This window comes from Kitasatospora sp. NPDC058170, assembly GCF_042883905.1.
In the GTDB taxonomy this organism is placed as follows: domain Bacteria; phylum Actinomycetota; class Actinomycetes; order Streptomycetales; family Streptomycetaceae; genus Kitasatospora.
The window spans coordinates 1-42107 of sequence record NZ_JBHVUV010000047.1; the positions used below are offsets into that span (position 1 = coordinate 1).

General features: G+C 74.2%; 36 protein-coding genes and 1 pseudogene. 20 read left to right on the forward strand and 17 right to left on the reverse strand.

The features are described from left to right. Positions 1-90: 90 nt before the first annotated feature. The 5 genes from ACFVVX_RS35065 to ACFVVX_RS35085 form a co-directional block, all read right to left on the reverse strand. Entirely contained in the window at positions 91-1377 is a 1287-nt protein-coding gene (locus tag ACFVVX_RS35065) for an MFS transporter (protein ID WP_387951809.1), read from the reverse strand. Continuing rightward, complete coding sequence (locus ACFVVX_RS35070; protein ID WP_387951811.1) at positions 1374-1913, reverse strand: ArsR/SmtB family transcription factor; 540 nt, start codon at positions 1911-1913, stop codon at positions 1374-1376. Before ACFVVX_RS35070 ends, ACFVVX_RS35065 begins: the two co-directional genes overlap by 4 nt. A 307-nt stretch (positions 1914-2220) precedes the next feature. Further along, positions 2221-2862 (reverse strand): TetR/AcrR family transcriptional regulator, encoded by a 642-nt coding sequence (locus tag ACFVVX_RS35075; RefSeq protein ID WP_387951812.1) that lies wholly within the window; start codon positions 2860-2862, stop codon positions 2221-2223. Positions 2863-3126: 264 nt separating this feature from the next. Continuing rightward, positions 3127-4773 (reverse strand): carbohydrate binding domain-containing protein, encoded by a 1647-nt coding sequence (locus ACFVVX_RS35080; protein WP_387951814.1) that lies wholly within the window; start codon positions 4771-4773, stop codon positions 3127-3129. Positions 4774-5275: 502 nt separating this feature from the next. Next, complete coding sequence (locus ACFVVX_RS35085; protein ID WP_387951815.1) at positions 5276-6310, reverse strand: saccharopine dehydrogenase family protein; 1035 nt, start codon at positions 6308-6310, stop codon at positions 5276-5278. A gap of 96 nt (positions 6311-6406) precedes the next feature. On the opposite strand from ACFVVX_RS35085, the gene ACFVVX_RS35090 reads away from it, so the two are divergent. Beyond that, entirely contained in the window at positions 6407-7354 is a 948-nt protein-coding gene (locus ACFVVX_RS35090) for a helix-turn-helix domain-containing protein (RefSeq protein WP_387951816.1), read from the forward strand. A gap of 75 nt (positions 7355-7429) precedes the next feature. Here the strand turns inward: ACFVVX_RS35090 and ACFVVX_RS35095 are convergent, their stop codons facing one another. Beyond that, positions 7430-7894 carry a hypothetical protein gene (locus ACFVVX_RS35095; protein WP_387951818.1) on the reverse strand — a complete coding sequence of 155 codons (465 nt, stop codon included), beginning with the start codon at positions 7892-7894 and terminating at the stop codon, positions 7430-7432. Positions 7895-7953: 59 nt separating this feature from the next. Here ACFVVX_RS35095 and ACFVVX_RS35100 point away from each other — a divergent pair, with 59 nt between their 5' ends. Beyond that, the gene (locus tag ACFVVX_RS35100; protein ID WP_387951820.1) at positions 7954-8406 is read left to right on the forward strand and encodes a MarR family winged helix-turn-helix transcriptional regulator; all 453 of its coding nucleotides are present in this window, start codon (positions 7954-7956) and stop codon (positions 8404-8406) included. A 101-nt stretch (positions 8407-8507) separates the two neighbouring features. Here ACFVVX_RS35100 and ACFVVX_RS35105 read toward each other — a convergent pair whose 3' ends face one another. From ACFVVX_RS35105 to ACFVVX_RS35120, 4 genes are all read right to left on the reverse strand, one after another. Beyond that, positions 8508-9290 carry an alpha/beta fold hydrolase gene (locus ACFVVX_RS35105; RefSeq protein WP_387951822.1) on the reverse strand — a complete coding sequence of 261 codons (783 nt, stop codon included), beginning with the start codon at positions 9288-9290 and terminating at the stop codon, positions 8508-8510. A gap of 87 nt (positions 9291-9377) precedes the next feature. Further along, a complete protein-coding gene (locus ACFVVX_RS35110; RefSeq protein ID WP_387951824.1) occupies positions 9378-10127 on the reverse strand; it encodes an SOS response-associated peptidase in 750 nt (249 codons plus the stop codon). Between the two features lie 71 nt (positions 10128-10198). Further along, positions 10199-10498, reverse strand: coding sequence for an SHOCT domain-containing protein (locus ACFVVX_RS35115; protein ID WP_387951825.1), 300 nt, complete (start codon positions 10496-10498; stop codon positions 10199-10201). Positions 10499-10555: 57 nt separating this feature from the next. Next, on the reverse strand, positions 10556-11017 hold the full coding sequence (locus ACFVVX_RS35120; protein WP_387951826.1) for a DUF6325 family protein: 462 nt from the start codon (positions 11015-11017) through the stop codon (positions 10556-10558). Positions 11018-11388: 371 nt separating this feature from the next. On the opposite strand from ACFVVX_RS35120, the gene ACFVVX_RS35125 reads away from it, so the two are divergent. From ACFVVX_RS35125 to ACFVVX_RS35145, 5 genes are all read left to right on the forward strand, one after another. Next, positions 11389-11829, forward strand: coding sequence for a hypothetical protein (locus tag ACFVVX_RS35125; RefSeq protein WP_387951827.1), 441 nt, complete (start codon positions 11389-11391; stop codon positions 11827-11829). A gap of 287 nt (positions 11830-12116) precedes the next feature. Next, the gene (locus tag ACFVVX_RS35130) at positions 12117-12299 is read left to right on the forward strand and encodes a hypothetical protein (RefSeq protein WP_387951829.1); all 183 of its coding nucleotides are present in this window, start codon (positions 12117-12119) and stop codon (positions 12297-12299) included. A 255-nt stretch (positions 12300-12554) separates the two neighbouring features. Further along, positions 12555-12989: a hypothetical protein gene (locus ACFVVX_RS35135; protein WP_387951831.1), complete on the forward strand. Its 435-nt coding sequence runs from the start codon at positions 12555-12557 to the stop codon at positions 12987-12989. A 370-nt stretch (positions 12990-13359) separates the two neighbouring features. Next, a complete protein-coding gene (locus tag ACFVVX_RS35140) occupies positions 13360-14430 on the forward strand; it encodes a LuxR C-terminal-related transcriptional regulator (RefSeq protein ID WP_387951833.1) in 1071 nt (356 codons plus the stop codon). 248 nt (positions 14431-14678) lie between these two features. Further along, on the forward strand, positions 14679-15758 hold the full coding sequence (locus tag ACFVVX_RS35145) for a hypothetical protein (RefSeq protein ID WP_387951835.1): 1080 nt from the start codon (positions 14679-14681) through the stop codon (positions 15756-15758). A gap of 84 nt (positions 15759-15842) precedes the next feature. On the opposite strand, the gene ACFVVX_RS35150 is transcribed toward ACFVVX_RS35145, so the two are convergent. Then, positions 15843-16664, reverse strand: coding sequence for an alpha/beta fold hydrolase (locus tag ACFVVX_RS35150; RefSeq protein ID WP_387951836.1), 822 nt, complete (start codon positions 16662-16664; stop codon positions 15843-15845). A 125-nt stretch (positions 16665-16789) separates the two neighbouring features. Beyond that, complete coding sequence (locus tag ACFVVX_RS35155) at positions 16790-17119, reverse strand: putative quinol monooxygenase (protein WP_387951837.1); 330 nt, start codon at positions 17117-17119, stop codon at positions 16790-16792. Between the two features lie 618 nt (positions 17120-17737). Between ACFVVX_RS35155 and lepB the strand changes: the two genes are divergently transcribed. From lepB to ACFVVX_RS35180, 5 genes are all read left to right on the forward strand, one after another. After that, positions 17738-18604, forward strand: a complete 867-nt coding sequence (lepB, locus tag ACFVVX_RS35160) for a signal peptidase I (RefSeq protein ID WP_387951839.1) — start codon at positions 17738-17740, stop codon at positions 18602-18604. A gap of 363 nt (positions 18605-18967) precedes the next feature. Continuing rightward, positions 18968-19729 carry a hypothetical protein gene (locus tag ACFVVX_RS35165; protein WP_387951841.1) on the forward strand — a complete coding sequence of 254 codons (762 nt, stop codon included), beginning with the start codon at positions 18968-18970 and terminating at the stop codon, positions 19727-19729. Between the two features lie 206 nt (positions 19730-19935). Further along, positions 19936-20490, forward strand: coding sequence for a hypothetical protein (locus ACFVVX_RS35170; RefSeq protein WP_387951843.1), 555 nt, complete (start codon positions 19936-19938; stop codon positions 20488-20490). A 170-nt stretch (positions 20491-20660) separates the two neighbouring features. After that, positions 20661-21407 carry a hypothetical protein gene (locus ACFVVX_RS35175; protein ID WP_387951845.1) on the forward strand — a complete coding sequence of 249 codons (747 nt, stop codon included), beginning with the start codon at positions 20661-20663 and terminating at the stop codon, positions 21405-21407. Positions 21408-21537: 130 nt separating this feature from the next. After that, on the forward strand, positions 21538-22731 hold the full coding sequence (locus ACFVVX_RS35180; protein ID WP_387951846.1) for a trans-sulfuration enzyme family protein: 1194 nt from the start codon (positions 21538-21540) through the stop codon (positions 22729-22731). 111 nt (positions 22732-22842) lie between these two features. Here ACFVVX_RS35180 and ACFVVX_RS35185 read toward each other — a convergent pair whose 3' ends face one another. Next, complete coding sequence (locus ACFVVX_RS35185) at positions 22843-24519, reverse strand: SpoIIE family protein phosphatase (protein WP_387951848.1); 1677 nt, start codon at positions 24517-24519, stop codon at positions 22843-22845. Between the two features lie 314 nt (positions 24520-24833). After that, positions 24834-25307: a MarR family winged helix-turn-helix transcriptional regulator gene (locus ACFVVX_RS35190; protein ID WP_387951849.1), complete on the reverse strand. Its 474-nt coding sequence runs from the start codon at positions 25305-25307 to the stop codon at positions 24834-24836. 90 nt (positions 25308-25397) lie between these two features. Here ACFVVX_RS35190 and ACFVVX_RS35195 point away from each other — a divergent pair, with 90 nt between their 5' ends. Together ACFVVX_RS35195 and ACFVVX_RS35200 are read left to right on the forward strand one after the other, a co-directional pair. Continuing rightward, entirely contained in the window at positions 25398-26243 is an 846-nt protein-coding gene (locus ACFVVX_RS35195) for an SDR family NAD(P)-dependent oxidoreductase (protein WP_387951851.1), read from the forward strand. A gap of 124 nt (positions 26244-26367) precedes the next feature. Next, complete coding sequence (locus ACFVVX_RS35200) at positions 26368-27591, forward strand: ROK family transcriptional regulator (protein ID WP_387951853.1); 1224 nt, start codon at positions 26368-26370, stop codon at positions 27589-27591. A gap of 103 nt (positions 27592-27694) precedes the next feature. Here ACFVVX_RS35200 and ACFVVX_RS35205 read toward each other — a convergent pair whose 3' ends face one another. After that, on the reverse strand, positions 27695-29110 hold the full coding sequence (locus ACFVVX_RS35205) for a lamin tail domain-containing protein (protein ID WP_387951854.1): 1416 nt from the start codon (positions 29108-29110) through the stop codon (positions 27695-27697). A gap of 318 nt (positions 29111-29428) precedes the next feature. Here ACFVVX_RS35205 and ACFVVX_RS35210 point away from each other — a divergent pair, with 318 nt between their 5' ends. Together ACFVVX_RS35210 and ACFVVX_RS35215 are read left to right on the forward strand one after the other, a co-directional pair. Then, positions 29429-32554 carry an AAA family ATPase gene (locus ACFVVX_RS35210; protein WP_387951856.1) on the forward strand — a complete coding sequence of 1042 codons (3126 nt, stop codon included), beginning with the start codon at positions 29429-29431 and terminating at the stop codon, positions 32552-32554. A 243-nt stretch (positions 32555-32797) separates the two neighbouring features. Continuing rightward, the gene (locus tag ACFVVX_RS35215; protein ID WP_387951858.1) at positions 32798-33247 is read left to right on the forward strand and encodes a TIGR03618 family F420-dependent PPOX class oxidoreductase; all 450 of its coding nucleotides are present in this window, start codon (positions 32798-32800) and stop codon (positions 33245-33247) included. Positions 33248-33293: 46 nt separating this feature from the next. Here the strand turns inward: ACFVVX_RS35215 and ACFVVX_RS35220 are convergent, their stop codons facing one another. Beyond that, on the reverse strand, positions 33294-34679 hold the full coding sequence (locus ACFVVX_RS35220; protein ID WP_387951860.1) for an APC family permease: 1386 nt from the start codon (positions 34677-34679) through the stop codon (positions 33294-33296). A 462-nt stretch (positions 34680-35141) separates the two neighbouring features. Here ACFVVX_RS35220 and ACFVVX_RS35225 point away from each other — a divergent pair, with 462 nt between their 5' ends. From ACFVVX_RS35225 to ACFVVX_RS35235, 3 genes are read left to right on the forward strand one after another with little or no spacing between them, the layout of a single operon-like run. Next, positions 35142-36161 carry a chitinase gene (locus ACFVVX_RS35225; protein WP_387951862.1) on the forward strand — a complete coding sequence of 340 codons (1020 nt, stop codon included), beginning with the start codon at positions 35142-35144 and terminating at the stop codon, positions 36159-36161. A gap of 11 nt (positions 36162-36172) precedes the next feature. Then, positions 36173-37501 (forward strand): glycosyl hydrolase family 8, encoded by a 1329-nt coding sequence (locus ACFVVX_RS35230; RefSeq protein ID WP_387951864.1) that lies wholly within the window; start codon positions 36173-36175, stop codon positions 37499-37501. Further along, complete coding sequence (locus tag ACFVVX_RS35235; protein WP_387951866.1) at positions 37501-39624, forward strand: PQQ-dependent sugar dehydrogenase; 2124 nt, start codon at positions 37501-37503, stop codon at positions 39622-39624. Before ACFVVX_RS35230 ends, ACFVVX_RS35235 begins: the two co-directional genes overlap by 1 nt. Positions 39625-39970: 346 nt before the next feature. Here ACFVVX_RS35235 and ACFVVX_RS35240 read toward each other — a convergent pair whose 3' ends face one another. Then, positions 39971-41488, reverse strand: a complete 1518-nt coding sequence (locus ACFVVX_RS35240) for an MFS transporter (RefSeq protein WP_387951867.1) — start codon at positions 41486-41488, stop codon at positions 39971-39973. A gap of 363 nt (positions 41489-41851) precedes the next feature. Here ACFVVX_RS35240 and ACFVVX_RS35245 point away from each other — a divergent pair. Further along, positions 41852-42107 (forward strand): annotated as a pseudogene (locus tag ACFVVX_RS35245) (hypothetical protein); the annotation flags it as partial.

The window sequence follows — 42107 nt, forward strand, 5'->3', positions numbered from 1 at the left end:
AGTACGTCCAGTACGAGGACTTCCGGCCGGCACGCCGATAGCACGCACCGGACGCCGCTCCTTGACGGGCAAAAGTTGCCTGACGCGGCACTAGGCGGCACCCGCCTGGGCGAGCTCGCGGGACTTCGGGTGCTCGGGCTCATCGACCTGGGCGGCGGCCCGCAGTGCCGCCTCGACCCGGCGGTTGCTGGTCATGGTCGCGGTGACGGTGGTCATGACGAGGAGGAGGCCGGCGGCGGCGTAGAGCGGGGCGCGCACGTCGTAGGTGGTGGCGAGCCAGCCGCCGAGGAAGGCGCCGAACGGGGCGGCGCACATGGAGAGCATGCGGGAGGTGGAGGCGACCCGGCCCATCAGGTGGGCAGGGACGATCGTCTGACGGAGGGAGGGGCCGAGCACCATCGTGGCGCCCATGCCCGCTCCGCAGACGGCGAGCGCGAGGCCGGCGACGTACGGGTTCGGGGCGGCGGCAAGGCCCAGGATGGCGAGTCCCTCGACTGCGGCTGTGCAGGTCAGCGCGGTGCCGGTGCCGAGCCGCCGGCGGAGGAAGGAGGCGATGCCCGCGCCGAGCAGACCGCCGGTGGCCTCCGCCGTGAGGAGCAGGCCGAAGCCGAAGGTGCCGACGCCGAGACGATCGTGCGCGAAGAGGGCGAGCACGGTCTCCACGGCGAGGAAGGCGATGTTCCCGACCGCCGGACGCAGCGCGAGCCCGAGCAGCAACTGGTCCCGGAACACGTACGAGGCGCCGGCCCGCGCCTGCCGCAGGAGCGACTCACGGGCCTGCGGTACCGGCCGGGGTGCGGCAGGAAGCGACCGTACGAGCAGGGCGGAGAGCGCGAACGAGACCGCGTCGGCGAGCAGCGGAACCGCCCGCCCGAGTGCGAGCAGGGCACTGCCCGCGGGCGGCCCGGCGAAGCCGGACGCGGCGGTCTGGGTGCCGCGCAGGCGGGAGTTGGCGCGCTCCAGGAGCGCCGGGTCGCGGCTGAGCAGATCCGGCAGGTAGGCCGTGGCGGCCGTGTCGAAGAAGAGTCCGCCGAGGCCGAGGAGGAAGGCGACGGCCGCGAGCAGGGGAATGCTCAGCAGGTCGAGCGCGGCCGCTGCCGCCGGTATCGCGAGCAGCACCGCACGCACCGCGTCCGTGACCCACATCGTGCGCCGGCGGTCCCAGCGGTCCACCAGCGCGCCGCCGAGCACCCCGAAGAGCAGCCACGGCAGCGTTCCGGTGGCCGTGACCACGGCGAGCGCCATCGGATCCCGCGTCAGCGTCAAGGCGAGCAGCGGCAGCGCGGCATGCGACACCCCGTCACCGAGCGAGGACACCGTCTGGGCGGTCCACAGCCGTCCGAACCCGGTCGGCAGCTTCCGAACGTCCGAGGTCACTTGGCGTCTCCTTCGGCCTGTCGGCGCGATGCGGGGTGGAACAGGGCGAAGACGAGCGACGAATCCGGCAGCGACGGATCGGACAGCTCCCGGTACTCGTCCGCCAGTGCCTGCAGTCGTGCCCCGAGCTCCGCGAACTGCTCGTCGGTGAGCCGCAGGTGCGCCATCCGCACGTGCCGCTCGCCATCCGCCGGCGCTGCCTCCAGATCCGCCACCGCGTGCCGCATCAGCACATCCGGGCCTCCCTCGCCCGGATCCGGCAGCACGATCGCCTGTGCGGCCATGGCGTAGTACCGCTCGGTGACCCCCCTGACCTTCCGAGTCCGCACCACCTTCACCAGGCCGGCCCGTTCGAGCAGCCGGACGTGGTAGCTGGAACTCCCCTTCGCAAGGCCCACTCGCTCGGCGATCTGAGTGATCGTCGCGGGCTCGAAGCGGAGCACGGCCATGATCCGGTGGCGCGTGAGGTTGGAAACGGCGCGTAGCTGCTCGTCAGTGGTGACGTGGAGCGCCTCGGGAAGATCATCGGTAGGCATGCCCCTAATAGTCAACACTTCTTGACCATTGCGCAAGGGGTTTGCTCGGACGTCCGGAATCGACTCGTCGACGCAGCCAGTGACCTGCTGTCCGGTCCTGGCCGCCCATGACTGACACACCCCTGGCCGGTGCGAAACGCGCACGGGTGCCGTGCCCTGTCGGCTCGAAGCGCCCGAGCGGTGGGCGGATCGGGGTAGTTGGTGCACCCGAGCAGTGGGCGAGTCCTGGAAGTCGGCGGGCCGGGGCAGGATCGATCTGGGTGGAACCTCCCCGCCGGCGGAGGCGTCCTCGCGGCGGGGCGGATGGTCAGGCGGCCCGGTGCACCGCGTCCAGCACCAGGCCGAGCAGGCGCTCGGACTGGTCGGCCTGTTCGGGCTGCGGGGTGGCGAGTGCGACGCCGAGGGCGAGTCGGAGGAGGTCGTCGGCGGCCAGGTCGGGGCGGGCGGTGCCGTGGCTCCGGGCGTGGGACAGCACGGCGGTGGCCGCGTTCCGGATCCGGCGGTGGCAGTCCGTGCCCAGGGACCCTTCGGCCTCCATCAGCAGCGCTCCGCCGAGGCCCTGGTTGACGCGGGCGTGGGCGACGAAGGCGTGCAGCCAGTCGGCGAGCGCGGTGTCGGCGGGTTCGGTGGCCAGCAGCCGGTCGGCGGTGGCGCAGAGCCGCTCGACCCGCTCGTCGAGGACGGCCGCGAGGAGGGCGCCGCGGGTGGGGAAGTGCCGGTAGAGGGTGCCGGGGCCGACTCCGGCCCGGCGGGCGATCTCGTTGAGCGAGGCCTCGGGGCCGGCCTCGGTGAAGGACTCCTGGGCGGCGGCGAGCAGCCGTTGGCGGTTGCGTCGGGCATCGGTGCGCTGCGCGGCGGCGGCCATCGGCTGGTCCTCGCTGTCCGGGGTCGTGGCGGTCTCGGTGGCCTCGGCCGTCTCGGTGGTCTCGGTGGCCGAGGGGCCGGTCAAGCGGAGCGGTGTTCCGCATTGTAGGCCGCCGTGACGGTCGCCGGCATCCTGGAGGTGCTCGCAGGACTGGGACCGCTGAGCGTCGTCAACCAGCGCGTGCGGACGGACGTCGGCACGGACACCCACGAGATCACGACGACCGCCCTGGGCGTCACCTCGGATCGCCCTCGTACTGGAGGCCCGGCACCCTGTGGCGGTGCCGGGCCTCCTGGCTGCTCCGGCGCGAAGTGGTGCGCACCGGGTCAGGGGGACGTCAGTGGGGGATCAACGGCCCTGGAGGGACTTGACGTTGTCGCCGAAGGTCCAGCCCTTCGAGCCGTCCCAGTTGATCGACCACGTCATGAGCCCCTTCAGTCCGCCACCGAAGGCGTTCCAGGACTGGCTGACCAGGCTTGGTGCCATGTAGCCGCCACCCGCGCCGGGTTGGGCCGGCAGGCCGGGCACCTGCTTGTCGTACGGCACCTTGATGGTGGTGCCCTGGATGACCAGGCCGTTGTTGAGGCAGGTGGTCTGCGCGGTGAAGCCCTGGACGGTGCCGGCCTGGTAGGAGTCGCCGGAGCAGCCGTACATGCTGCCGTTGTAGTACTGCATGTTCAGCCACCACAGGCGCCCGTTGTCGACGTACTTCTTGATGATCGGCAGGTAGGAGCCCCAGATCGACCCGTAGGTGACGCTTCCGCCGGTGACGTACGCGGTCTCGGGGGCCATGGTCAGGCCGAAGCCCGCGGGCATCTGGGCCAGCACGCCGTCGATGATGCGGATCAGGTTGGACTGCGAGGCGGACAGCGTGTTGATGTTGCCGCTTCCGGACAGGCCGGTCTCGATGTCGATGTCGATGCCGTCGAAGTTGTACTTCTTGAGGATCGGGACGACGGTCGCCACGAACCGGTCGGCGACGGTGCTGGAGCTCAGGTCGATGCCTGCGGCGGCGCCGCCGATCGACATCAGGAGCGTCGCCCCGGCCGCCTTGGCCTGGCACATCTCGGCGGGGGTCGAGACCTTGACGCCGGCGTCCATGCCGTCCTGCCACAGGACGGTGCCGTCCGAGAGGATCACCGGGAAGGCGGCGTTGATGACGTTGTAGCCGTGCGCGGCGATCCGGCTGTCCGTGATGGGCACCCAGCCCATGCCGGGGTGGACGCCGTTCGCGGCGCCGTCCCAGTTCTCCCAGTAGCCCTGCAGCACCTTGCCCGAGGGCTTGGGCTTCGTGGGGCAGGTGTCGCCCGGCGGGGTCGTCGGCGGCGTGGTGGGAGGCGTCGTCGGCGGGGTGGTCGGCGGGGTCGTCGGAGGCGTGGTCGGGGGAGTCGTGGGCGGGGTGGTCGGAGGCGTGGTCGGCGTCGTCGGCGAGGGGCTGCTGCCGCCGGGGCCGGTGAGTGACACGTCGTCCGCGTAGAACGCGGGCTGCCCGTACCAGCCGTGCAGGTAGACGGTCACCGAGGTGGTGGTCGCCCCGGTGGTGAAGCCGACGCTGAGCTGGCTGTACGACGCGCTGTTCGGCGTCCAGGTGGACGGGGCGCTGGTGATGCCGGTGCCGGTGGCACCCAGGTAGACGTAGCTGCCCTGGACGTAGGAGCTCAGTGTGTACTGGGAGTTGGGCTGCACGCTGATGGTCTGGGTGCACTGGGCGTTGTCCAGGCCGGTCGGCGTGGCCTTGAGCGCGGAGGTGCCGGAGTGGACCGGGCTGCCGACGACCGCGCCGGAGCCGCCGGAACAGGTCCAGTCGGAGAGCCCGTTCTCGAATCCGGCGTTGGCCACCAGGTTGGTGGTGGCGGCCCCGGCCGTGACGGAGCCGGCCACGACGATGCCGGCGCCGATGACGGCGGCGGCGCTCACCCCGGCGATGGAGCTCTTCAGGACGTTCGGTCCGTGCTTGGCACGGCTGGTCCGGTTGACCTGCGACGCGCGTTCCACGGCGGCCCGTTGCGGGCGGGGAGCCCGGAGCGGCCCGCTTCCGGCGCCGCCGCCGTCGAGGCGGCCGGGGTCGGAACCGGGGTGGAGCTCGGCCGACGGACGGGGGGACGGACGTGGAGTGCGCGACCTTCGACGGAACATGCTGTGCTCCATTTCCCGCCGGGCGCCGTGGAGTTGACCGGCGCGTGGGGGCGTGACGCCCGGCTCTGGGTGAAGTGGGGACATGTGGGGCTGTGCCGGACCGGATCGTAGAAGGGGCGGCGTGGCTCGTCAATAGGTCTGGACCAATTGCGGGATGGGCGGCCCGGGCCGGCCGCAGGATCGGCCGGATTCGGATGCCGCAACACGGCGTTGGCGTTCACACCTGCCGGCCCGCCGGACCGGTCGTGAGGGCGGGCTCGTCGGCGCCGGGTACGCCGCTCTGACGGCAGCCGGACGCCGGCCCGCGGGGACCAGGGGTCCGCGGGCCGGCGTCCGTAGGGGCCGGCGTTCGTACGAGCGGTCAGCTCGGGAGCTCGACCGACAGGTTCGGGGCCAGGGCCCGGAGGAAGTCGGCCGCGTGGAACACCGCGCCGGCCGAGGCCACGCCCGTGGTGCGGGTGTTCCCGGCGAGGACCTGCTGGGCGGCCTCCACCACCAGGGGGGCGGTGATCGCGTAGATGTCCTGGCCCTGGGCCGTGGCGCGGCGCTCGACGCCGCCGGCGCGGACCCGGACGTCGACGACGAAGGTCTGGTCGGAGCGGCCCAGGGCGTCGACCGCCTCCGGCGCGGGGGTGTCCTCCGCGGCGAGGTCCTGCGCGGCTTCGAGCGTCATGTAGGTGCGGACCTCGGGCACGTCCACGTGGCTGGGGACGGTGACGATGTCGGCCATGCTGAACTCGGCGAGCACCGTGCGCCGGCCCAGCGGCTCCGGGAAGTGCCAGTCCTGCTCCGGCGACTTCTCGTCGTGGTACTGCAGCTCGCCGCCGGCGAACCGGACCCGGCGGCCCGCGCGGCGCTCGTGGGACACCTGGCCGGCCTCCCGGGTGCCCGGGGTGGGGTGCCAGCCGTTCAACCCGTAGGCGACGTGCACCTCGTCGGCGGCGGTCCACTCCCCGAGGGCCGCTGTGACCAGGAGGTCGCCGAGGCCGCCGTAGAACGCCATGGCCGGGACGACTAGGGTCTCCGCCTTGCGGGCCGCCTCCGCGTGGTCGGCGAACGTCGAGGCGTTCGCCTCGATCTCCGCCGCGACGTCGAGGTACGGGATCCCGGCGCGCAGGGCCGCCTCGACGACCGGTCCGGCCGTCACCGCGAACGGCCCGGCGGCGTTGATGACGACCGCCGCGCCGGCGAGGGCCCGGTCCAGCGCGGCCGGGTCGTCCACGGTGGCCGGCCGCGCCTCCACGTCGGATCCGGTCTCGGCGGCCAGCGCGGCCAACCGGGCCGCGTTGCGCCCGGAGACGACGGTGGCGATGCCGCGCCTTTGCAGTTCGGCGACGATGAAGCGGCCGGTGTGACCCGTCGCGCCGTAGACCACTACTGCAGCCGCTGTACTCATGGTTCCCCGATCTCGATGTGCTGAGGACTCCAGTCTTGCCGCCGGCACGGCCCGACCGTGAGTGTCCTGAACGACACCAGCCGTACACTTTCGGACATGCCAACCGTCGCACTGCTGGCCGCCGGTCACCTGCTGCACTTCGAACTGGGGGTGGCCTACGAGATCTTCGGCAACCCTCCGCGCGAGGCCGCGGAGGGCTGGTACGACGTGCTGCTCTGCGGGACGGGCCCGGTGAAGGTCGGCCCGTTCGTGGTCGAGCCCGAGCACGGGCTGGAGCGCCTGGTCGGGGCGGACACGGTGATCGTGCCCGCCTGCGCCGACATCGACGTCCCGCCGCCGCCGGAGGTGGTCGAGGCCGTGCGGGCGGCCCACGAGGCGGGTGCCCGGGTCGCCTCCCTCTGCACCGGGGCGTTCGTGCTCGGCGCGGCCGGCCTGCTGGACGGCCGGCGGGCCACCACGCACTGGGCGCACACCGCGGAGTTGAGTGCGCGTCACCCGCGGGCGGTGGTCGATCCGGACGTGCTGTACACCGACAACGGCAGCGTTCTCACCGCCGCGGGCAAGGCCGCCGCCGTGGACCTCTGCCTCCACCTGGTCCACCTCGACCACGGCGCGGCCATCGCCAACTCGGTGGCCCGCCGTCTCGTCATGGCGCCGCACCGGCCCGGTGGCCAGGCCCAGTTCGTGGCCACGCCGGTGCAGGTCAGGGGTGACCACGCGCTGGCCGATCTGCTCGCCTGGGCCCAGCAGCGGCTGGACCGGCCGCTGACGGTGACGGACCTGGCGCGGCGGGCCAACACGAGCCCGCGCCATCTGGGGCGGCAGTTCCGGTCGGTGATCGGCCAGACGCCGATCCAGTGGCTGCTGACCCAGCGGGTGCGCCGCGCCCAGGAGTTGCTGGAGGCGACCGACGAGAGCGTCGAGGCGGTGGCCCAGGCCACCGGGATGGGGACCGCCACGACGCTCCGGCGCCAGTTCAAGCGGGTCGTCGGGGTCTCGCCGGCCGGGTACCGGCGCGCGTTCCGCAGCACCGATCCCGCCTGACGGACGGGCCCGGGTGCCGGCACCGAGACCGACACGGACACCGACGGCTCCCGGTGCGCCCGGTGCCGCCCCCGGTCAGGCCCGTTCGGCTGCGGGGAGGCCGCCGGGGCCGGTGGTACGGGCCGCGTGCTCCGCGCGCTCCGAACGGGCCAGTCGGTGGGCCAGGCCCAGGTGGAGGGCGGCGAGAACACTGCCGCCGACGGTCATGCCGGGGTTGTGGACCGAGGCGCCGATGGCCGCGTCGGCCACCTGTACCGCGCCGGAGACCAGCAGGAGCGGCCCGAGCCCGCGGCCTGCCCAGGCGGTCCGGCTGATCAGCAACTGGTGCACCAGGACGGCGCCGAGCGGCAGGGCGCGGGCGGCGTAGGCCTGGGCGTACAGGTCGGTGAGCGGGGTGACCGGGTCGGTGCCGCCGGGCAGGGCCAGTCCGGGTGAGAGCAGCCCGACGACGCTGGAGGCCATGGACAGGACGGCGCCGGCCGCGTTGGCGATCACCAGGACACGCATGCCCCGGCTGAGCGGGGTGGTGGAGCGAAGCATTGGGTCAGACCTCAAATCGTTCGGGCTCTGAATGGTTACCGCATGCTAGCGTTCCTCATGTGAACAATGTCAACCCCCCGCCGCTGACCACCTCCGTGGTCTTCCGGCTCGGCACCCTCGGCAGCCTGGTCACGGCGCGGTTCACCACCGCCCTGGCGGAGTTGGGCCTCAAGCCCAAGCACGTCGGCGTGCTGGTGGCACTGGACTCGGGCGCCCCGCCGTCCCAGCTGGAACTGGCCCGCACCATGGCGGTGGCACCCAGCCTGGTGGTCGCACTGGCCGACCACCTGGAACAGGTCGGCGCGGTGGACCGGGTGCGCGACCCGGCGGACCGGCGCCGCCAGGTGCTCGCGCTCACCGACACCGGGCGGGACCTGCTCGCCGACTGCACCGCGCTCGCCCACCGGCTGGACGAGGAGCTCACCGCCTCGCTGACCGGCCCCGACCGGGAGGCGCTGCGCCGCACGCTGGGCGTCCTGGGCGTCGAGGCCGGGCTGCCGACCGGGGACTGACCGGCGACTGACCGGGGACCGGGACCGGCCGGCGACCGGCAGGTCCACGGGCGCGGCCCGCGCCGCGCAGGAGCGGTGCCCCCCCTCGGGGGGCGGCCGGCTCAGGCGGCCTGCGCCAGCGCCTCCAGGAGGATCCCGGCGATCCGCTGCGGCTCCTCGTTGGGCAGGAGGAAGCTGGCGCCGGGGATCGTCACCACCCTCGCGCGGGGGCAGGCCTCCAGCGTGCGGCGCTCGTGTGCGGTGAGACCGCCGTCGCCCTTCTCGGCGTGCACGACCCAGACCGGCACCCCGGCGGCGCACAGCCGCTCGGCCGGCCCGGCGTGCTCGCCGAGGTAGCGCAGATAGCCGCGGAGGATCCCGCGCATCGCCCGCGGCTCGCTGCTGCGCAGGTCGGCGAGGATCTCGGCCCGCCGTTCGGGAGGTACCCGGACGTCCTTGGCGACCGACCCCATGAGCTTCAGCAGGACGACGGACGGAAGCTCGCCCAGCACACCGCTCAGCCGGCAGACCGTCAGGAAGAACAGCGACTCGTCCCGGGGCGACAGGCTGATCCCGAGCAGCACGACCGGTCCCGGGAACGCGCCGGAGACGGCCATCTCCAGCGCGACGTTCGCCCCCATGCTGAACCCCACGACCACGTCGCAGCGCTGCTCGGCGGCCAGTTGTCCGGCGAGCCGGGCCGCGGTGCCGATGCCGTAGCCCTCGGGGGCCGGCGCCCTGCAGTGTCCCGGCAGCGTCGCGGCGACCAGGCGGATCCCGGCAAGGGCGGGCTGCGCCATCAGCTCGGCGTACGACCGCGCGGGGTTGAACCCGCCCGGGAGCAGCAGCGCCGTTCGCCGCGCGTCGGCCGGCCCGGAGGTGAGGAGGTCCCATTCCATGGTCATCGGTGTCGGTCCTCTCGGTGCGAGGTCTCTCCCGGTGCGGGGTCTCTCCCGGCGCGCTGGGTCCTCTCGATCGGACGGGGCGCCGGGTCAGTCGCCGTGGCCCACCGGGTCGGGCACGGCGTCGAGGAGGGTGGCGCCGTTGTTGCGGACGCTGTTGACGGCGGTGGACACCGACCGCACGGCGAGCTCCTCGCCGCCCGGGGTGTGCAGCAGCCGCCGGAGTTCGGCCGGGTCGGTGTGCTCGGGGTCGAGCCACGCGTCCAGGTCGCCCGGGTCGATGGTGAGCGGCATCCGGTCGTGGACGCGGCCGGCGGCGTCGGTGGCGTTGGTGGTGATGATCGTGGCGGTGGTGAGCCAGGCCGCCGGGTCGTCCTCGGGCACCGAGTGGTCGCGCCAGAACTCGTAGAGCCCGGCCATCACCAGCGGCCCGCCCGCGCGCGGGTGGAGGAAGTACGGCTGCTTGTACGCCTTGCGGTCGGCGGTGGCGGGCACCTGGACCCACTCGTAGTAGCCGTCGGCCGGCAGGACGCAGCGGCGCTTGGCGAACGCGGACCGGAACGCCGGCTTCTCGTGCACCGTCTCGGCCCTGGCGTTGATCATCCTCGCCCCCGCGCCCGGGTCCTTCGACCAGGAGGGGACCAGGCCCCAGCGCACCGGGCGGAGCCGGCGGGTGAGTTCGCCCGTGTCGTGGTCCACGCGCTCCAGCACCGTCCACACCCCGTCCGTGGGTGCCACGTTCCAGCTCGGGGCGAGGGACTCGACCGGGCTCCAGCGGGTCACCGCGAACAGCTCGACCAGGTCCTGGGGCGTTGTGGTGGAGACGAATCGGCCGCACATGGCCGCAACTCTGCCACCCGCCGGTCGCCGGGGCATCCGACACGCGGTTTTTCGGGGTGCGTTCGACGCGGTCAGGAGCCGAGGAGGGCCGCCTTCTGGGTGGCGAACTCGGCCTCGGTGAGCAGGCCTTGGTCCTTCAGCTCGCCGAGCTGCTTCAGCTGGGCGATCCTCGTGCTCATGTCGTCGGCCGGTGCGGCCGGAGCGGCCGCGGGGGCCGGTGCGGCCTGCACGGGCGCGGGCTGGGCCACGGGCTGCGGGGCCTCCTGCTGGGCCCAGCGGCCGGCCTGGCGCCGGGAGACCCGGTTGGAGACCGCGGTGGCGGTCCCGGCGACGACGGCGGTGCGTGCGACACCGCGAAGTAGACCCGGCATGGTGTTCTCCTTCGGTGGTTCGACCGGTCCCGGCCTCGTCGGCCGGGCCAGGACGGCTCAGGCCCCGGTCTCGGCGGCGTCGAGCGAGGCCAGCAGCTCCTGGACCGGGATGCGTCCGTTGGCCACCAGGCGGCCGCCGGCGCGCCGCAGTGCCGCGGCGAAGGGCGCGGCCCAGACGTTCTCGTAGACCAGGATGCCGGCGGAGCTGCCGGGCTCCAGGATGCCGCTCACGTCGTCGACCTCGTCCTCACCGAGCAGGCCCGAGGAGACGCCCTCGAAGACGGTGAGATCGAGCTCCTGGTCCCCGGTCAGGTCGGCGAGTTCCACGCCGCGGACCGTCCCGTCCTGTTCCTTCCTGACGAAGATCAGGTCCAGGATCCGGATGATGCCGCGGTCGACCAGGTCGATCAGCAGCGGCAGTCCCTCTCCGGTCATCCGGCTCCCGGGGAACTCGACCACCAGGTAGTCGATCGGCCCCAGTTCGTCGAGTTCGCCTGCTGCGTTGGATTCGGTGCTCATGTCGGCTCCTCATCGGGTCGGGCCACTGCTGCGGGGTCCGCCGCCCGCGCGGCGCTCGGCGCGCGGGCGCCGCCGCGCTGCCGAGGGGCCTTGCCCGGGCCGGGCCGATTCGGCGCCCCTCCGTCATTCCACCAGTGGCCGGAGCCGGGCGCATCTCGGTCGCGGACCACTCCGCCAAGACATCAACGGTGGCCCCCGTCAGGCGGGTCGGCCGGGTACAGGGGGTGAAGGGTCCGTCGCGGCGGCGGCCCGTCCCGGGCGGGCGACCGGCCTGGCGCGCGGCAACGGGAGCACCGTGGAACGCTGGAAACGGAGCCGCCGACCGGTCCGCTCGGACAGGCCGACCGGCCCCCTGACCACGGGAGGCCCCTATGGCCGCCAATCCTCGACAGCCGACGGCCGGTACCGGCACCCCGGACACCTCCGGGCATCCGCTGAGAACCGGCTGGACCGTCCTCGCGGCGGTGCTGATGATCTTCGGTGGGACCATGGCGATCTTCGAGGGGATCGCCGCCATCGCCAAGGACGACCTGTTCGTCAGAACGTCGAACTACACGTTCAAGTTCAACCTGACCGGGTGGGGCTGGATCCACCTGATCCTGGGCATCGTCATCGTCCTGGCCGGCTGTGCCCTCTTCACCGGGGCGGTGTGGGCGCGCGCCGTCGGCGTCGTCCTCGCCGGCCTGAGCCTGATCGCCAACTTCCTGTGGCTGCCCTACTACCCGTTCTGGGCCATCGTCCTGATCGCCGTGAACATCTTCATCATCTGGGCCCTGTGCGCCGGATCGCTCCGAGACGCAAGCAGGCCCTGACGCCCGGTGGCCGACGGACTCCCCCCGGGCCAGGAGGGGGAGTCCGCGGGGGAGTCGGCCCGGGCGGGACCGGTCGGGGGAGTTCGGAGGCGGTGGCTGAGGCGGCTGGGGGAGGCGGCCGGGGGAGGCTCGGGGAGCCCGTGCCGCGCCGGGCGTGCGCCCCCGGCGGTTTTCGATGTGCATCACAACTCGGCTTCGCTGTCGGTCGATCGGCTGGCGCAGTCGGCGATGTTCGCGGATCCTCGGTGCACCGGGGCGGAAGCGGGGCGGGCAGGGGGGAGCGCGGCATGGGGAGAGGCGAGGGCGCCGGGCCGACGGCCCGGCTGCTGGCCCTGGCGGGCGCGGCGGTGGCGATCGGCGGGCTGCTCGGGGGCTCGGTCAGTCTGGTGCTGTTCCTCTTCACGGACTGGTTCGACCCGATCGCCGACTACGTCCACGAGCGCGGCTTCTGGGGCGGCGGCCGGCCGTAGGGTCCGTCTTCAAGCTCCCGCCTGCTGATTCACCTCCTCGCCGTGGCTGCCGGGTCGGCGCGCCCGGGCGGGTGGCGGGAGGGATCATGACAGCCGGTTCAGGTCATCCGACGGCCGATATCGGCAAGAGAGCGCCCTCCGCACCGTAAACCGGTACCGCGTTCCCTCCGGGCTGCCATGATGCGGCGAGAACGATGTGACATTTCACATTGCCCTCGCCGAAAGGTCGAGGGCAACAGACGAGGGAGGGACCTCATGAAGCGTCTTGCCGCTGTTCTGGCCGCCGCCGCCACCCTGGCCGCGCCGGTCGCCGTCCAGGAGGCCGCCGCCGCACCCGCCGGTCCGGTGGGCGCCACCGTGACCTGCGGCACCCCGGGCGCGCCCGGCTTCCTGCTGACCAGGGCCTGTATCGAGGTGACCGGCAACCAGGTCCAGCTGTACGGGCAGGCCGCCCCCACCAACCCGGCCTGGCAGCCCCAGCAGGTCGGCTTCACGGTCGCCGGCAACGTCGTCGGCAACGCCCCGATCGCCCCGGTCAACACGAGCGTCCTCGTGTCGGCGGGCGGCACCCGGGTCGGCGGGATCGCCACCACCGCGCCGTGCGGAGCGACGGTGACCGCGAGCTTCGCCGTCAACCAGTGGGGCTGGCCGCCGTCGACCGCGACCGTCTCGGCCGTCGTGGCCTGCTGACCCACCCCGGGACGCCACCGGGTCGGCCGGTGCGGGCGGAGGCGGCGGCCCCGCCCGCACCGGGCGTTTCGGCGGGGAGGGCCGGCCGCCAGGCGCGCGTGCTCGTCCTCCGCGATCCAGGCGGTCCGGCCGCCGTGGATCCCCGCGAGACAGTGGTCCGCGACCACCGGGGCGACCAGCTGACGGATCGTCATATCGTCTCGGAAATCCCGTTCCCCGGCGTGCGGTGTGTCCGTGTCGTCGCCCATCGCAACGCTGTCCCTGGTCGGTTCGGCCCTCATGGCAAGCAGCCCAGGGTCTGATCCGAGGCGGCCCCACCCCCGCCGATCGGCCCGTGGTGGGCCTCCGACGGCCGTGTTAGCTTCCGGCCATGGGATCACGTGGGGCGGCGGCGAACGAGGCGATCGAGGGGTTACGGGAGCTGGCCGGGGGCGGCCTGGAGGCGGCCGAGGTCTTCCGCAGAGCCGACGAACTGCTGCGCGGGGTCCTGGAGTTCGATGCCGTCTGCTGGCACACCGCCGATCCGGCGACCGGCCTGGTCAACTCCGTCCTGAGCGACGACCTCAGCCTCGACCGGTTCCAGGACGCCGTCCGGCTGGAGGTCTGGGTCGACGACGTCGCGACCTTCCCCAAGATCCGCCGCGCCGGGGTCCGGGCCGAGACGCTGAGCCGGGTGACCAGGGGGCGGCCCGAAAGCAGTGCGCGCTTCCGCGAGCAGATCGACCCGGCGGGGTTCGGCGACGAGCTGCGCACCGTGTTCGACGCGCACGGCGGGATGTGGGGCTGTGCGGCGTTCATGCGGGCGCGGGACCGCGGCCCGTACCTCGGGCGCCAGCGCCAGCTCGCCGACACCGCCGCCCGGCACCTGGGCCACGCGCTGCGGGCCTGCCACCTCCCGCAGGTGGGGGAGGCGTCCGAGGGCTCGTCCGAGGGGCCCGCGGTGCTGGTGCTGGGCTCGGCGAACCAGCCGCTGGCGGTGTCCGGTCCGGCCGAGGAGCTGCTGGCCCGGCTGGCCGACCCCTCGCCGTCGGCGCTCTCGGTGCCGACCGCCTTCGCGATCGCCGCCGAGCAGGCGCGCCGGGCGGCGTGCGGACTGGCGGCCTCGGAGGCCAAGATCCGGGTGCAGACCCGGGAGGGGCGCTGGTTCGTCCTGCACGCCGCGCCGCTGGAGGGGTCGGCGGGCGGCGAGGTGACGGTGGTCGCGTCCCCGGCCTCGCCGTCCGACGCGATGCCGCTCTACCTGTCCGCGTACGGGCTGACCGGGCGGGAGCAGGAGGTGGCCCTGCTGCTGGTCCGCGGCTGCGACACCCGGGACATCGCCCGGCTGTTGGCGATGACGCCGTACACCGTGCAGGACCATCTGAAGTCGGTCTTCGCCAAGGCGGGGGTGGCCAGCCGGCGTGAGCTGGTGGCGCGGATCATGCTCGCCGGCGGGCCCTGATCCGTTGTTCGCCCGGCGCGGGCTTGCTGGGGCGGGGCGGGGCGGACGGCCTCGGGCCGGTGCCCGGGCGGCCGGATCCGGCGCCTCGGTGGCCGGTCATGACCGGTCTAGACCTCTACCTATAGGTCTAGACCGGTAAAGCCCCCCGATCCGCCACGGGCGTGCCATAGCCTGACCGTCGACCGCCGGGAAGCGGTGGATCGACAGCGGAGGGTGATATGAATTCGCTTGCCTCGAAGGCTCGTTGGATGGGATCACTGGTGGCGGCGGGGGTGCTGTTGCTGACGGCGACGGGTGCTTCCGGGGTGGCGGCCGCCGAGCCGGTGCAGGGCGCCGAACCCGGAGCGACCGCCGTGGGGTGGCGCGCGCTCGGACTGGCGGTCAGCCCGGAGGGCGCCAGGGCGTACGTCGTGGCCGCCGACCGGGTGGGCAGCGGCTCCTCCGTGGTGCTGAGGACGGTCGACACCGCGACCGGTGCGGTCGTCGGGCAGCTGACGCTGGCCGAGGACGGGACCGCGGGCCGCCCGGTGGTCAGCCCGGACGGCCGACGGGTCTACCTGGTGGTGTCCGAGCGGCTGGTCGCCGTCGACACCGCCACCAATACCGTGGTCTCCCGGACTCCGGCGCCGGACCAGCCGCGACCGGCCGGCTGGAGCCAGGGGCGGTTGACCGGACTCGCGGTCAGCCCGGACGGGTCGAAGGTCTACCTGGACCAGTACGGACCGGAGGGCGCCGGTGAGGGTGTCGGAACGGGCCGGGTCCTGGTCTTCGGCACGCAGCAGGGCGCGTTCACCGGCGCCGTGCCGGTGGGCGGCCACACCGTGGACGCCATCGCCCTCCAGGCCGGCGGCGCGGGCGCGTACGTCAGCACCGACCAGGGCCTCCAGCACCTGGACACCACCGGGGCCGTCCCCGCCGTGGTCGGGACCGTCACCCGGATCGGCGCCAGCAGCGAACTGGCGGTGTCCTCCGACGGCATCCGCCTCTACGCGCTGGGCGCGCAGGCCAGCAGCGGTACCGGCTTCGAGGTCAATGTCATCGACGACACCGCCAGGCCCGCCTTCACCTTCGGCTCGGGCTGGGTCGACGTGCACTACGTCTCGGTGAGCCCGGACGGCGGCCGGCTGTACCTGCTCAAGGACGGCTGGACCCCGCAGGCCTCGGTGCTCTCCTACGACACCGCGACCAACACCGCCGTCCCGGCGGAGACGCGGACCGGCTTCGCCCTGGACGGGGTGTCGGCCGCGGCGGTGGCCCCCGGCGGCCGCACCCTCTACGTCGCGGGCGTCCGCGGTGACACCGCCTACCTGAAGTCCGTCCGGCTCTGATCCCCTGATCCCGTGGTGGCCTGACCCCCTGTCCTGCCGGACCAGTCGCGGCAGCCGTAACTGCCAAGCACCACAACCGGGTTGTCAGGGCCGGGCCAGGTGTTCCAGCAGGAGTTCGGAGAGGCGGTCGGGGGTGCGGAGGGGCAGGTAGTGGTCGGCGTCCGGGATCAGTCGGCTCCGGGCGCCGGGGATGTCGGCGGCGAGGCGCTCGGCGATCACGCCGATCTCCGGGTGGTCGCGGTCGCCGTGGACCACCAGCGTCGGTGCGGTGACGGTGCCGAGGCGTGCTTCGGCGTCGCCGTCCGCGGAGGGCGCGAGGTGCTGTTCGGCGGCGATGCGCCGTACCGCGTTGTCCGCCACCATCGCCTCGACGAGCTCCCCTCCGGGGGCCGTGCGGCCCAGGGAGGCCCAGATCGACAGCTCCAGCTCGGCCAGGCGTGCCGTGTCCTGCTCCCGGCGGGCCGTGGCGTAGGCCGACAGTTCGGGAGTCGACGGCCAGTCGTGTCCGCCGACCGATGCCCCGACCAGGGCCAGGGAGGCGACCCGGCCGGGGTGGGCGAGGGCGAAGTCGAGCGAGGTCTCCCCGCCCATGCTCAGCCCGACCAGCGCGGCCCGGTGGAGGCCGAAGTGGTCGAGGACGACGAGCAGGTCGTCGACGTCGCTGAACGGCGCCGCCGGTGGGGTGGAGCGGCCCAGGCCGCGGGCGTCGTAGCGGATCACCTCATGGCGCCCGGCCAGCAGCGGAACGACCGAGTCCCACAGCCGGGAGTCCATTCCGGCGCCGTGCAGCAGCACCACCGGGCTGCCGGTGCCGCGGTGGTCGGCCCACAGGTGACCGCCGCCGGGGACGGGGATGCGGACTTCGCGTGCGGGCGCGGCAGCCGGGTCGGTGGTGTGCGTTGTCATACCGCGATGATCTCAGAGCGTTCGGCGGCGTCCCCGGCTGCCCGTCCCGCCCGCCGCGCGCCACACGCCCGAGAGACCGGGATACAGGCCCACGGAAGGTGGCGCGGCCGGCGGTTGAGGGTCCGTCAGGAGTCGGCGGGAGAGAGCTCGGCCATCTCGGACCAGCCGTCCACGGGGGCGTCGACGTAGATGATCTGCGGCTTGGTGGCGATCGTGCCGGGGAGCGCGGCCATCGCGGTCTTGAAGTGCTCGGAGTTCACGTGGACCGCGCCGGCCTCGGCGGACTCGAACGCCTCCAGCAGGACGTACTGGTCGGGGTTCTCGACACTGCGGGACCACTCGAAGAAGACATTGCCCGGCTCCTCGCGGGTGGCCCTGGTGAACTCCGCCACCTGGCTCATCCAGGTCTCGCTGAACTCGGGCCGGGCGGTGAACTTGACGGTGATCAGGATCATGGGGTGCTTTCCTCGCTAGGCGGCCGTCCCGGGTACGGGTGGCGAGGCGGAGCCGGTCGGCCGGCCTCGCAGGACGGCCAGGTCAGACCGCCACCCTATCGGGCCGCCCCGCCGCACAGCCCGGCCCACCGCCGAAGGGTCCCGGTGTCGACGGCGAACGGGCGGCTGCCCGTGTCCGCTCCCGCCCTGCCGCGTTTCCGGCGGACAGGGCGGGGTCGAGGCCGCTGCGGGGAGGGTTGACGCCGGGCGTGCGGCGCGGTGCCATGAACTCGGGCGAAGGGGGTGCACGGTGGCCGACGAGGACAGCGACACTGGGGGCCGGGGCGACGGGGGAGACGGTGATCGGCCGGATCGCCGGCGGGGCCCGGATCGTCCAGGACCGGAGGACACTTTCTGGCTGGTGGCGCTCGGGGTGATCGTGGTGGCCCTTTTCCTGATCGGCTTCCTGTCCGGGACGGACACCGGGTCCGCGAACCAGGACGGGTACACCGGCTGGCACTGAGCGGGTGAGCCGCGCTCCCGTGGACGGCCCCGGGCCCGGACGGGAACCTCTGTTCGTTAGCTGACAACGGGGGGTCGTCCGGGCCCTCCGTCGGGCCGGCCGGAGGGGAAGCAGCGGTGAGCGTCGAGGAGACGACCGAGAGCAGTGAGTCGGCCGGGAGCGGTGAAGCGGCCGTGCCCGGTGAGGCGGCGGAGGGCGACCGGGTGAAGCCGGAGCGGCGCAAACGGCCGTTCTGGAAGGAGCTGCCGGTCCTGGTGGTCGTCGCGCTGCTGCTCTCACTCGCCATCAAGACCTTCTTCGTCCAGGCCTTCTCGATCCCCTCGGGCTCGATGGAGCACACCCTGGAGAAGGGTGACCGGGTGCTGGTCGACAAGTTCACCCCGTGGTTCGGCGCCGAGCCGGAGCGCGGTGAGGTGGTGGTCTTCCGGGATCCGGGCGGCTGGCTGGACGGTCCGTCCGGTCCGTCCGGCAACGCCGTGCTGCGCGGTGTCCAGACGGCGCTGAGCGTGGTCGGCCTGATGCCCTCGGCGGACGAGAAGGACCTGATCAAGCGGGTGATCGCGGTCGGCGGCGACACCGTGGAGTGTACGAGCGGCAGTCCGGTGAAGGTGAACGGCGTCGCGCTGAACGAGCCCTACCTCTACCCGGGTTCGACGCCCTGCGACAACGAGCCGGTCGGCACGGTCACGGTGCCCAAGGACCACCTCTGGGTGATGGGCGACCACCGCAACAACTCCCGGGACTCCCGCTACCACCTGAAGGACGCGAGCGGAGGGTTCGTCCCGGTGGAGAACGTCGTCGGCCGGGCCTTCGTGGTGGCCTGGCCGCTGACGAACTGGGACACCCTGCCCGTCCCCGACACCTTCGACCGGACCCCGCCGGGTGCCGCGGACCCGCTGGACACCCCGCCGCCCCCGGAGGCCGCCGCGATGGCCGCCGCCGTCCCGCTGGTGCTGTGGGGCCGCCGGCGCCGCCGGAAGTGACGCGGCGCCGGTCGCGATCCGGACGATCCGGTCGTCGTCCCCGTGCGCGATCAGGACCGGGACGTCGATCCGCCTGAGGTTCCCGGCGAGGCCGGTCCCGGAGAACCGGCAGGCGTGGAGCTGCGAGCGACCGCCGTCCACCCCGGCGCGGATGCCGTCGAAGGCCTCGATCGTGGGTGCCCTCCGGGCTGCCGGGGCTCCTGAGCACGGCGGGCCTGCTGCGGTCGGGTTCGCCCTCGGCCCGGCGGGGCGGGGGCTCGATTCGGCCACATCCGCAGGGTTCGGCCTCATGACGTCCCCGAATTAGTCATGATCACGTCATGGTCCGCCCGGGAAACCGCAGCACCCACGTGGAGGTTCTTCGTGTCATCGCCTGACGACGTCGTCGCCGAACTGTTCGCCGACCGGGACTACGCGGGCAGGAGCATGGCCGTCAGAAAGTCCGACCTCGTCGCCGGGGTGTACGGTGGGCGGCCGGAGTGCCGCGTCTACGGCGAGCAGTTGAGGGAGACGATCGGCAACCGCACGGTCGCCTCCCTCCGGGTGGCCGACGGCTACGAGGTCGCGCTGTACGACCACGACGGCGACGGGGACCGCGACAGGCACCGGACCGACTGTCCGCAGCTGCTGAACGCCTTCAGCGACAGGGCGTCCTCCTTCACCGTCGTCGGGGTGAACCCCTCCGCGGGGGCGGTGGCGGAGCCGCTGTCCGACGGCCGGTACCACATCGTCCACCACCTCGACCACGACTACTTCCTGACCATGGGTCCCGCCCTGGAACCGGGGGTCCGGCTGCAACGGGTCGGCGGAGTCGGCGCGCAGCACCCCGAGCACGGGAAGTGGCAGGCGGCGGCGACCGGGAGCGGCACCTACACCTTCCGCAACATCGTGACGGGCCGTTACCTCGGCGCGCCGGGCGGGGCGATCGCCTGGGGCGAGGCCGACCCCACCGAGTGGGTGCTGCTGCTCCACTGGAGCGGCGGGTACTACATCGCGCTGGCCCAGGATCCGGAGTACGCGGTGGGTTCGCGGTCGCTGGCGCTGCCCTCCAACCGGGCGGACCTCCTGTGGACAGGGGAGCGGCAGGGCCCTCGGGCCTTCCTCTTCCACGAGACGGGCGAGTAGCAGGAGCGGCCGACCGACCGGAGCCCGCCGTCCGGGCCGGGCCGCAACCGGGGCCTCCGCCGACGCGTCCCCAGGGCCATGACCACCTCCCTCCGTCCGCCGTCGGCCCCGCAGTCCGAGACGCCACCCGGCGCGCGCGGTCCGGCCCTACTGCGCCGGTCGGCGTCGGTCGGCGTCGTCCTGCCGGGAAACCAGGTTGACCCGTGGTGAAGGATGAGAGCGTGATCGCCAAGGAACGCGCCGTCGAGCTCGTCGAGTCCTTCCTGGCCGGCGAGCGGCTGACCTGGCCGTGGAGCGGGCCGGTCCCCGAGCTGGCCGTCTGCCAGGTGGAGGAACACTCCGTCGGCTGGCTCGTCTTCTGGAACGTGGCGGAGTCCGCCCGTACCCGTGACACACGCGGCGGCGACCTCGTCAGTGGCCACTACCTGGTGGACCGGTACGACGGGAGCATCCACTACGTCCCCGGCGCCGGGTGGTTGGACGAGGGCTGGGAGGAGGACTACCTCCTGCGGACCAAGGGCATCAGACGCCCGGATCCGCTGGCCTCCGCCGTTCGCGGGCTGGTGGCCTCCGCCGGGGTCGTGGCCGCGATGGGCCATCTGCGCAGGAAGGCCCCGCGACTGAGCCTGCAGCAGGCGAAGGCCTACGTCACGGCTGTTCGGGACGGCGCCGAACCACCGGAAGAGCTGGCGAGCCTGACCCGCAAAGAGCCGAGATGGCCGATTCTGCCCATCGAAACGGTGGCCGGCCCGGTCCAGTAGGTCCAGTAGGGGCCGGTCCCGGACCGCGGTGGACACCCTCGACGGTCCCGCCGGCCTGTCACCGGGCGAGGTACCACCACCCGGTCAGCCGGGGCGGCGACTCCGTCGGCGGCATCGTCCCAGGTGGGCGGCGGTGCGTGGGACCGGCCGGGCCGCCCTATGCTGGCGCCATGACAGAGCTTCCCGGCTTCGCCGATCTGGCGGCCCGACTGCTGGACCACCACGGCCTGGAGCCCGCCGACCTGGCCCGCCGGGCGGAGGTCGCCGGGGCCGAGCTGGCCGCGGTGCTGGACGGCGCCGCGCCGGACCAGGCGCTGCTGCGCCGGCTCGCGCCCGCGCTCGGCCTCGACACCGCCGACCTGTTCGAGATCGCGGCGCTCCCGCTGCCGGAGGACCTCGCGCCGGCCGGCGGGATGGCCACCACGTCGATCGTCGGCATCGTGCGGTTCGGCAAGGCGCTGCCTGCCGACCGGCGGGCCGAACTCCGCTCCTTCGTCGCGTCGTTGCCGCCCACCCGGCAGACCGGACGGATCGAGGGGCTGCCCGCCGCGGCCCCGGATCCGCGCTCGCCCGGGAACCTGCTGATGCGGATGGTCGCGGCACGCAACCTCGGGTGGACCGGCACGGCGAAGGTCTTCCGCCTGCTGACCGGCCGCCACTGGATGGCCGACGCCTACGGCCGGATCGCCACCGGCGCGGCCGCGCTGACGCCGGATCTGGTCGCCGACTTCGCGATCGTGCTGGGCCTGCCCGCCGACGGCCTGGCGGCCCTCCTCGGGATGCCGCTGGCACAGGAGGTGCCCCGGCCGGACGAGGCCGTCGCCGACAGCGCCCTGCTGCTGCGGGACCTGCGGCGACTGGGCGTCGAGCAGCTGCGCGAGGCCGAGGACCTGGCACGGGCACTGCAGCCCGCCTGACCCGGGCGGGGCGGCGGGCCCTGGCACGCTCCCGAGCCCAACGCGAGGACACCGCCGCTCCCCGGAGTGGGGCCACTTCGTCGGGATTGGCCCTGGTCGAGGCCGGCCGCGGCGGCCGATGATGGGCGGCATGAACGACTTCGACAGCGCGCTGCACCCCGAGAGCCGGATCGTCCACCCGCCCGTCGAGGAGGTGACCGGCAGCCGCCCGCTGGGCGTGCCGCTGCACCAGAGCCACCTGTTCGCCTTCGAGGACACCGACTCGCTGACCCGTGCCTTCACCGGACCGGACCAGGCGTTCTTCTACAACCGCTACGGCAACCCGACGGTCCGCTCGCTGGAGAAGGCGGTCGCCGGACTGGAGGGCGGCGCGGGTGCGATCGCCACCGCCTCCGGCATGGGCGCGATCAACACCGTGCTGCTCGCCCTGCTGAGCTCCGGCGACCACGTGATCGCCCAACAGAGCCTCTACGGCGGCACCTTCGCGATGCTCGCCGACCTGTCCCGGCGCTGGGGCGTGGAGGTGACGCACGTACGGGGCGACGACCCGGACGAGGTGCGGGCGGCGCTGCGCCCCAACACCCGGCTGCTGCACCTGGAGACCATCTCCAACCCGACCACCCGGGTCACCGACCTCCCCGGTCTGATCGGCGTCGCCAGGGAGGCGGGGGTGGTCAGCGTCGTGGACAACACCTTCGCGACCCCGCTGCTCTGCCGGCCGATCGAGCACGGCGCCGACATCGTGGTCCACTCGGCCACCAAGTACCTCGGCGGCCACTCCGACGTGCTGGCCGGTCTCGCCGTCTTCGCCGACGCCGAACTGCACCACACCGTCTGGCGGTACGCCATCGAGCTGGGCGCCTCGGCCGACCCGAACAGCGCCTGGCTGACGCTGCGCGGCCTGCAGACCCTCGGGCTGCGGGTCCGCCGCCACAGCGAGACCGCGCTGGACCTGGCCGGCCGGCTGGCCGCCCACCCGGCCGTCACCGCCGTCCACTACCCGGGCCTGCCCGCCCATCCGGACCACGAGCTCGCCCGCCGGCTGCTGCCGCAGGGCCACGGCGGGGTCCTCGCCTTCGACCTGGCCGGCGGCCGGGAGGCGGCCCGGACCTTCACCGAGGCGGTGCGGCTGGCCTCGCTCGCCCCCTCGCTCGGCGGGGTGCACACCCTCGTCCTCCACCCGGCCAGCACCTCGCACCGCCAGCTCGACGACGCGGAGCTGGCCGCGGCCGGCATCGGTGCCGGCACCGTCCGGGTCGCGGTGGGCATCGAGCACCCGGAGGACCTCTGGGCCGACCTGGAGCAGGCGCTGGCCAAGCTCTGACCCCTCCCACTGCCCGGCGGGCCGCCCCGGCCGGTTCCGCTCAGGCTCCCGCCAGGGCTCCCCTCCCGCCAAGGCTCCCGCCAGGGCTCCCGGCGAAGGCTCGCGCTCCTGCTACCGGGCCCGCGGCCGGGCCGCCAGCAGCGCGATGTCGTCCTCGGCGGTCTGCGCGGACGGCCCGTCCGGCGCCAGCGCGTGCAGCACGGCGTCCAGCAGGTCGTCCAACTCGCCCCCGGCGGGCAGCCGCAGGGCGGCGAGCCGGTCGAGCGAGACGTCGATGTCCTCGTCCCGCCGCTCCACCAGTCCGTCGGTGTACAGCAGCAGGGTCTGCCGGGGCAGCAGCTCCCGGGTCACCTGCTCGTAGCCGCCGAACCCGGTGCCGAGCGGCGGGCCGGTGGGGATGCGCAGCAGTTCGGTGGGCCGGTCGGGGGTGATCAGGGCCGGCGGCAGGTGGCCGGCGCTGGAGAGCGTCCAGCGGCCCCGGCCCGGGTCGGCCAGCGCGAGCAGGCAGGTCGCCGGGCGGGCCGACTCGTTGGCCGAGATCACGGTGTCCAGCTGGCGCAGGATCCGGTGCGGGGGCAGGTCCATGCCCGCGACGTCCCGCAGCGTGGACCGGTAGGTGCTCATGTCGACGGCCGCCTCGACGCCGTGCCCCATCACGTCGCCCATCACCAGCAGGGTCCGGCCGAACGGCAGCCGCACCGTCTCGTACCAGTCGCCGCCGACCACCGAGGCGGTGCCGGACGGGAGGTAGCGGGAGGCCAGCTCCAGGTTCTGGTGCGGGTTGCCGGGCTCGCTGAGCAGGGCCCGCTGGAGTTCCAGGGCGATGCCCTGGGAGCGCGTGTAGCGGCGGGCGTTGTCGATGCCGGTCGCGGCGCGGGCGGCCAGGTCGCCGATCAGCACGGCCTCGTCCGGGGTGAAGGGCGGTGAGGCGGCGAGCCGGGCCAGCGTCAGCAGCCCGATCACCTGGCCCCGGGCGGTGAGCGGCACCACCAGCAGCGAGGCGACCCCGGCCGCCCGGTAGGCGGCGAGGCTGGCCGGGTCCGGGGCCGCGGCGGCGAGCTCCTCGTCCGGGAGCCGGACGGCGAGCACGGCGGCGCCGGTGGCCAGGCTGCGGGCGGCGGCCGAGCCCTCCCGGTAGCGGACCGACTCGCCGGGGCGGGCGAGCGGGCCGATGTCCGCGTGCAGTCCGGCGGCGCAGTCGACGGCCGTCCGGCCGAGCCGCAGTGCCGAGGTGTGGCCGGAGCGGACGGTGGCGTCGGACGCCAGCACGTCGACGGTGACCAGGTCGGCCAGGTCGGGGACGGCGAAGGCGGCCAGCTCGGCGCAGGTGGTGCCGACGTCCAGGGTGGTGCCGATCCGCTCGGCGGCCGCGTCGAGCAGGGCCAGCCGGGCGCGGGCCTGCTCCAGCGCGTGCAGCCGCTGCCGGTCCGGGTCGGGGTCGTCCAGCACGGCGACGACCACGCCCGTCACCCGCCCGGCGCGCTCCAGCGGGCGGTAGCGGACCCGCAGGCCGGGCGGCACCGGGGCGGCGGGGCCGTCGGGCCCGCCGGCGACCCGCTCGCGGCTCCGTCCGTCGGCGAGCACCCGGCGCAGCGTGCCGGCGGCGCCGGCGAAGGGGGTGTCCTCGACCGGGCGCCCGAGCAGGTCGGCCCGGCGCAGGGTGGTCGCGGTCGTGAACGCCGCGTTGAGGTACTGCCAGCGCAGCCGCTCGTCCAGCAGGGCCACCCCGACCGGGGCGGTCGCGAGCACCTCGCGGAGCAGATCCGGGCTGTCGCTCTCCGTCGCCATGGCCTTGTGCGCCGTGGCGAGGGGGCCGCCGCGTGGGCCCGGACCCGCCGGTGCGGCGCTCTCTCCTCCGTTGCCGTGCCGGAACCGCATACGCCCATGATCACGCGTCGGACGGGGGCGCGCCCACACCTCGACGAAAGCTTGACCGGGCGGTGGCGGTGTTGTGACCCGTCGTGCACCCCGTGTACCCGGTGTGTACCGGCCGCGTATCCGGTGCCGCCCGGCAGGCCGGGCCCGGCAGGTCGGTCCGGGCTCCTCCGGCGGGTCGGTCCAGGCTCCTGGGGCGGGCCGGCTCAGGCCTTCGGCAGGTCGGCTCAGGCCGTCGGCGGGTCGGCCGGCGGCTGCTTGAGCTTGGCCCAGATGCCCTCCAGGGCCGCGATGTCCTGCTCGTCCAGCCGGTCGTCGAAGGCCTCGGCGAGGGCCGCGCGGCGGGTGGCGTCGGCGGCGGCGAAGGCCTCCCGCCCGGCCGGGGTCAGGGTGATCCGCACCGAGCGGGCGTCGGTGGGGGAGGGCGCGCGCTCGACCAGGCCGCGCGCCTGCAGGGAGTCGGCGACCCGGGAGACCTGGCTGCGACTGAGCAGGGTCACCGCGCCGAGGTCGGAGGCGGCGACCGGCCCGTCCTGGGCGTGCAGCCAGAGCATCACCTCGAACCAGGAGAGCGGCAGGTCGTGCGCCCGGCCCAGGGCCTGGTCGACCCGGGCGCTGAGGGTGGCCCCGGCCCAGACGAGGCCGTAGAAGGCGTGGTCGCGGGCGGTGAGGTCTCCGAGAGTGAGGTCGGTGCGCGCCATGCCCGGCACTCTACCCGTTTGCGTGTGCGTGCACACGGTCCTATGGTGTGTGCGCACGCACATAAAGCCGAACCCCTCGGGAGCGCCCGCATGACCACCACCCGCACCGTCCTGATCACCGGCACCTCCTCCGGCATCGGCCTGGCCGCCGCCGTCGCCGCCGCCCGCGCCGGCCACCACGTCGTCGCGACCATGCGGGACACCGCCCGCTCCGGCGCGCTCACCGAGGCCGCCGCCGAGGCCGGCGTCGCCGACCGGATCGAGGTCGCCCGGCTGGACGTCACCGACCCCGCCTCCGTCGCCGCCTGCCTGGACGAGGTCATCGCCCGGCACGGCCGGCTCGACGCCGTGGTCAACAACGCCGGCGCCGGGTACGTCGGCACCGTCGAGCAGGACGGCCTCGACCCCGTCCGGGCCACCATGGAGGTCAACTTCTTCGGCGTCGTCGAGGTCACCCGGGCCGCACTGCCGCACCTGCGGGCCGCCGGCGGCCGGGTCGTCACCGTCACCAGCGTCGGCGGCGTGATCGGCCAGCCCTTCAACGAGGCCTACTGCGCCGCCAAGTTCGCCGTCGAGGGCTTCATGGAGTCGCTGGCCCCGGTCGCCGCGACCGTCGGCGTCCACGTCACCGTGGTCGAGCCGGGCGCCGTGGCCAGCGAGTTCGTCGCCAGCCAGGGCATCGACCTGCCCGCCCTGCTGACCGCCGCCGGCCCCTACGCCCCCGCCCTGCAGGCGTACGCCGAGCGCACCCGGGCCGCCTTCGACCAGGCCCAGACCGCCGAGCAGGCCGCCGAGGCGATCATCGACGCGCTGACCGCCGAGCAGCCGCCGTTCCGCGTCCAGACCTCCGACCGGGCCCGCGCCTTCGTCGGCGCCAAGCTCGCCGACCTGGACGGCTCCGCCGTGCAGCGCCTCACCGGCTCCTGGGTGGGCTGAGCCCGGCCTGCGGGTATTCCGGCCGATGAGCGGGTTGACGACCGGTCATACTTGGGCGTGCCTGAGCCCAGGCCGCAGGCGCCGCGAAGGGCGCCCTGCCGAGCGCCCGCGACCGGAGGACCCGATGACCCGCCACCTGCCGACCACTGTTCCGCCGGGCGGGGCGCCGGCGCAGCCGTGGAACCGGCAGCGGCTGCGCAGCAACAACGAATGGCTGCTGCTCGAACTGCTGCGCACCGGCGGACCCTCCTCCCGCGCCCAGCTCGCCCGGGACACGGGCCTCTCCAAGCCCACCGTCTCCACCGCGCTGGCCGCGCTGGAGCAGGCCGGGCTGGCCCGCGAGGCCGGCCGGTTCGTCCCCGAGCGCGGCCGGACGGCGGTGCTGTACGAGCCCGACCCCACCGCCGGCCACGTCCTCGGCGTGGACATCGGCCGGGCCCGGCTGCGCGTCGCGGTGGCGGACCTCGCCGGGCGGATCGTGGCCCGCCGGGACGTGCCCAACAAGGGCCGCTCCGCGAACGCGGTGGCCGACGCCGTGGTGGCGGCGGCCCGGGAGACCACCGCCGAGGCCGGGCTGGCCGCCCCCGAGATCGTCCACGCGGTGATCGGCACGCCGGGCGTCTGGGACGAGCGGCGGCGCGGCGTCCGCTACGCCACCAGCCTGCCCGGCTGGGGCAGACGCGGCCTCTTCGACCGGATCGCGGAGGGGCTGGAGACCGCCGTCACCGTCGGCAACGACGCCAACCTCGCCGCCCTCGGCGAGTTCACCCTCGGCGCCGGCCGCGGCAGCCGGATGTTCGCCTACCTGCTGATCGGCACCGGCCTCGGCGTCGGCGTCCTCAAGGACGGCGAACTGCTCTCCGGCGCCCACGGCGCGGCCGGCGAGGTCGGCCTGGTCCCGCTGCCCGCCCGCCCGGACGGCGGACCGGGCGGGACGATCGAGCAGTCGGCCGCCGCCGACGCGGTCGTCCGCACCGCGCTCGACCTCGGCATGCGCGGCCCGCTGACGGCCAAGCAGGTCTTCGACGCGGCCCGCGCCGGGGACGGGCTCGCCGCCGAGGCCGTGCAGCGGGAGGCCGAGCAGCTCGCCTACGCCGTCGCGGTGCTGTCCGCGATCCTCGACCCCGACCTCGTGGTGCTCGGCGGCGGCCTCGGCAACAGCGCCGACCTGCTCCTGGAGCCGCTGGAGCGGGCCCTGCACCGGCTGACCCCGCTGCGCCCCAGGCTCGCCCCCAGCGCGCTGGGCGAGGAGGCCGTCCTGCTCGGCGCCGTCGCCACCGCCCTGGAGACGGCCCGCCCCGAGGTCTTCGAACGCCGCTCGGCCCCGGACCACGGCACCGTGCTCTGAGCGGCCGACTGGCCGGTGCCGCGACCCCTGAGACGGCCCGACCGGCACGCGCCGCGACTCCTGAGACCGCCTGACGGCTGGAGTCGCGGCGCCCGCCCGCGGTTCAGCAGGCGATGCTGCCCTTGCGCAGCGCGTGCCCGCCGGTGTTGCCGTCGTCCGCCCAGTAGACGGGCTTCGAACCGGCGGTGCACTCCCCGGCGCCCGCGAGGGCGAAGCCCTCGTTGTTCAGGTTGGCCATGCCGCTCGGGCGGTTGAAGACCGCGGTGGTGGTGAAGACCCCGCCCGCGCCGACCTGCATCGTCCGGTGCTGGCCGTTGCACGTGTCGTCGCAGACGACCCAGAGCCGGGAGGCCTGCGGCTCCCACTGCAGCTCCATGACCCCGGCCATGCCGCTGGCGACGGTGGCCACCCGGGTGAACGCCCCGGAGTCCTGGAGCACGAAGCCGTAGACCGTGCCGCCCTCGACGGCCACGAAGAACACCCCGCCGGTGTGCGCGCCGTACCCGGCCGGGTTGTAGACCGCGTTGGTCGACGCGTCCTTGAACCCGGCGCCGGTCAGGTAGCCGTCGGGGACCCAGGTGATGCCTTCGAGGCCGAGGTTGGAGCCCACCGCGGGCAGTGCGGAGGTCAGGTTCCACTCCTTCGCGGCCGTCAGCGAGGTCGCCGTGCCGCTCACGTCGTAGCGCAGGACGGACAGCCGGCTGGTGCCGGACGCGTCGCCGTTGCGCTCGCTGGAGACGAACACGCCCCCCGCGGAGCCCGCGCCGGTGAGCGTGACGCCCTCGCTGTCAGGACTGCCGGCGCCGCCCGGGAAGCGCAGCGTCTTGCCGGAGGTCCAGCCGTTCGCGGTGTCCGGCTTCCACCCGCCGGAGCCGTTCGGCACGAGCCGCCACAGCTTGCCGGAGTTCTGCGCCCCCCACAGCACGCCGCCCTCCTGGTAGAGGCCGCTCAGGTCCGACCCGAAGACGCCGGAGGCGTCGGCGGTCGCGACGGACCCGCTGCCGGGCCAGGCCACCGGCGAGGTGCTGCCGCCCCCGCTGGTGCCGCAGGCGTTTGCCGCACCGAGGGTGAGCGCGGCCTTGGCGAACGCGCCGGTGCCGTCGGGACAGCGGGACCACGACGGGTCCGAGTGCTCGCTCCAGCTCACGCTGTCGACCAGGGTGCTGCCGTTCGGCAGGTACAGCCGCGCCTTGTCGGAGGAGCCCAGGCCGAACTTGCCGTGGACGTCGAAGGCCCGGAACGCGCCGGGGGCCAGCGTCGTCCCGGCGGCGATCGCGTACTTGGAGCCGTTGTCGTCGTCCTTGAGGATCCAGCCGGAGATGTCGACGGTCGCGGTGCCCTTGTTGTAGAGCTCGACGGAGTCGTCGACGTCCCCGGTGGTCACCACCTCGTTGATCCGGATGTCGTCGGCCGCGGCCGCCTGGGCCGGTGAGGCGCCCAGCGCCCCCAGCGGGCCGGCGACGGCGACAAGAAGGAACGCAAGGTTTCGGCGCCACCGCGGTGCGCGCGATTCGGTCACGATGTCCGTCCCGGGATCGATCTGACAGGCCGGTACCACCGTCCCGGCACCCGCCCAACGGGGCCCCGCGGCCGGGCGAGCGCCGCATGAACGCCGGGCGAACCGGTGGGCGGACGGGTGGGTGAACCGGTGGGCGAACCGATCGGCGGCGCCGCAGGCCGGGCACCGCCTCCGGCGGGCCCAGAATATGCCCAAAACCCTTACAGGAAAGTGAATATGAGTTAGCGTCATGGCCCCTGTGGGGATGTACCGGGGGAGCAGGGCCGGCCGGGACGGGGCAGGGGCGGGCGGCCGAGGGGCGGACTTTCGAGGGGCCGGATGGAAACGCTGGACTGGTCGTGGGTCGGCCGGGAACGCGAAGGCGTGCTGTGCCACGGGCGGACGGGCGGCAGGCCGTACGCGGTCCGCCTCCCGGAGGTGATCGGGCCGCCCGCCGACTCCCCGCCCGCCGACTCCCCGCTCGCCGGCCGGGACGCGGACCTGGCCGAACTGCACGCGGCGCTCACCGGCGCCGACGAGCCGCGCGCGGTCGTCACCGGCCCGCCGGGCGTCGGCAAGACCGCCCTGGCGCGCCGACTCGGCCACGTCCTGCAGGCCGACGGGCACTTCCCCGGCGGCCTGCTCGCGGTCGAGTTCCACGGATCCGACCACACCCGCCGCCTCCGCCCCGAACGCGCCCTCGACACCGCACTGCGCGCCCTGGGCCTGCCGCCCGCGCACATCCCGCCCGAGCCGGCCGACCGCGCCGGGACGCTGCGCCGCGTCCTGGCCGGGTACGCCGCCCAGGGCCGCCGGCTGCTGCTGCTCCTGGACGACCCCGCCACCGACGACGACCTCGCCCCGCTGCTGCCCGACCCCGGCACCGCCGGTGTCCTGGTCACGGCGCGGCGCGCCCCCCGCGGTGTGCCGGGCACCGTCCACGGGCTGGCACCGCTCGCCACCGCGGCCGCGACCGACCTGCTGCGGCGGGAGCTGGCCGCCCGCGGCGCCCGCGTGCCGGCCGCCACCACGCACGGACTCGACCTGCGCCGCCTGGCGAAGGCCTGCGGCGGGCTGCCGCCGGCGCTGCTGGTGACCGCCGCCGCGATGGCCCGGACCGGCTGGACGGCGGCCGAGACCGTCCAGGAGCTCGACCGGATCCGGGCGGGCCTGGCCCGCCTCGACGGGCCCGTCCAGACCCTGGCGGCCGCCCACCGCCTGGCCCTGGGCCCGCTGGGCGCCGGGCCGACCCGCCTGCTGCGGCTGCTGTCCCTCGTCCAGGGCGCCGACTTCTCCACCGACACCGCCCGGCACCTGGCCGGCAGCGCCGCCGGGTCGGTCGAGGCCGACCTCGCGGAGCTGCACGCGGCCGGGCTGATCGGGCGGGCCGGCACCCCCGGCTGGTGGCGACCCGCACTGCACGCCGACGACGACCTGCCGCTGACCGTTCCGGCCGGCCCGGGCACCGGCCCACGACCGGCCGAGGAGGCCCGGGAGGCGCTGGACCGGCTGCTGCGCGGCCGCACCGAGCAGGTCCGGGCCGCCTGCCGCCTGCTGAGCCCGCTGCGGTCCGGCCGCGGCGCCGCCCCGCAGGTCTTCGCCGACCGCGCCGCCGCGCTCGCCTGGCTGGACGCGGAGCACGCCACGACGGCGGGGCTGCTGCGCCGGGCTGCGTCCACCGGCGGACCGGAGACGGCGGCCGACCTCGCGCAGGCGCTCGACCCCTACCTGGAACACGGGCGGCGCCACGACGAGCTCGCCGACGCCGCCGCCCTCACCCGGGCCCTCGCCGAGGAGCACGGCGACGCCGGCGGGCAGCTGACCGCCCAGGTGCGGCTCGGCCGCCTGCGCTGCCTGGAAGGGCGCCACGAGGAGGCCCTGACGGTACTGCGCGGGGCGGCGGAGGGAGCACGGCGGATCCGCCACTGGGAGGCCGCGTCGCTGGCGCTGGCCGCGCTGGCCGAGGCCTGGCGGGCGGTCGGCCGGTGGGACGAGGCGACCCGGGAGGGGCGCCGCGCGGCCGCGATCGCCGCCCGCACCACCGGCGACGCGGAGGCCGAGTACCGGGGGAGCCTGCACGCCGGGATCGCGCTCGCCGAGAAGGGCCGGGGCAAGGCCGCCTCGAAGGACCTGAGCCGGGCGGTCCGGGTGGCCGAGGCGGCCGGCGACCGGGCCGCCTCCGGCGTGGCACACGTCCAGCTCGGCCTGGCCGGCCTCGACCTGATGGGCGAACCGCTGGCCGCGGGTGCGGTGTTCGCGCTCGCCGTCCACGCCTTCAACGAGACCGGGGACGAGTGGCGCCACCACGTCGCCCTCGGCCTGGCCGGCCGGGCGAGCGGTGAGGGCGGCCTGAGGTTCCTGGGCGAGGCGGCCGAGAAACTGCTCGCCCTGGGGGACGAACACGCCGCGCACCTCGTGCTGGAGGAGGCGGGCGACGCGCTCGACGCCCTCGGCGGCCACGAACAGGCCGCCGCCGTCCACCGGGCGGTCGCCGACTTCCGTGCCCGCACCGGGGATCCGGCCGGGCGGGCCCGCGCCCTCACCGCCCTGGCCGCCTCGCTCGGACACCTGAAACGCCACGAGGCGGCCGTCGAAGCCGCGACCGAGGCGGTCGAGCTGGCCCGGGAGGCCGGGCAGCGGGCCGTCCTCTCGGCCGCGCTGAGCGGCCTGGGCCGCTCCCTGCACGACGCGGGGCGGCCGCCGGCGGCCGTCGACCCGCTGCACGAGGCGGCGGCCCTCGCCGCCGAGGAGAACGACCCGCTGGCCGAGGTGTGGGCGCTGGCCCTGCTGGGCGCCGTGCTCAACGCGTCGGGCCACCGCACCGAGGCCGCGGCCGCCTTCCGGCGGTCACGGGCGGCGGTGCGCCGCTGTTCGGAGCCGGTTCCCCGGGACACGGTCCACCCGGCCCGGGCGGAGCGGCCCGCGCTGCCGACGGTCACCGTGGTGGAGGCCACGGTCGCCGCCGGAACGGTCCTCCCGGGCGCGGCCGCCCGGGAGGACGGCGGCGGGTCCGGGCCAGGGACGGGGGCCGGCGAGGACGGTGCCGCGGGGCGAGGCGGTGTGGCGGGGCAGAAGGGTGCGCACCACCGGGCCGCGTCCTCCGCCTATGCCCTGGCGGGCGTGCTGCTGGCGGCCGCCGCCGTGGCGGCCCTCCGGCTCGGCGGGCCGTGGGCCACCGCGGCGGCCGTGGTCGGCGGGGTGGGCGCGGCGCTCGCCCTGGTGGCCGGCCTGGCCTTCCGCACCGCCGCCGGCGCGGACGTGGCGAGCCCGGCCCAACTGGTCCTGCAGGGCGGCTGGACGCTCCTCGCCCTGCCGATGACGACCCTGCACGCGGTGTCGCTGATGCGCGGTGAACTCCGCCTCGCCGGGGCCGTCCCGAGCTTCGTCAGCCTCGTCGGCTACCTGGTGCTCGCCTCCCTGGTCCGCCGCGCCGGACGGCGGGGCAGGGAGGCCCTGGGCGTCTAGCGCCGCGTCAGGCAACTTTTGCCCGTCAAGGAGCGGCGTCCGGTGCGTGCTGTCGGCGTGCCGGCCGGAAGTCCTCGTACTGGACGTACTTGGGCTTTCGGCCGGTGCGGCGAAAGTGCGTGCCGGGCGTCGCGACGGGGCGAAGGTTGCCTGACGCGGCACTAGGGGCGGGGAGCCCCTGGGCGTGTAGGGGCGGGCTCGCCCAACCCGCGCCGCGCCCTTCGTGGTTGGTAGCCTGCCGGGATGACTGCGACCTTCGACGAAGCCGTCCGTGCCCGGCTGCGGGCACTCAACATCTGGTACGTCGGCACCGTGTTCGCCGACGGGGCACCGCAGGTCAGCCCGATGTGGGTGGATCTGGAGGGCGAGGGGGAGCTGACGTTCAACACCTCGGTGGGCCGGGTGAAGGAGGAGAACCTGCGTCGCGACCCGCGCGTCTACCTCTCGCACGCGGACGCCGCCGATCCCTTCGACCGCGTGCAGATCAGTGGTGTGGTGGCCCGCTTCATCGAGGGCGAGGAGGCGCGCGACCGGATGGACCTGATGGCCCGCAAGTACCTGGGCGTCGAGCGCTACGAGTGGACCGTGCCGGGTGAGCAGCGGGTCGCGGTGATCGTGCGCCCGGTCAAGGTGCGGCACATCGTCGGGGTGGAGCGGTTCCGGCCCGGCGGCCCCGTCCCCGCCCCCGAGTAGGGCGGCAGCCTGTTCCGGGGCCGCCCGTGCAGGCCCCGAGGGGGGATCAGGCCACCGCCTCCGCCTCCAGGTACTCCTCCCGGACCTCGCGCGGGCCGAACGGCCAGGTCCGTTCCGCCCGGGCCCAGAGCAGGAAGGCGCCGCACCCGGCCGCGACCCAGACGAGCGACCACTCGACGGGGTGGAAGCCGGGGGCGTTGCGGTCCGCGTAGCCGTAGACGACCAGCCAGCCGACGGCCGCGAGGATGCCCGGCGCCGGGTAGAGCCACATCCGGTACGGACGCGCCAACCCCGGCTGCCGGCGCCGCAGGACGGTGACGGCGACGATCTGGGCGAGGGCTTGGACGATGACCATCACGGTGGTGAGCAGGTTGATCAGGACGGTCAGCGGCGGGTGGGTGGCGCTGTTGCCGAGGTGGCGGCCGAGCAGGAAGCCGGCGGCGGTCATCGCGCCCATGGCGAGCAGTCCGAGCACCGGGAAGCCGTGCTTCGGGTGCAGTCGGCCGAAGGCGCGGAAGAACACCCCGTCGCGGGCCGCGTCGTAGGGCACCCGGGAGCCGCCGAGCAGGCCGGCCAGTACGGACGCGAAGGCGGTGATCAGGATGAGCACGGTGACGACGTCGGCGGCGCCCTTGCCCCAGGTGCTCTCCAGGACGGCCGAGGCGACCGACCTGGAGGCCACCGAGTCGGGGTCGAGCATGGCGTGCCAGTCCATCGCGCCGAGCACGCCGATCTGCAGCAGCAGGTAGATGGCCATGATGCCGGTGATGGACAGCACGATGGCGCGCGGTAGCACCCGCCCGGGGCGGCGGACCTCGGCGCCGAGGTAGGCGGCGGTGTTGTAGCCGAGGTAGTCGTAGATGCCGATGGTGAGGCCCGCCGCGAAGCCGGTCCAGAACCGGCCGTGCGTCAGTTCGACGGCGTGCGCGGGCCAGTCGAAGGCGCGGCCCGGGCTGAAGTGGGTGTAGCAGGCGAGGATCACGGCCAGCACGGAGACGATCATCACCGCCCACATCACGGTGGTGAGCCTGGCGACGCTCTCGACCCGGCGCCAGAGCAGCAGCACCACCAGGGCGCACAGCGCCAGCCCGACCAGGTCGCCCTGACCGGTCGTCATACCGGGCCAGAGGTAGCCGAGGTACTGGACGAAGCCGACCACGCCGGTGGACATGATCAGCGGGATGAAGAGCATCGCCGTCCAGACGAAGAGGAACGGCATCAGCCGCCCGCTCCGGTACTGGAAGGCCTCGCGGAGGTAGACGTAGGTGCCGCCGGAGCCGGGGAGGGAGGCGCCGAGCTCGGCCCAGACCAGGCCGTCGGCCAGGGCGAGGACGGCGCCGGCGATCCAGCCGATCACCGCCTGCGGGCCGCCGAAGGCCGCGACCATCAGCGGGATGGTGACGAACGGTCCGATGCCGCACATCTGGCTCATGTTGAGGGCGATGGCCTGGAAGAGGCCGATTCTTCGGGTAAGACCTGGGGACACCGTGGCCTCCGGACGCGGGGGAGTGGAGCACCGTGCGGGTTGCGGAGGTTCAAGTTAGGGAGCATTACTTACTTCGTCAAGACATCGGCCGGGCGTGTGGCCGGGCATCTGGCCGGGCGTGGGCCAGGGCGCGTGGCGGTGTGTGCGGTAGCGGTGGTGCGCCGGAGCGCGGCGGCGCGCGGCGGGCGGCGTGATCACGCGTCAGGTGATCTGCGGTGAAGGCGACTTCCCGGGGTTGCGGGCGCCGACCATTGGGAAACTTTCCTAACGAAAGTCATTGACCGTGCTGCCCGGTGCCCCCGATTCTGTAGGCGCCTGCTGCGGTCGCCGCCGTCCGCCGCGGGTACTCTCCCGTCCTCCCCCCGGGCCTGCCGCCGCCGAGCGGTGGGTCGACGAAAGTGAGTTGGCATGCACACGACCATAAGGGTCCGCCTCACGGCCCCGCTGCTGGCCGCCGCCCTCGGACCGGCCGCCCTGCTGCTCGCCCCCGTGGGCGCCGCCTCGGCCGCCGCCCCTGCTCCCGCCGCCCCCGCGGCCGCCGTCCCCGGGATGGCCGCCGCGCCCTACGAGTACCTCGGCTGGGGCAGCCCGCAGAAGCCCACCGACGTCATGAAGGCCACCGGGGTCAGGTGGTTCACCCTGGCGTTCATCCTGTCCGACGGCGGCTGCAACCCGAAGTGGGACGGCAGCCGGGCCCTGGCCGGCGGCTCCGACGAGGCCGCGATCAAGTCCATCCGGGCGGCCGGCGGCGACGTCATGGTCTCGGTCGGCGGCTGGAGCGGCAACAAGCTCGGCGAGAAGTGCTCCAGCGCGAGCGCACTGGCCGGCGCCTACCAGAAGGTGATCGACGCCTACAAGCTCAAGGCGTTGGACATCGACATCGAGGACACCGAGTTCTCCAACGCGACGGTCCGTCAGCGGGTGGTCGACGCCCTGAAGATCGTCAAGACCAGGAACCCCGGCATCGTCACCTACGTCACCATGGGCACCACCCCGAGCGGGCCGGACGCCACCGGCAAGGACCTGATCAAGCGGGGCGCGGCGGCCGGCCTGGCCAACGACGGCTGGGTGATCATGCCCTTCGACTTCGGCGGCCACAGCGGCACCATGGGCCAGGCCACGGTCAGCGCGCTGAACGGCCTGAAGGCCGCGGTCAAGAGCGCCTACGGCTACAGCGACGACGCCGCGTACCGGCACATCGGGGTGTCCTCGATGAACGGGAAGACCGACGAGGCTGGCGAGACCGTCACCACCGGCGACTTCCGCACCATCCTCGGCTACGCGCAGCAGCACCACCTGGCCCGCTTCGCCTTCTGGTCGGTCAACCGCGACCGCGCCTGCGGCTCCGGGACGGACGCCGACGCCTGCAGCGGCGTCGCGCAGTCCCCGTACGAGTTCACCAAGATCGTCGTCCAGTACCAGGGCTGAGGAGCACACCGATGAACCGGATCCCGAACCCGAAGCCGATCCCGAACCCGACCGCCGCGCGGCGGTGCCGCACCGCCGCCGCCGTGCTCGCGGGCGCCGGCCTGGCGGCCGGGCTGCTCGCCGCCCCCGCCGCGTCCGCCGCTGCGCAGCAGGCCGCGTCCGCCACCGCCGCGCAGCAGGCCGCCGCCGGGCCCGCCGTGCCCTTCGGCAGCCACCGCTACCCGTACGCCGCCGGGATCCTCAAGCCCACCGGCGCGCAGGCCGACCTCGACCAGAAGGTCGTCGCCGTCTACAACGCCTGGAAGGCCGCGTTCGTCAAGCAGAACTGCGGCAACGGCTGGTACCAGGTGATCTCGCCGGACGCCGACCACCCGTACGTGGCCGAGGCCCAGGGGTACGGCATGGTCGTCACCGCCACCATGGCCGGCGCCGACCCCGCCGCGAAGACCGTGTTCGACGGCCTGGTGAAGTACGTGCTGGCGCACAGGTCGGTCAACAACTCCGACCTGCTGGCGGCCGAGCAGGACTCCTCCTGCAAGTCCGTCGACGGCTCCGACTCCGCCACCGACGGGGACCTCGACGTCGCCTACGGGCTGCTGCTCGCCGACCGGCAGTGGGGCAGCACGGGCACGTACGACTACAAGGACCTCGCCGTGAAGCACATCAAGGCGATCAAGGCGAGCGAGATCAACCCGAGCACGCACCTGACGCTGCTCGGCGACTGGTCCACCAAGGGCGACTCGACCTACTACGTCACCCGCTCCTCGGACTGGATGATCGACCACTTCCGCGCCTTCCGGGCCGCCACCGGCGACGCCGCGTGGGACACGATCCGCAGCGCGCACCAGAACCTGATCACCAAGCAGCAGAGCGGCTACGCCCCGAACACCGGGCTGCTCGCCGACTTCGTGGTCAACACCAACGGCACGGCCAAGCCGGCCGCCGGCGAGGTCCTGGAGAGCCCCAACGACGGCGACTACTCCTGGAACGCCTGCCGCGACCCCTGGCGGATCGGCGCGGACGCCGTCACCAGCGGCGACGCCGCCTCGCTCGCCTCGGCGCGCAGGATCAACACCTGGATCAAGGGCAAGGCGGGCGGCAACCCGGCGAACGTGGTCACCGGCTACCACCTCAACGGCTCGGCCTTCGACAGCGGCCACGACCTGGCGTTCACCGCGCCGTTCGCGGTCACCGCGATGACCGACCCGGGCTCGCAGGCCTGGCTGGACGCGCTCTGGACCAAGCTGGCGACCACGCCCGTGGACAAGAAGCTGTACTACGGGAGCAGCGTGCAGCTCCAGTCGATGATCGTGGCCTCCGGCAACCACTGGGTGCCGTAATGGCGGCCGGAGCACGGCCGCGCCACGCGCGGACGGCGGCGGCGGTCAGGGCCGGCGGTGCGGTACTCGCCGCCGCGGGCCTGGTCCTCGGCGGGTTGGCGGCGCCCTCGGCGACCGCCGTGACCGCCGTGACCGCCGTGACCGCCGTGACCGGGTCCGCGCCGAGCGCGGCGAGCACCGACTACCAGGCCGAGGACGCCGTGCTCGCCCAGGCGAAGGCGGCCACCAACCACAGCGGCTACACCGGTACCGGCTTCGTCGACTACACCAACACCACCGGCTCCGCCGTCGAGTTCACGGTGAGCGCCACGGCGGCCGGCAGCGCCGCGCTGGCCTTCCGGTACGCCAACGCCGGGGCGGCGAACCGTCCGATGGACATCGCGGTGAACGGGAAGGTCGTCGCCGCGGCCGTCACCTTCCCGCCCACCGCGGACTGGGACACCTGGGCGGAGAAGACCGTCGGCGTCGACCTCGCCGCGGGTGCCAACCGAATCCGGGCCACCGCCACCACCGCCGACGGCGGTCCCAACCTCGACCGCCTCCGGGTGGGCGCGGCGGCCGACACCACCCCGCCGAGCCGCCCCGGCGCGCCGAGTTGCTCCGCCGTCGGGCCGAACGGCCTCACCCTCGGCTGGGGCGCCGCCACCGACAACGTCGGTGTCACCGCCTACGACCTGTACGAGCACGGCAACAAGCTCGCCGAGGCGCCCGGCACCGCGACGTCCCAGCAGCTCACCGGGCTGTCCCCGGCCACCACCTACAACCTCACCGTGATCGCCCGGGACGGCGCCGGCAACGCCTCGCCGGCCAGCGTCGCGGTCGACTGCACCACCACGGCGAGCACCGACCCGCCGCCGAGCCCGCCGGGCACCCCGACCGTCTCGGCGGTCACGGCCACCGGCGCCACCCTGACGTGGGGCGCCGCCACGGACGACAAGGGCGTGGTGGCGTACGAGATCCGCAGCGGCTCCGCCGTGGTGAAGACCGTCACCGGCACCCCGCCGGCCGCCACGGCGGTGGTCACCGGGCTCGCCTGCGACGCCCCGTTCACCCTGTCCGTGGTCGCCCGGGACACCGCGGGCAACTACTCGGCGCCGTCCGGCGCGGTCTCCTTCACCACCGGCGCCTGCCAGGCCGACGGCGGCGTCCCGGGCTCCCCGACCTCCTTCTCCACCGGGTGGACGGTCCCCTGGGGCATCGGCTGGCTGCCGGACGGCAGCAGCGCGCTGGTGACCGAGCGGGACAGCTTCAAGGTCTTCCGGCTCACCACGGGCGGTACCAGGACGGCGGTCGGCACCGTACCCAACGCCGTCACCACCGACGGCGAGGGTGGCCTGCTCGGCATCGTCGTCGACCCCCACTGGTCGGCCAACCACTACGTGTACCTCATGCACACCGCCGCCGAGGGCAACCGGATCGTGCGGATGACGTACGACGGCAGCACGCTGGGCGGCTACAAGGTCCTGCTCCAGGGCATCAGGAAGAACCGCTACCACAACGGCGGCCGCCTCGCGTTCGGCCCCGACGGGTACCTGTACGCGTCGACCGGCGACGCCCAGACGTCCTCGCTGGCCCAGGACAGGAACTCCCTCAACGGGAAGATCCTGCGGCTGACCACCGACGGCAAGGCGGCCCCCGGCAACCCGTTCGGGAACTACGTCTACAGCTACGGCCACCGCAACCCGCAGGGCCTGGCCTTCGACCGCAACGGACGGCTCTGGGAGGCGGAGTTCGGCGACTCCAAGCGGGACGAGCTCAACCTGGTCAAGCCCGGTGCCAACTACGGCTGGCCGACCTGCGAGGGCCCCTGCAGCGTGGCGGGGATGACGAACCCCAAGGCGAGCTGGCCGGTCGACGAGGCCTCGCCGAGCGGCATCGCGATCGTCCGCAACGTGGTCTACATGGCCGCGCTGCGCGGTGAGCGGATGTGGCGCATCCCGATCGACGGGAACACCGAGAACGTCGGCACCCCGACCTCCTACTACGTCGGGGCCTACGGCCGGCTGCGGACGGTGTCCAAGGTGCCCGGGGCCGACCGGCTCTGGCTCACCACCACCAACGCCGACAACAAGGGCGGGGCGGCCGACGGCGCCGACAGGATCTTCTCGATCTCGATCGGCTAGTGCCGCGTCAGGCAACCTTCGCCCCGTCGCGACGCCCGGCACGCACTCTCGCCGCACCGGCCGAAAGCCCAAGTACGTCCAGTACGAGGACTTCCGGCCGGCACGCCGATAGCACGCACCGGACGCCGCTCCTTGACGGGCAAAAGTTGCCTGACGCGGCACTAGGAGGGACGAGGTCGACGAGGGGAACGAGGTCGACGAGGTCGGCGAGGAGAGGTGGTTCGGGCCGGCCGGGCCCGGCCGCCGCAGCGTCGACCGCCCGGGCCCGGGGGCTCCCTCCGGGCCCGGGCGGCCCGCGCGTTGACCGCCCGGGCGGCCCGGGCGGCCCGGGCCCCGACCGCCCGGGCTACGCCGTCTCGCGGTCGATCTCGTCCTCCCGGACGAGCCAGAGCGCGAGCACCGCGCCGATCAGGCTGACCACACCGCCGAGCAGCAGCACGGTGTTGAGCCCGTCGAGGAACCCCGCGCGGGCGGCGTCCGCGGCGGCCTGCCGGGCCGGCTCGGGAAGCGCGGCGAGGAGGTCCGGCAGGCTGCCGGAGGAGGCGGCCTCGATCAGCTCACGGGGGTGGGCGCCCTCCGCGGTCGGCGTGCCCGCCGCCAGCTCGCGGACCTTGTCGGCGCCCCGCCCGACGAAGATCGCGCCCCAGACGGCGATGCCCACCGCGATGCCGACCTGTCGGAAGGTGTCGTTGATCCCGGCCGCCATGCCGCTGTTCTCCTTCGGGACCACGCTGACGGCCACGTCCGCGATCACCGGGTTGATCAGGCCGACGCCCGCCCCGCCGACCAGGAAGCCGGCCAGCAGTCCCGTCCAGTCGTCCTCGGGCTGGATGCCGCCCATCAGCAGCAGGCCCGCACCGACCGCGAGGAGGCCGACGAAGAGCATCAGCCGGGCCTGGACCCGGGAGAGCAGCAGGCCGGCGACGGGGGCCACCAGGAAGCTGAGCACGGTGATCGGCAGATAGCGCACGCCCGCCGCGAACGGGGAGAGCCCGAGGTAGTTCTGCAGGTACAGCGTCAGGTAGAGGAACAGGGCGAACAGGGAGCTGGACACCGCGAACGCGGCCAGCTGCACACCCGTGAAGGCGTGCCGGCGGAACAGCCCGAGCGGCAGCATCGGTTCGGGGGTGCGGAGTTCGACCACCACGAACGCGGCCAGCACGACGGCCGCCCCGGCGAACAGCGAGACGATCAGCGTGCTGCCCCAGCCCTCGGCGTTCCCGCGCACCAGCGCCAGGACGAGCAGGAAGAGCCCGCTGCTGAAGGTAACCACCCCGGCCCAGTCGATCCGGGTGGCGTTCGGGTCGCGGCTCTCGGCCAGCTTCAGGTAGGTGACGACCAGGGCGGCCGCGCCGATCGGGATGTTGAGGTAGAAGATCCACTCCCAGCCGAGCGAGTCGGTGAGCGCCCCGCCGACCAGCGGGCCGACCGCGACCGCGACCCCGATGGTCGCCCCGTAGAGGCCCATCGCCGTGCCGCGCTCGCGCCCGGGCGGGAACTCCTGCGCGACCAGGGCCAGGGACACCGCGAACATCACCGCTCCGCCGACGCCCTGCACCGCGCGGGACACGTTGAGGAAGGTCGGGTTCGGCGCCAGCGCGCAGAGCAGCGAGGCGGCCGAGAAGACCACCAGCCCCGCGGCGAAGGACCGGCGGCGGCCGAGCCGGTCGGCGAGCGAACCGGCCGTCAGGACCAGCGCGGCCAGGGACAGCGCGTAGGCGTCGAACACCCACTGGAGGTCGGTGAAGCTGGCGCCGAGGTCCTTGCGGATCGACGGCAGGGCGACGTTGACCACCGTGATGTCGAGCAGCAGCATGAACGTCGCGACCGAGACGGCGATGAGGGTCCACCACTTGCGTTGCACGGCAGCCGATCTCCTTGGCCTGCCGACCGGGGTTCGGTCGGGACGGCACCGACCGTATGGCCCGAAGTGGAGCAAACCCGGACAAGCGCGGCCGGGTGGCCGTATTTAGGCCCTGTCCGGCGGAGATGGCGGCGCTGGGGACTCCACGGATGTCCGCCGACGGTCCGCGACGGTCCGCGACGGCCCGGCGAAGGCCCGGCGCTCCCGGTTGCCGCGCCTGGGCGGCTTCTTGGCGTTCCGTATCCGTGAGATCACGATCTGCCAACAGGTGTGGGATCCGTGTGCACCCCGTGTTGCCAGGCTGGTTGAATGACGAACCTCTTTTCAGATGGAACGGAGCGTTCTCCACCCATGCCTTCCCGCATGCCCGTTCGGCCGCGCACCGGCCACCGCGGCCTGGCCGCCGTCGCCGGTCTCGTCCTCACCATCGGCCTCGCCCTGACCGGGTGCGACCCGGCTGCCGGTGACGGCGCCGCAGCCCCTGCAGCTCCCGTCGCCGCCTCCACGCCCGCGGCACCGGCGCCGGCCCCCTCCGCGCCGGCCGTCCCGGCGTCGCCCGCCCCGCCCGCGACCACCGCCGCGCCGCAGCCGGTCGCGCCGGCCCCGGTCGTCCCGCCGC

Coding starts and splice junctions, on each gene's coding strand:
- ACFVVX_RS35070 (WP_387951811.1), bottom strand. CDS start 1,913: ATGCCTACCGATGATCTTCCCGAGGCGCTCCACGTCACCACTGACGAG.
- ACFVVX_RS35085 (WP_387951815.1), bottom strand. CDS start 6,310: ATGAGTACAGCGGCTGCAGTAGTGGTCTACGGCGCGACGGGTCACACC.
- ACFVVX_RS35090 (WP_387951816.1), top strand. CDS start 6,407: ATGCCAACCGTCGCACTGCTGGCCGCCGGTCACCTGCTGCACTTCGAA.
- ACFVVX_RS35095 (WP_387951818.1), bottom strand. CDS start 7,894: ATGCTTCGCTCCACCACCCCGCTCAGCCGGGGCATGCGTGTCCTGGTG.
- ACFVVX_RS35105 (WP_387951822.1), bottom strand. CDS start 9,290: ATGACCATGGAATGGGACCTCCTCACCTCCGGGCCGGCCGACGCGCGG.
- ACFVVX_RS35110 (WP_387951824.1), bottom strand. CDS start 10,127: ATGTGCGGCCGATTCGTCTCCACCACAACGCCCCAGGACCTGGTCGAG.
- ACFVVX_RS35115 (WP_387951825.1), bottom strand. CDS start 10,498: ATGCCGGGTCTACTTCGCGGTGTCGCACGCACCGCCGTCGTCGCCGGG.
- ACFVVX_RS35120 (WP_387951826.1), bottom strand. CDS start 11,017: ATGAGCACCGAATCCAACGCAGCAGGCGAACTCGACGAACTGGGGCCG.
- ACFVVX_RS35125 (WP_387951827.1), top strand. CDS start 11,389: ATGGCCGCCAATCCTCGACAGCCGACGGCCGGTACCGGCACCCCGGAC.
- ACFVVX_RS35130 (WP_387951829.1), top strand. CDS start 12,117: ATGGGGAGAGGCGAGGGCGCCGGGCCGACGGCCCGGCTGCTGGCCCTG.
- ACFVVX_RS35135 (WP_387951831.1), top strand. CDS start 12,555: ATGAAGCGTCTTGCCGCTGTTCTGGCCGCCGCCGCCACCCTGGCCGCG.
- ACFVVX_RS35140 (WP_387951833.1), top strand. CDS start 13,360: ATGGGATCACGTGGGGCGGCGGCGAACGAGGCGATCGAGGGGTTACGG.
- ACFVVX_RS35145 (WP_387951835.1), top strand. CDS start 14,679: ATGGGATCACTGGTGGCGGCGGGGGTGCTGTTGCTGACGGCGACGGGT.
- ACFVVX_RS35150 (WP_387951836.1), bottom strand. CDS start 16,664: ATGACAACGCACACCACCGACCCGGCTGCCGCGCCCGCACGCGAAGTC.
- ACFVVX_RS35155 (WP_387951837.1), bottom strand. CDS start 17,119: ATGATCCTGATCACCGTCAAGTTCACCGCCCGGCCCGAGTTCAGCGAG.
- ACFVVX_RS35175 (WP_387951845.1), top strand. CDS start 20,661: ATGACAGAGCTTCCCGGCTTCGCCGATCTGGCGGCCCGACTGCTGGAC.
- ACFVVX_RS35180 (WP_387951846.1), top strand. CDS start 21,538: ATGAACGACTTCGACAGCGCGCTGCACCCCGAGAGCCGGATCGTCCAC.
- ACFVVX_RS35185 (WP_387951848.1), bottom strand. CDS start 24,519: ATGGCGACGGAGAGCGACAGCCCGGATCTGCTCCGCGAGGTGCTCGCG.
- ACFVVX_RS35190 (WP_387951849.1), bottom strand. CDS start 25,307: ATGGCGCGCACCGACCTCACTCTCGGAGACCTCACCGCCCGCGACCAC.
- ACFVVX_RS35195 (WP_387951851.1), top strand. CDS start 25,398: ATGACCACCACCCGCACCGTCCTGATCACCGGCACCTCCTCCGGCATC.
- ACFVVX_RS35200 (WP_387951853.1), top strand. CDS start 26,368: ATGACCCGCCACCTGCCGACCACTGTTCCGCCGGGCGGGGCGCCGGCG.
- ACFVVX_RS35210 (WP_387951856.1), top strand. CDS start 29,429: ATGGAAACGCTGGACTGGTCGTGGGTCGGCCGGGAACGCGAAGGCGTG.
- ACFVVX_RS35215 (WP_387951858.1), top strand. CDS start 32,798: ATGACTGCGACCTTCGACGAAGCCGTCCGTGCCCGGCTGCGGGCACTC.
- ACFVVX_RS35220 (WP_387951860.1), bottom strand. CDS start 34,679: ATGAGCCAGATGTGCGGCATCGGACCGTTCGTCACCATCCCGCTGATG.
- ACFVVX_RS35225 (WP_387951862.1), top strand. CDS start 35,142: ATGCACACGACCATAAGGGTCCGCCTCACGGCCCCGCTGCTGGCCGCC.
- ACFVVX_RS35230 (WP_387951864.1), top strand. CDS start 36,173: ATGAACCGGATCCCGAACCCGAAGCCGATCCCGAACCCGACCGCCGCG.
- ACFVVX_RS35235 (WP_387951866.1), top strand. CDS start 37,501: ATGGCGGCCGGAGCACGGCCGCGCCACGCGCGGACGGCGGCGGCGGTC.